Annotated in this window: 58 protein-coding genes (1 of these 58 cut by a window edge); 34 read left to right on the forward strand and 24 right to left on the reverse strand. The window is 62.1% G+C overall.

The features are described from left to right. Positions 1-513 precede the first annotated feature (513 nt). The 4 genes from HX821_RS10085 to HX821_RS10100 form a co-directional block, all read right to left on the reverse strand. The gene (locus HX821_RS10085) at positions 514-1,581 is read right to left on the reverse strand and encodes an ABC transporter ATP-binding protein (protein WP_008430152.1); all 1,068 of its coding nucleotides are present in this window, start codon (positions 1,579-1,581) and stop codon (positions 514-516) included. A gap of 5 nt (positions 1,582-1,586) precedes the next feature. Further along, positions 1,587-2,378, reverse strand: a complete 792-nt coding sequence (locus tag HX821_RS10090) for an ABC transporter permease (protein WP_008430153.1) — start codon at positions 2,376-2,378, stop codon at positions 1,587-1,589. Positions 2,379-2,406: 28 nt separating this feature from the next. Further along, a complete protein-coding gene (locus HX821_RS10095; protein ID WP_008430156.1) occupies positions 2,407-3,342 on the reverse strand; it encodes an ABC transporter permease in 936 nt (311 codons plus the stop codon). 109 nt (positions 3,343-3,451) lie between these two features. After that, positions 3,452-4,612, reverse strand: a complete 1,161-nt coding sequence (locus tag HX821_RS10100; RefSeq protein ID WP_008430158.1) for a PotD/PotF family extracellular solute-binding protein — start codon at positions 4,610-4,612, stop codon at positions 3,452-3,454. Positions 4,613-5,371: 759 nt separating this feature from the next. Here HX821_RS10100 and HX821_RS10105 point away from each other — a divergent pair. Further along, complete coding sequence (locus HX821_RS10105; RefSeq protein ID WP_177035688.1) at positions 5,372-6,463, forward strand: thiamine pyrophosphate-dependent enzyme; 1,092 nt, start codon at positions 5,372-5,374, stop codon at positions 6,461-6,463. On the opposite strand, the gene HX821_RS10110 is transcribed toward HX821_RS10105, so the two are convergent. Beyond that, on the reverse strand, positions 6,454-7,320 hold the full coding sequence (locus HX821_RS10110) for a helix-turn-helix transcriptional regulator (RefSeq protein WP_032899479.1): 867 nt from the start codon (positions 7,318-7,320) through the stop codon (positions 6,454-6,456). The two genes, HX821_RS10105 and HX821_RS10110, sit on opposite strands and share 10 nt — an antisense overlap. 439 nt (positions 7,321-7,759) lie before the next feature. On the opposite strand from HX821_RS10110, the gene HX821_RS10115 reads away from it, so the two are divergent. The 5 genes from HX821_RS10115 (at position 7,760) to HX821_RS10135 (ending at position 13,550) form a co-directional block, all read left to right on the forward strand. Continuing rightward, the gene (locus tag HX821_RS10115) at positions 7,760-8,926 is read left to right on the forward strand and encodes a Gfo/Idh/MocA family protein (protein WP_177035689.1); all 1,167 of its coding nucleotides are present in this window, start codon (positions 7,760-7,762) and stop codon (positions 8,924-8,926) included. Between the two features lie 64 nt (positions 8,927-8,990). Then, a complete protein-coding gene (locus HX821_RS10120; RefSeq protein WP_177009789.1) occupies positions 8,991-10,022 on the forward strand; it encodes a glycoside hydrolase family 3 N-terminal domain-containing protein in 1,032 nt (343 codons plus the stop codon). Next, positions 10,009-11,049 carry a glycoside hydrolase family 3 N-terminal domain-containing protein gene (locus HX821_RS10125; RefSeq protein WP_177035690.1) on the forward strand — a complete coding sequence of 347 codons (1,041 nt, stop codon included), beginning with the start codon at positions 10,009-10,011 and terminating at the stop codon, positions 11,047-11,049. Before HX821_RS10120 ends, HX821_RS10125 begins: the two co-directional genes overlap by 14 nt. Next, positions 11,033-11,914, forward strand: a complete 882-nt coding sequence (locus HX821_RS10130; RefSeq protein WP_177035691.1) for a sugar phosphate isomerase/epimerase — start codon at positions 11,033-11,035, stop codon at positions 11,912-11,914. Before HX821_RS10125 ends, HX821_RS10130 begins: the two co-directional genes overlap by 17 nt. Before the next feature lie 49 nt (positions 11,915-11,963). Next, positions 11,964-13,550, forward strand: coding sequence for a GMC family oxidoreductase (locus HX821_RS10135; protein WP_177035692.1), 1,587 nt, complete (start codon positions 11,964-11,966; stop codon positions 13,548-13,550). A gap of 312 nt (positions 13,551-13,862) precedes the next feature. On the opposite strand, the gene HX821_RS10140 is transcribed toward HX821_RS10135, so the two are convergent. From HX821_RS10140 to xylA, 4 genes are all read right to left on the reverse strand, one after another. Further along, a complete protein-coding gene (locus tag HX821_RS10140; protein ID WP_003219656.1) occupies positions 13,863-14,999 on the reverse strand; it encodes a sugar ABC transporter permease in 1,137 nt (378 codons plus the stop codon). After that, entirely contained in the window at positions 15,000-16,559 is a 1,560-nt protein-coding gene (gene xylG, locus HX821_RS10145) for a D-xylose ABC transporter ATP-binding protein (RefSeq protein WP_177035693.1), read from the reverse strand. It lies immediately after the preceding gene. Positions 16,560-16,627: 68 nt separating this feature from the next. Next, a complete protein-coding gene (xylF, locus tag HX821_RS10150) occupies positions 16,628-17,629 on the reverse strand; it encodes a D-xylose ABC transporter substrate-binding protein (protein ID WP_003219660.1) in 1,002 nt (333 codons plus the stop codon). 57 nt (positions 17,630-17,686) lie between these two features. Continuing rightward, positions 17,687-19,003, reverse strand: coding sequence for a xylose isomerase (xylA, locus tag HX821_RS10155; RefSeq protein ID WP_003219661.1), 1,317 nt, complete (start codon positions 19,001-19,003; stop codon positions 17,687-17,689). 153 nt (positions 19,004-19,156) lie between these two features. On the opposite strand from xylA, the gene HX821_RS10160 reads away from it, so the two are divergent. The 3 genes from HX821_RS10160 to HX821_RS10170 all read left to right on the forward strand — a co-directional run bounded on the left by HX821_RS10160 (position 19,157) and on the right by HX821_RS10170 (position 22,988). After that, positions 19,157-20,368 carry a DNA-binding transcriptional regulator gene (locus tag HX821_RS10160; protein WP_003219663.1) on the forward strand — a complete coding sequence of 404 codons (1,212 nt, stop codon included), beginning with the start codon at positions 19,157-19,159 and terminating at the stop codon, positions 20,366-20,368. A 54-nt stretch (positions 20,369-20,422) separates the two neighbouring features. Beyond that, complete coding sequence (locus HX821_RS10165; RefSeq protein WP_177035694.1) at positions 20,423-22,573, forward strand: phosphocholine-specific phospholipase C; 2,151 nt, start codon at positions 20,423-20,425, stop codon at positions 22,571-22,573. Positions 22,574-22,712: 139 nt separating this feature from the next. Further along, positions 22,713-22,988 carry a hypothetical protein gene (locus HX821_RS10170; RefSeq protein ID WP_003219667.1) on the forward strand — a complete coding sequence of 92 codons (276 nt, stop codon included), beginning with the start codon at positions 22,713-22,715 and terminating at the stop codon, positions 22,986-22,988. Here HX821_RS10170 and HX821_RS10175 read toward each other — a convergent pair. Further along, positions 22,979-24,694 (reverse strand): amidase, encoded by a 1,716-nt coding sequence (locus HX821_RS10175; RefSeq protein WP_008436013.1) that lies wholly within the window; start codon positions 24,692-24,694, stop codon positions 22,979-22,981. The two genes, HX821_RS10170 and HX821_RS10175, sit on opposite strands and share 10 nt — an antisense overlap. A gap of 152 nt (positions 24,695-24,846) precedes the next feature. On the opposite strand from HX821_RS10175, the gene HX821_RS10180 reads away from it, so the two are divergent. Together HX821_RS10180 and HX821_RS10185 are read left to right on the forward strand one after the other, a co-directional pair. After that, positions 24,847-25,152, forward strand: a complete 306-nt coding sequence (locus HX821_RS10180) for a putative quinol monooxygenase (RefSeq protein ID WP_003219672.1) — start codon at positions 24,847-24,849, stop codon at positions 25,150-25,152. An 86-nt stretch (positions 25,153-25,238) separates the two neighbouring features. Then, the gene (locus HX821_RS10185) at positions 25,239-25,493 is read left to right on the forward strand and encodes a hypothetical protein (protein ID WP_177035695.1); all 255 of its coding nucleotides are present in this window, start codon (positions 25,239-25,241) and stop codon (positions 25,491-25,493) included. Positions 25,494-25,507: 14 nt separating this feature from the next. Here HX821_RS10185 and HX821_RS10190 read toward each other — a convergent pair whose 3' ends face one another. Then, on the reverse strand, positions 25,508-26,308 hold the full coding sequence (locus HX821_RS10190; protein WP_087693038.1) for an SDR family oxidoreductase: 801 nt from the start codon (positions 26,306-26,308) through the stop codon (positions 25,508-25,510). Positions 26,309-26,428: 120 nt separating this feature from the next. On the opposite strand from HX821_RS10190, the gene HX821_RS10195 reads away from it, so the two are divergent. Both HX821_RS10195 and HX821_RS10200 read left to right on the forward strand, forming a co-directional pair. Further along, positions 26,429-26,953: a MarR family winged helix-turn-helix transcriptional regulator gene (locus tag HX821_RS10195; protein WP_003219677.1), complete on the forward strand. Its 525-nt coding sequence runs from the start codon at positions 26,429-26,431 to the stop codon at positions 26,951-26,953. Positions 26,954-27,027: 74 nt separating this feature from the next. Beyond that, on the forward strand, positions 27,028-28,356 hold the full coding sequence (locus tag HX821_RS10200) for an LLM class flavin-dependent oxidoreductase (RefSeq protein WP_003219678.1): 1,329 nt from the start codon (positions 27,028-27,030) through the stop codon (positions 28,354-28,356). Between the two features lie 262 nt (positions 28,357-28,618). Here the strand turns inward: HX821_RS10200 and HX821_RS31965 are convergent, their stop codons facing one another. The 3 genes from HX821_RS31965 to HX821_RS10215 are packed head-to-tail and all read right to left on the reverse strand — an operon-like array spanning position 28,619 to position 30,002. Then, on the reverse strand, positions 28,619-29,140 hold the full coding sequence (locus HX821_RS31965; RefSeq protein ID WP_043225000.1) for a hypothetical protein: 522 nt from the start codon (positions 29,138-29,140) through the stop codon (positions 28,619-28,621). Between the two features lie 60 nt (positions 29,141-29,200). Next, complete coding sequence (locus HX821_RS10210; RefSeq protein ID WP_008436005.1) at positions 29,201-29,839, reverse strand: helix-turn-helix domain-containing protein; 639 nt, start codon at positions 29,837-29,839, stop codon at positions 29,201-29,203. Positions 29,840-29,843: 4 nt separating this feature from the next. Continuing rightward, the gene (locus HX821_RS10215) at positions 29,844-30,002 is read right to left on the reverse strand and encodes a hypothetical protein (protein ID WP_003219684.1); all 159 of its coding nucleotides are present in this window, start codon (positions 30,000-30,002) and stop codon (positions 29,844-29,846) included. Between the two features lie 216 nt (positions 30,003-30,218). Between HX821_RS10215 and HX821_RS10220 the strand changes: the two genes are divergently transcribed. Beyond that, entirely contained in the window at positions 30,219-32,366 is a 2,148-nt protein-coding gene (locus tag HX821_RS10220) for a TonB-dependent receptor domain-containing protein (RefSeq protein ID WP_177035696.1), read from the forward strand. Between the two features lie 51 nt (positions 32,367-32,417). Here the strand turns inward: HX821_RS10220 and HX821_RS10225 are convergent, their stop codons facing one another. Continuing rightward, complete coding sequence (locus tag HX821_RS10225) at positions 32,418-32,729, reverse strand: hypothetical protein (protein ID WP_102605590.1); 312 nt, start codon at positions 32,727-32,729, stop codon at positions 32,418-32,420. 174 nt (positions 32,730-32,903) lie between these two features. Between HX821_RS10225 and HX821_RS10230 the strand changes: the two genes are divergently transcribed. The 3 genes from HX821_RS10230 to HX821_RS10240 all read left to right on the forward strand — a co-directional run bounded on the left by HX821_RS10230 (position 32,904) and on the right by HX821_RS10240 (position 36,969). Beyond that, positions 32,904-33,449, forward strand: coding sequence for a sigma-70 family RNA polymerase sigma factor (locus tag HX821_RS10230; protein WP_003219688.1), 546 nt, complete (start codon positions 32,904-32,906; stop codon positions 33,447-33,449). After that, a complete protein-coding gene (locus HX821_RS10235) occupies positions 33,446-34,390 on the forward strand; it encodes a FecR family protein (RefSeq protein ID WP_008435992.1) in 945 nt (314 codons plus the stop codon). The genes HX821_RS10230 and HX821_RS10235 overlap by 4 nt, the downstream gene beginning before the upstream one ends. Before the next feature lie 89 nt (positions 34,391-34,479). After that, positions 34,480-36,969, forward strand: coding sequence for a TonB-dependent siderophore receptor (locus tag HX821_RS10240; RefSeq protein WP_177035697.1), 2,490 nt, complete (start codon positions 34,480-34,482; stop codon positions 36,967-36,969). A gap of 55 nt (positions 36,970-37,024) precedes the next feature. Here the strand turns inward: HX821_RS10240 and HX821_RS10245 are convergent, their stop codons facing one another. The 3 genes from HX821_RS10245 to HX821_RS10255 all read right to left on the reverse strand — a co-directional run bounded on the left by HX821_RS10245 (position 37,025) and on the right by HX821_RS10255 (position 39,734). Further along, positions 37,025-37,624, reverse strand: coding sequence for a TIGR00730 family Rossman fold protein (locus HX821_RS10245; RefSeq protein WP_177035698.1), 600 nt, complete (start codon positions 37,622-37,624; stop codon positions 37,025-37,027). A gap of 77 nt (positions 37,625-37,701) precedes the next feature. Continuing rightward, positions 37,702-39,114, reverse strand: a complete 1,413-nt coding sequence (locus HX821_RS10250) for a PLP-dependent aminotransferase family protein (RefSeq protein WP_177035699.1) — start codon at positions 39,112-39,114, stop codon at positions 37,702-37,704. Positions 39,115-39,131: 17 nt separating this feature from the next. Next, positions 39,132-39,734, reverse strand: coding sequence for an FMN-dependent NADH-azoreductase (locus HX821_RS10255; protein WP_087693030.1), 603 nt, complete (start codon positions 39,732-39,734; stop codon positions 39,132-39,134). Positions 39,735-39,929: 195 nt separating this feature from the next. On the opposite strand from HX821_RS10255, the gene HX821_RS10260 reads away from it, so the two are divergent. The 3 genes from HX821_RS10260 (at position 39,930) to HX821_RS10270 (ending at position 41,520) form a co-directional block, all read left to right on the forward strand. After that, positions 39,930-40,376 carry a carboxymuconolactone decarboxylase family protein gene (locus HX821_RS10260; RefSeq protein ID WP_029615984.1) on the forward strand — a complete coding sequence of 149 codons (447 nt, stop codon included), beginning with the start codon at positions 39,930-39,932 and terminating at the stop codon, positions 40,374-40,376. 67 nt (positions 40,377-40,443) lie between these two features. After that, the gene (locus HX821_RS10265; protein WP_087693029.1) at positions 40,444-40,764 is read left to right on the forward strand and encodes a multidrug efflux SMR transporter; all 321 of its coding nucleotides are present in this window, start codon (positions 40,444-40,446) and stop codon (positions 40,762-40,764) included. A 117-nt stretch (positions 40,765-40,881) separates the two neighbouring features. Then, positions 40,882-41,520 carry a hypothetical protein gene (locus tag HX821_RS10270; protein ID WP_177035700.1) on the forward strand — a complete coding sequence of 213 codons (639 nt, stop codon included), beginning with the start codon at positions 40,882-40,884 and terminating at the stop codon, positions 41,518-41,520. Positions 41,521-41,582: 62 nt separating this feature from the next. Here the strand turns inward: HX821_RS10270 and HX821_RS10275 are convergent, their stop codons facing one another. Then, the gene (locus tag HX821_RS10275; protein WP_003219695.1) at positions 41,583-42,128 is read right to left on the reverse strand and encodes a hypothetical protein; all 546 of its coding nucleotides are present in this window, start codon (positions 42,126-42,128) and stop codon (positions 41,583-41,585) included. Positions 42,129-42,341: 213 nt separating this feature from the next. On the opposite strand from HX821_RS10275, the gene HX821_RS10280 reads away from it, so the two are divergent. Then, positions 42,342-42,671, forward strand: a complete 330-nt coding sequence (locus HX821_RS10280) for a hypothetical protein (protein WP_174717799.1) — start codon at positions 42,342-42,344, stop codon at positions 42,669-42,671. A gap of 3 nt (positions 42,672-42,674) precedes the next feature. Here the strand turns inward: HX821_RS10280 and HX821_RS10285 are convergent, their stop codons facing one another. After that, positions 42,675-43,226, reverse strand: a complete 552-nt coding sequence (locus HX821_RS10285) for a DUF4262 domain-containing protein (RefSeq protein ID WP_003219697.1) — start codon at positions 43,224-43,226, stop codon at positions 42,675-42,677. A 172-nt stretch (positions 43,227-43,398) separates the two neighbouring features. On the opposite strand from HX821_RS10285, the gene HX821_RS10290 reads away from it, so the two are divergent. The 4 genes from HX821_RS10290 to HX821_RS10305 all read left to right on the forward strand — a co-directional run bounded on the left by HX821_RS10290 (position 43,399) and on the right by HX821_RS10305 (position 45,832). Continuing rightward, the gene (locus HX821_RS10290; RefSeq protein ID WP_177019753.1) at positions 43,399-44,094 is read left to right on the forward strand and encodes a fumarylacetoacetate hydrolase family protein; all 696 of its coding nucleotides are present in this window, start codon (positions 43,399-43,401) and stop codon (positions 44,092-44,094) included. Between the two features lie 36 nt (positions 44,095-44,130). Continuing rightward, the gene (locus HX821_RS10295) at positions 44,131-45,030 is read left to right on the forward strand and encodes an AraC family transcriptional regulator (RefSeq protein WP_177009775.1); all 900 of its coding nucleotides are present in this window, start codon (positions 44,131-44,133) and stop codon (positions 45,028-45,030) included. 90 nt (positions 45,031-45,120) lie between these two features. Then, complete coding sequence (locus HX821_RS10300; RefSeq protein ID WP_003219700.1) at positions 45,121-45,567, forward strand: GNAT family N-acetyltransferase; 447 nt, start codon at positions 45,121-45,123, stop codon at positions 45,565-45,567. 4 nt (positions 45,568-45,571) lie between these two features. Continuing rightward, complete coding sequence (locus HX821_RS10305) at positions 45,572-45,832, forward strand: hypothetical protein (RefSeq protein WP_003219703.1); 261 nt, start codon at positions 45,572-45,574, stop codon at positions 45,830-45,832. 287 nt (positions 45,833-46,119) lie between these two features. Here HX821_RS10305 and HX821_RS10310 read toward each other — a convergent pair whose 3' ends face one another. Beyond that, positions 46,120-47,064 carry a diguanylate cyclase gene (locus HX821_RS10310; RefSeq protein WP_177019752.1) on the reverse strand — a complete coding sequence of 315 codons (945 nt, stop codon included), beginning with the start codon at positions 47,062-47,064 and terminating at the stop codon, positions 46,120-46,122. A gap of 243 nt (positions 47,065-47,307) precedes the next feature. On the opposite strand from HX821_RS10310, the gene HX821_RS10315 reads away from it, so the two are divergent. Then, positions 47,308-47,556 (forward strand): DUF1652 domain-containing protein, encoded by a 249-nt coding sequence (locus tag HX821_RS10315; protein ID WP_008435982.1) that lies wholly within the window; start codon positions 47,308-47,310, stop codon positions 47,554-47,556. A 4-nt stretch (positions 47,557-47,560) separates the two neighbouring features. Here the strand turns inward: HX821_RS10315 and HX821_RS10320 are convergent, their stop codons facing one another. After that, positions 47,561-47,704: a hypothetical protein gene (locus HX821_RS10320; protein ID WP_166742173.1), complete on the reverse strand. Its 144-nt coding sequence runs from the start codon at positions 47,702-47,704 to the stop codon at positions 47,561-47,563. A 270-nt stretch (positions 47,705-47,974) separates the two neighbouring features. Between HX821_RS10320 and HX821_RS10325 the strand changes: the two genes are divergently transcribed. The 5 genes from HX821_RS10325 to HX821_RS10345 all read left to right on the forward strand — a co-directional run bounded on the left by HX821_RS10325 (position 47,975) and on the right by HX821_RS10345 (position 50,272). Continuing rightward, positions 47,975-48,295 carry a YXWGXW repeat-containing protein gene (locus HX821_RS10325; protein WP_003219711.1) on the forward strand — a complete coding sequence of 107 codons (321 nt, stop codon included), beginning with the start codon at positions 47,975-47,977 and terminating at the stop codon, positions 48,293-48,295. Between the two features lie 47 nt (positions 48,296-48,342). Beyond that, on the forward strand, positions 48,343-48,924 hold the full coding sequence (locus HX821_RS10330) for an RNA polymerase sigma factor (protein WP_008435980.1): 582 nt from the start codon (positions 48,343-48,345) through the stop codon (positions 48,922-48,924). Further along, positions 48,921-49,352 carry a hypothetical protein gene (locus HX821_RS10335; RefSeq protein ID WP_177035701.1) on the forward strand — a complete coding sequence of 144 codons (432 nt, stop codon included), beginning with the start codon at positions 48,921-48,923 and terminating at the stop codon, positions 49,350-49,352. The genes HX821_RS10330 and HX821_RS10335 overlap by 4 nt, the downstream gene beginning before the upstream one ends. Further along, the gene (locus HX821_RS10340) at positions 49,349-49,825 is read left to right on the forward strand and encodes a periplasmic heavy metal sensor (RefSeq protein ID WP_177035702.1); all 477 of its coding nucleotides are present in this window, start codon (positions 49,349-49,351) and stop codon (positions 49,823-49,825) included. Before HX821_RS10335 ends, HX821_RS10340 begins: the two co-directional genes overlap by 4 nt. A 237-nt stretch (positions 49,826-50,062) precedes the next feature. After that, a complete protein-coding gene (locus HX821_RS10345) occupies positions 50,063-50,272 on the forward strand; it encodes a YXWGXW repeat-containing protein (RefSeq protein WP_080673247.1) in 210 nt (69 codons plus the stop codon). Positions 50,273-50,344: 72 nt separating this feature from the next. Here HX821_RS10345 and HX821_RS10350 read toward each other — a convergent pair whose 3' ends face one another. Beyond that, positions 50,345-51,286, reverse strand: a complete 942-nt coding sequence (locus HX821_RS10350; protein ID WP_177035703.1) for a LysR substrate-binding domain-containing protein — start codon at positions 51,284-51,286, stop codon at positions 50,345-50,347. 118 nt (positions 51,287-51,404) lie between these two features. Between HX821_RS10350 and HX821_RS10355 the strand changes: the two genes are divergently transcribed. The 3 genes from HX821_RS10355 to HX821_RS10365 are packed head-to-tail and all read left to right on the forward strand — an operon-like array spanning position 51,405 to position 53,669. Further along, on the forward strand, positions 51,405-52,409 hold the full coding sequence (locus tag HX821_RS10355) for an aldo/keto reductase (protein ID WP_008435967.1): 1,005 nt from the start codon (positions 51,405-51,407) through the stop codon (positions 52,407-52,409). A gap of 16 nt (positions 52,410-52,425) precedes the next feature. After that, positions 52,426-53,223, forward strand: a complete 798-nt coding sequence (locus HX821_RS10360) for an SDR family NAD(P)-dependent oxidoreductase (protein ID WP_003219722.1) — start codon at positions 52,426-52,428, stop codon at positions 53,221-53,223. A 29-nt stretch (positions 53,224-53,252) separates the two neighbouring features. Next, positions 53,253-53,669 (forward strand): SRPBCC family protein, encoded by a 417-nt coding sequence (locus HX821_RS10365; RefSeq protein WP_102369400.1) that lies wholly within the window; start codon positions 53,253-53,255, stop codon positions 53,667-53,669. Between the two features lie 133 nt (positions 53,670-53,802). On the opposite strand, the gene HX821_RS10370 is transcribed toward HX821_RS10365, so the two are convergent. Further along, positions 53,803-54,874 carry the 3' portion of a cell wall metabolism sensor histidine kinase WalK gene (locus HX821_RS10370; protein WP_008435962.1) on the reverse strand. The gene runs 326 nt beyond the window's last position, so the window shows 1,072 of its 1,398 coding nt (coding positions 327-1,398); its start codon lies beyond the right edge, outside the window; its stop codon occupies positions 53,803-53,805.

Below are 54,874 nucleotides of genomic sequence, written 5' to 3' on the forward strand. Positions count from 1 at the left end.
GCATCACCTCGGTGTGTCTGAAAGACCGAGGTGTCTGCATCGCAGGCAAGCCAGCTCCTACAGAAAAGCAGCTCTGCTTTCGCTCTGGATCTTGCCTTTGCTTTTAACACTCAGGTCGGCTCTCAGGCCGCCGTGCTTTTGCTTTTGATCTTGATCTGACTGCCCCAATAAGCCCGAGGCCGAACGCAGGTATTGCGGAGCGGGTAAACCGGCAGGACGCCGGTTTAGCCGCGCCGGGCCATGGATGGCCCGTCGCGGCGGCCCGCTTCGCGGTGCCGGAGTGAGGGAACGCCGAGCCTAGGCGAGGCAGAGCCCTAATGAGATGGTCAGCCCGGCACGGGCCCCCGGTAAATCTAGACTTACCGGAGGGCCCACTTCCCGCTCAATAAAACCGACCATTACTCTCTTCCCCCCGGGCAAAAAAAACGCCAGACCAGCCTCCCGTGAAAGAGCGCATGATCCAGCGTAAAAATGAACCTCGGCTGCTTCAGCCAGGCCCCATGTTCAACCCCTTCAGACCGGAATCACCACAAAGCTTTCCGGTTTGCAGGTCAACGCCACGTTCGTACCCGGCGGCAGTGCGTGGCTGCCGGGAGTCGGCAGTTGCTGGCATTTGAGATCAAGCGTGCCACCGGCCACCTCCACGCGGTAGATCACCCGATTACCGATAAACGAAGTGTCCTTGACCTTCCCGGCAAACGCACCGTCGGCCAGTGCGGCGCCCAGAGCCGGCTCAAGGCCGATGGTTTCAGGCCGGATCGACACATTCACCGGCCCTGCACCCACGCCGCTTTTAGCGGTGTGGGCATAACGCCCAAACGGCAACTCGACCACGCCACCGAGCCCATACGTGCCGTTGACGATATTGGTATCGCCGAAAAACCTGGCGGCAAACAACGTGCGCGGCGACCAATACATCTCCTGCGGCCCGCCGATCTGCTCGATGCCACCCTTGTTCAGCAATACCACACGGTCCGACAAGATCATCGCTTCGTCCTGGTCGTGAGTCACATACACAAACGTGGTGGAAGTCTCTTCGTGGATGCGCTTGATCTCGTTAAGCATGTGATGGCGAATCTTCAGGTCCAGGGCCGCCAGCGGCTCGTCCAGCAGCAACACCGCCGGGCGATTCACCAGTGCGCGGGCCAGGGCCACACGTTGCGCCTGCCCGCCACTGAGCTCGGAGATCCAGCGGCTCTTGAAGCTTTCCAGTTGTACCAGTTCCAGCGCCTTGTTCACTTCACGCTTGATCTCATCCTTGGGCTTCTTCTTCAAACGCAACCCGAAGGCCACGTTGTCGAACACGTCCAGGTGCGGGAACAGCGCGTACTTCTGGAACACCATATTCACCGGGCGGTGTTCAGGCGCCAGGGCGGTGGAGTCCTTGCCGTCGATCACCACTTTGCCGGTGGTGGGTTCTTCGAAGCCGGCAATGATCCGCATCAGGGTGGTCTTGCCGCAGCCACTGGGGCCGAGCAGGGTCAGGATCTCGTTGCGTTTTACCGTGAGGTCGACTTTGCCCAGGGCAGTGAGGTTGCCGTAGCTCTTGGAAATCCCGGTCAGTTCAATACTGTTGGTCATGGTGATTACTCTGCAGTTTCAGCACGTTCAAGTTCGAGGCGGCGACGACGCAAGGTCATGACCAGGCCGGCAATGGCGATGATGGCGATGGTCACCACCAGCATGAATACCGAGGCGGCATTGATGGTGGGGCTGACGGCGCGGCGCATCATCGAAAGAATCATGAGGGGCAGCGTGGTGTCGCTGCCGGTGACGAACACGGTGATCAGGAATTCATCCATCGACAGCGCCACCGCGAGGATCGCGGCGCCGGCAATGGTTGGCCCGATGATCGGCAGCGTCACCAGCCAGAACGCTTTGAGGGGCGAGGCGCCGAGGTCGCGGGCGGCCTCCTCGAACGACAGGTCGAAATACTCCAGCCGTGAGCGCACCGACTCCACGAAGAACGGAAAGGTGAACAGGGTGTGGCCGATGATCACCGTCAGCAGCGAACGGGGCAGGCCGACCAGTGAGAAGAAAATCACCAGTGCAATCCCCAAAAACAAACCGGGCAAGGCGATGGGGGCAAAGTTCATGAACGCGAACACCGCTTTTACCCGGCCTTTCATGCGCATCAGCGCCAGGGCCGAGAACGTGCCCAGCAGCGTGGTGAGAATCGCCGAACCGGCGGCGACGATCGCACTATTGGTCAGGGCTGTCATGAAGTCCGAACTGCTGAACAGCGCCTCGTACCAGCGCGTGGAAAAACCCTCGAACGGGAACGACAGCGAGGCGGACGAGTGAAAGCTGAACAGCGCGATAATCGCGATGGGCGCGTAGAGGAACAACATGTAGACGTAAGTGAATAACCGGATCATGGCGAGTTACCTTTTTTATGAGCGGCAGTCAGTCGTGGTAACGCTTGCCGGGTGCCAGGTTGGCTGCGCGCAACACCCCCAGCAGCAACGCGTACACCAGCATGAACACGATCAACAGCAGATAAGCCATCGCCGCACCGAGTGGCCAGTTACCTACCGAGCGGAACTGGTTGGCGATCACCAGCCCGGTGGTCATCGCATCCCGGCCGCCCAGCAGTTGCGGGGTGACGTAGTCGCTGGCGGCCAGCACGAAGGTGAACATGAAGGAGCTGACGATGCTCTTGTGGGCCATCGGCATGATCACCCGCCACAGAATGGTGACACCGCCGGCGCCCAGGTCGGCAGCGGCCTCCAGGTAGTCCTTCTTGATGTCCCGCAGGCCCGACACCAGCAGCAACAGAGTGAAAGGCAGCATGATGTGCACCAGGGTCAGCACCACGGCGAACTTGCTGAACACCAGCCACTCCAGCGGCTGGTCGATTAGGCCGAAGTGCAGCAGGGTGGAGTTGATCACGCCGTTGGTGCCCAGGATCGAGCGCCATGCGTAGACCCGTACCAGGTAACTGGAAAACCACGACACCAACGCCAGGTACAACACGGCGTTGGAGCGTGTGCGGTACACGATGTAATAGGCCACCGGCGCACTGATCACGGTGGAGAGCAGGGCGGTCCAGAAGCCGTTTTGCAGGGCGATCCACAGCGAGTCATAAAACCCGCTGGCGCTCAGGGCCTTGGCATAGTTGGCCAGGGTGGCGGCGGGCTCCATGCTGAAGGTCTTGGCGGTCCAGAAACTGGCAATCAGCAACAGTGCCGACGGAACCAGAAAGAACACCACCAGAAACAGCAACGGCGGCGACGCCAGCCAATACCCGCTGAGGGTTCTCTTATCCATCTTCACGTGTTTACCGACCCTTGAATCGCCGTCGTCCAGGGGCATGGACTCGGTGTTGTTGACTACGGTCATGATGAGGTTGCCTTTGCGTTTTTATTCGAGAGTCAGGGCGCGTTGACCCGTGGGGCGCGTGTTGATGAACACCCACCCCACGGTTGCCAGCGCCGGCGTGCCAAGCGCTCTAGAACGAGCCTTTGAAGTTCGCCCACTGATCGATCCATTCCGCATAGGTCACATACTTTTCGGAGCTCAGGGGCGGTTGGCCATAGAGTTTGGATTTCTCGAAGAAGCTGTCGAGGTTCGCGTAGTCAAAGGTGTTTCTCAGGTCCTCCGGCAGCAGCGGCACGGCCTTGGGGTTGACCACGCCGGAGAACATCGTGGTTGCCATCTTGGCCTGGGTATCGGGCTCCAGGGTCTTGTTGATGAACTCCAGGGCCAGGGGAATATCCTTGGCGGTTTTCGGGATGAACAACGCATCGCACCACAGCGCTGCGCCTTCGCTGGGCACCGACAGGGCAGTGGTCACGCCACGCTTGATGGTTTCGCTCGGGGTGTTGGCGGAGGCCGAGAACACCGCGTCCACTTCACCCGATACCAGCAGCGATACCGCGTCACCCGACGAAGCCGCGAACACGCGGCATTGATCACGGTACGGCTTGAGTTTTTCAAAGGCGTCGTTGAATTCGGCGCGGGTCAGGTTGGGGTACTTGTCGCCGTAGCCGGCGATAGTTGCGATCAGCGACCAGTTCGAGGTGCCGTCATCGACAAAGGTCAACTTGCCCTTGAGCTTGGGGTCCAGCAGGTCGGTGTATTGGGTGGGCTTTTTGACGTTCTTGGGGTTGTAGATGATGGTGTTCATCCCCCACAGCAACGGGATGCCCCATTGCTTGCCGTCCCAGTACCAACGGCTGCCCTTGTAGAACAGCGCGAGGGTATTGTCGGCGGAATAGTTGGGGATCTTCGTGGTGTCGATGGCCTTGAGCAGGCCCATTTCCTGATAGATCTTTTCGTAGCCCAAGGCGTACATGGTCAGGTCGAGCTGCACTGGATCGGAGCCGGCCAGCCGGGCGGTGATGTCGTCCTGGTTGCTGGCATAACTGGAGCGCACGGTAACGTTGCGTTGCTTGCGCCAGTCGGCGAGTTCGGCGTCGCCGGTTTCGCCTTCCCAGCCGAGGATTTCCAGGTGCCCGGTGGTGGCGGCAAATGCGCTGGGCACGAACGAGCCGAGGTACAAGCCTGCGGCAGAGGCGGCAGCGCCCAGCAGGAACGAGCGTCGTTTCAAGCTGAGGGAATTGAAGTCAATGCCGGTCAAACCATAACCCGTCTCTATTTCTTTTTTCATTTCGAGTTCCTGCCTGGGTGGTGGGTGCAAATGTTGAGCGACTTGCAAGGCGTGGGCCTGGTGTCGATGCCAGGTGCGTCCTTTTGTATGCAGTCAGTTGGATCGGCAGTGTTATGGCCAGCATTGATTCCATGCTGCTGGGGAGGGTGGTAAGGCCTCCACTGTTCCGATTGACTCTTCCTTGGCGGGGCGACGCACGCTTATTCCGGGCTGCAGGGTGTTGCGGGCCTGAAGCGGTGCGCCCAGCGCTTGATAGGCTCGGCTTGTTGTTTTCATGGGTTGAGTATTGAGCGGGGAGGCGGGGGGCTCAATTTCGCAGGGGGGTTAAAAGCGACGCACTCTGACGCATTGGAGTGACCTAAGCGGCGCACGTGGGGGGCCAGGGGTTTCTGGGGGGATCCGTAGCAAGAGCACGGCGGCCTGAAAGCCGACCTGCAGGTTAGAAACCAGAGCAGAAGCAGAGCGGCTTTTCTGTAGGAGCTGGCTTGCCTGCGATGCAGACAACTCGGTACATCAGACACACCTGGGCGATGCCATCGCTGGCAAGTCAGCTCCCACATTTGACCGTGCCCGCTTTAGCTTTTGATTTGGCTTCTAACACTCAAGCCGGCCTGCAGGCCGCTGTGCTGTAGTGAGCCCCAATATCTGCGTCAATCTGCGTCTCTTTTACCCAAGGTGCGAAATTGAGCCCACCCCGCACCAGGCGAATACTCCAAGCCTGATCCCGGCCCAGACGCCGCGCATTCGCTGGAGTATCGAGTGAAATTCACAGGTGGCCAAATCATCGCCAAGGCACTCAAGGCCAACAGTGTCGACTACGTAGCCGGGCCCCCGGGCGACGGCGCCCGGGCCCTGGTGGAAGCGCTGCTGACCCCGGGCACCGACATCCCCTTTATCCACGTCATCCAGGCCCACAGCGCCGTGCACCTCGCCGACGGCTACTACCGTGCGTGCGGTCGCCCCATGGCCGTCGTACTCACGGGCCCCCTGGGCATCCCCTCAGCCCTGGGAGCCCTCGCCACCGCGCACCAGGACGCCTGCGCGCTGCTGGTCATCAGTAACGCCCAGCCCGAAACGATAGCCGCCAACGTCATGAAAGATCACGCGACGGTTTCGACACTACAACAGCTACCCCAAGCCCTGCGCCAAGCCTTCGACACCATGCTGAGCGCCCATCCCGGCCCCGTCAGCCTGTCCATTGACGACGCCCTCCAAGGCGCCTCCACCAACGCCAGCCTGCCACCCGCCACCCTGCGTGCAGAACCCCAACCCACCCCGCGTAAAATCAGCGTACTGCGCGAAGGCCGCGCCTCATCCTCCGTGCTGGAAAACGACGCCATCCTCGTCTTCGGTAGCGGCCCCACCCAGCCCATGGCCCGCAAGATGTTCCCGGTGCATTACCCTGGCAGGCACTTGTGCGCCGGCAACCCCGCCACCCTCGGCTGGGCCATCCCGGCAGCGATCGGCGCCAAGCTCGCCATGCCCGCCCGCCAGGTGGTCTGTGCCGTGGGCAGCCGGGATTTCCTGCAGTCGATGCAAGAGATGGCTGTGTGCGTGATGCACAGCATTCCGGTGGTATTCCTGGTCTTCAACAGCAACGGTGACGAAGCCCTGGACGACGTACAGACGTCGCCCATCGAGCAACACCGGGCCGGTGAATTCAACCTGCCGGATGGCAAACCCTATGCCCCGGACTTCGCCGGCATCGCCCGAAACTTCGGCCTTGAAGCCTGGCGCGTGGAACACGCGTCACAACTCAACGCGACCCTCGTCAAAGCCCTCAACAGCAAGGGCCCGTCGCTGGTTGAAATGATGACGGCACGCCAGCCCCTGCAGGTCCCTCAGTCCTGACCGCCCCAGACGATGGTGGCGTTGTCGCCGGTCATGTATTCACGTACGTCCAGCGGGATCGACTGGTCGCTGGGCAACAGCACCGTTGCATTGCGCAAGTGGTGCTTGCGGATCTTGCCCTTGTCCACCAGTCCCAGCGCCATGCGCGTGGAGAAGGGCTGGCGGAACGAGGACGACGCCACACCCGTCACCAACCCATAGAGAAAACGGATCGGCCGACGATGCTGCGGCGTCAGGATCGAGAACGTCATTTCGTTACGTTGCTTGCCTTCGAAATCCACCATGAACAGGCGATCGCCCAGCAGCAGGCAGAACCCGTGGTAGGTGAATGAATAACCGATCTTGCCGCTGCCATCGCGCAGCGGAAAGCGCTCGACGGTGACGTACTGCACCATCGAGTCGGCGCGGTACAGGCAGGTGACCGAACGCAGGATCCGGCCCTTGTAGATCGATGAATTGTGGTAGCGGTAATACACCCCCAGATAGTCTTCGAGCACGTCAGCCGACTGCTTGGCCAGCGGCAGGAAATGATTGAACTGCTCCGAAGCCCGCAAGCCGGTCGGCAGTTCGTTTTCATAGCCTTCATAGAACTTCTTGAACTCGGCGGGCGGGCGGAAGAGGTCTTCGGCTTCCATCATGAAATAGCGGCCGATCTTTTGCAGAATCTTCTGCGACGGCACGTGCTGGCCCACCAGGTACTTATTGAACTGCTGGCGGTTCACATCAACTTTGCGGCACATGTCGGCCACCGACCGGCAGGACTCCACCAGCGTGCTCAGGTTCTTTTGCACATTGGCCTGCAAGTCGCTGCGCGCCTGCTGTCGCTCGGGGTGGGAGGTGGCGGCGGCTAATGACAGAGGCGATGAGTCCGGGCGGCTGGGCATTATTATCTCGATGTACTTGGCTGGGTTAAGGCGCCAGTTATTAAAGTTATAGCGCAGTTATCGAATAACCTTGGGCATAACCGTAATAACCGTTTAAGCGTTTGAAACTTCCGATCATTACCAAAGCATCTTTCATGCCGTTTGTTTAAGTTCAAACATGAAGTTTGAGCATAACTGAATGCGTCAGATTGTAAGCGCTTTTGCTGAAGGTTCGGCGCCAGTGCGTTGTGGTTTTCACGGGTCAATCGTGACGGTGGCGGCCCGCCCAGTAACACATTCGATAGCGACGGGTAACACCCCGTGCTGCGCAGGAGTGCTTCAGTCCGCGTCAGGTATCGCCAAGGGTGCGAAATGGTGGAAACACCGGTCACCCCTGATACTCGGGCCAATGCTTTTTGCGGAGGATTGGGCGATGGCAAGGTTGACCGGCGACATTCCCGGAAAGAGGCGACTCAAGGTCGGCATGGTCGGCGGCGGGCAGGGCGCTTACTTCGCCAGTTACCACCGCGCAGCGATGCGCCTGTGTAATCGCTTCGATATCGTCGCCGGCGCATTCTCTGCCGACGCGGATAAATGCCGCGAGGCGGGCGCAGCGCTCACTATTGAACCCGAACGTATCTACTTGTCGTTCGAGGACATGGCGGCCGCCGAGTCTCGCCGCCCCGACCCGATCGAGGCGGTGGTTATCGTGACGCCCAACCACTTGCACTTCGAACCGTGCCGGTTGTTCCTGGAGGCGGGCATCCCGGTGATCTGCGACAAGCCCCTGGTCAACCACCCTGACGAAGCCCGTGAGTTGGCGAGCCTTGCCGAGCGCCATGGGACATTTTTTGCGCTGACCTACACCTACCAGGGCTACCCGATGGTCAGGGACGCCCGCAGTCGCATCCAGGCCGGCGAGCTGGGTGAGCTGCGCTTCCTGTACGTCGAATACCTGCTGGAGTGGCTGGCCCCCGGCGTGTCCGGCTTGAGCAATAGCCTGGCGTGGCGCGGTGACCCGCAAAAGGCCGGCCCCACCGGCGCGCTGGGAGACGTCGGCACCCACGCCTTCAACCTGTTGGAGTTTCTGTCCGGGCAGCGCTGCACCCAGCTCAACGCCAAGTTGACCAGCGTGGTGCCGGGTTGGGGCCTGGACGATACCTGCGTGGTGCAACTGGAATTCGACGGCGGCGTGGATGGATTGTTGTGGGCCAGTTTCGCCGCGCCCGGGCATCGCAACGGCTTGCGCTTCAAGGTCGTCGGCAGCCTGGCTTCGCTCGAATGGTGCCAGGAGTCACCGGAAACCCTGTTGTTCACGCCCACTGACGGTGCAGACCGCATCTATCGGCGAGGCCAGTCCGACAACAGGCCGCAGACGCTGACGTTCACCAGCTTGCCGGCGGGCAATACCGAAGGTTATCTGGAAGCGCTGGCCGTGCTGTACGCCGACTTCGCCGCGGCCCTGGACGCCGGGGCGCAATGGCGCACAGCGACCAGCGTCCCGTTGCCGGATATTCACGAAGGCGTGCGCGGGGTGTTGTTGTCCCAGGCCAGCCTCGAATCCCACCAGCAGCGGGCCTGGGTGCCTTTCCCGCGGTAATTGATTTCATGCGTGGCACCGCTGCGCATCCAACGACTCACCCAAACGCTGTTGAGGAAAAACAATGTCAAGCGAACTGCATCGCGCCGCGTATTCGGTACTGCTTCCCGCATTCGGGGATTTGCACCTGGACGACAATGTGCGCCGTTACCTGAGCCGTGGTGGTGTGTCCCTGTTGCTTGGGGAAACCCGGGATGAATACGTGGGCCGAGGCATGAGCCCGGCGCGCAAGGCGGCCGAGTCCAAAGCCGATTTCATCAGTATCGTCAAGGAAGCCACGGCGCTGGCGGGCTCTGCGGTGCTGATCGCGGTAGACCAGGAACTCGGCGGAATCGAACGCCTGCACCAACTGGTCCCGGCGGTCGCCACCCGGGCGCAGCTCCAGGACCTCGGCGCCGAGGACCTCGAGCAACGTTGCTTCGAGATGGCCGCCGCGGCCCGCGGGCTGGGTGTGAATCTGTTCCTGGCGCCCATCGTGGACGTGGTCACCGGCGTCAATCCATGGCTGCACAACCGGCACCTGGGCGCGGATCCAGTGGAAGTCAGCCGAGTGTCCTGCGCGTTTATCCGCGGGGTGCAGCGCGCGGGAGTGATCGCCACTGCCAAGCACTTCCCCGGGCACTACGTCACCGAGCACGATCCGGCGATTGCCGAAGCCACCGTGCCGGGGCCGCTGGAATTGCTGCATGACAATCTTGAAGTGTTCAAGCAGGTCATCGCCACCGGCGTAAAAGCCGTCATGCCTGGCCCGGCGGTGTTTCCTGCGATTGATGCGCAGCAGTCGGCGTCCACCTCGTCGAAGGTCATCGGCGTACTGCGTGACACCCTCGGCTTCGAAGGCCTGATCATTTCCGATGACCTGGACGCGGTGTCGATCCTGCGCGGCAACACCATCCCCGACACCGCCGTAGCCTCCCTGGTGGCCGGTGCGCACCTGTTGCTGGTGTCCAGCGAGTCAGGCCTGGACAGCATCGCCGAGGCGATTGTCGCCGCCGTCCACGAAGGCACCCTGGACCGCCAGGTTCTGTTGGACGCCGCTGCCAAGGTTCGTCAACTGGCAATCGCCACCCAGGAAACCAGCCATGAGCGCGAATGACCGCAAGGCCTACGGCGTACTGTTCCCGGTATTGCTGGACGTGCAGATGACGGATGACGTGCGTCGGTTCCTCGGCAATGGCGGGCGCAGTCTGTTGTTTGGCGAGACGGGCGAGGAATACGTCAGCGGAAAAATGAGCGCCAGCCGCCTGCAAACCGAAACCCTGGACATCTGGCAGCGTTTTACCGGCACGGCCACCGAACTGGGTGGGCCGCTGCTGCTGGCAGCCGATGCCGACATCTCCGCCGTGCACCGCTTGCAAGGGGTGACCCCGGCGCTGCCGGAGCCCGATGTGGCCCGGGCGATGGATTGTGCGGCGCTGGAGCAGGCGTGCTTCAAGGTCGCCACCGCCGCGCGGGCGACCGGGGTCAACCTGCTGCTGTCGCCGACGGCGGATGTGGTCGGCGGCCGTAATGTGTGGCTGGCGGGGCGCACGCTGTCGGGCGATGTCCACCAGACGGCGGCGATGGTCGGGGCGTATGTGCGCGGCGTGCGGCGGGCCGGGATGGCCAGCACCCTGAAGCACTTCCCCGGGCACCCGGTGCTGTTTCAGCAGCCGTCGACTGAAACGGCGGTGGTCAGCGAGTCCATGCAGCAACTGCGGGCCTTCTGGCCCGGGTTTCAGGCCGGGATCGACGCTGGCGCCGATGCGGTGATGATGGGCCCGGCGATATTCGCCGCATGCACACCGCCCACGGCAGCCTCGGTGTCGCCTGAATTGATCGGCGTGTTGCGCCAGGAGTTGGGCTTCAAGGGGCTGGTGATGACCATCGACCTCGATCACCGCTCAACCATCGGCCAGATGTCCCTCGGCGAGGTCGCAGTGGCCGCGCTGAATGCCGGGGCCGACTTATTACTGATTTCCGCAAAGGCTATGTCCCACGTGCCGCAGATCGTTCGGGCGATTGTCACCGCTGTCGCCGAGGGCCTCTTGCCCCAAGCACGGCTGGACGCCGCGGCGTTGGCCGTTGGTGCCTTGGCTGATCGCTGTTCAACCGTAGGAGCGCCATATGGCAACCCAAAATAACGTCCTCGCCCTGCATTCCACCGTTGCGAAACACTCGACCCTGGCGATGGATATCGACATCGCCCGGACGCTGGGTTTTGACGCGCTGGAGATCAACAGCGGCAAGCTGGAGGCGTATCTGCAGGCCGGCTATACCGAGTCGGAGCTTCAAGCACTGCTCAACGACGTGCCTGTCACCGGCATCGGCTACCTGCGGGATATCGAACGTCAGGGTGACGAGCGCGATGACCTGTTCAAGGAAGCCCGGCGGCTCTTTGAGCTGGCCAATCTGGTGGGCGCCAAAGGCGTGCAAGTCCTCACCGGTCCGATCAATGTACAGGCGGTGATTGATTTTCAGGCGACCGGCAAGAGCCTGCATTACTCAGGCTTGCTGGGCCTGGATCAGGCCGAACAATACGCCCGCACGGCAAGCAACCTGGCGGAGTTGGCCGATGTGGCCCGGCAATACGGTCTGCTGCTCTACCTCGAAGCCTTGTCCTGGACGCCGCTCAACACCCTGGATCACCAACTGCAGCTGATTGAGCGCACCGGGCGCAGCAACGTGAAGATGGTGATCGACTATTGGCATTGCTTTACCAGCGGCGTGACCCCTGCGGACGTCGCCCGGCTCGACAAGGACGTGATCTACGGCGTGCATGTCTGCGACTCACTGGCCTTCGAAGGCGGTATCCCGAATGAGGAAGTGCTGCGTGATGTGCCCACCGGCAGCGGCGTGCTCGACCTGGTCGAGTGGACCGCCGCGGTAAAGGCCACCGGGTACGCCGGGTGGTGGAGTTGTGAGTTGTTCTGCAAAAAACAGCAGCAGCAAAACAGCTACGCCGTCGCCCAACAATTGAAGACGCTGTTAACCGGCCTGGTCGGTTGATAACGCGCGTTTCGACACTGGCTGAATACTAAAAAGATCTGAGGTTGTCATGGTGGATTTCATCGTAATCGGGGGCGGCTCCACGGGCTGCACAGTCGCATCGCGCCTGAGTGAGGATGCGGGAGCGTCGGTGGTGCTGTTCGAGGAAGGCCCGCGGGATCGCAGCCCTTACATCCATATTCCCGGCGCCTACTACAAGACCGCCCAGGGCCCGCTGCTCAAGCGTTATGCGTGGGAGCCGACCGAGGACCAGCACCGCAGCGAAACGCCGACCATGGTCCAGGCCAGCGTGCTCGGGGGCGGCAGCTCGGTGAATGCGATGATTTATATCCGTGGCGTGCCCGCCGACTACGACGGTTGGGCCGAACAGGGCGCCGCCGGGTGGTCGTATAAAGACGTGTTGCCGTACTTCAAAAAGGCCGAGGACAACGAGCGGTTCTGCAACGAGGTGCACGGTGTCGGCGGGCCGTTGGGGGTGTCGGACCCGATCAATATCCACCCCTTGACCAAAGTCTGGCTGCGGGCCTGCCAGCAGTTTGGATTGCCCTATAACGAAGACTTCAACTCGGGCCAGCCCGAGGGCTGCGGGCTGTACCAGATCACCGCCAAAAACGGCTTTCGCAGCAGTGCCGCCGTGGCCTACCTGGCGCCGGCCAAGTCGCGCAAGAACCTGACGGTGAAGACCGGCTGCCGGGTGCTGCGTATCCTGATGCAGGGCAACAAGGCCGTCGGCATCGAATACCTGGAGAAGGGCGTGCGCCAGGTGATGCACGCCGACAAGGAAATCATCCTGTCCTGCGGCGCCATCAACTCACCCCGGTTGCTGATGTTGTCGGGGATCGGGCCCGCTGAGCAGCTGGAAAAACACGGGATCAAAGTGGTTCAGGATTTGCCCGGTGTGGGGCAGAACCTGCAGGACCATATCGAAATTTCACTGGTGTATGAGCTGACCGGCCCCCACAGCTACGACAAGTACAAAAAACCGTGGTGGAAGCTTATGGCGGGGTTGCAGTACGCGTTGTTCCGGCAAGGCCCGGCGGCGTCCAACCTGATTGAAGGCGGGGCGTTCTGGTGGGGCGACAAGACAGCGGTGCACCCGGATATCCAGTATTTCATGGTGGTGGGCGCGGGCATCGAAGAGGGTGTGGATTCGGTGCCCGGCGGCAATGGCTGCACGTTGAACCTGGGGCAGATACGGCCAAGGTCCAGGGGCTATGTGGAGCTTTACTCCGCCGACCCGATGTCCCCGCCGCGCATCGTGCCCAACTACTTTTCCGATCCGTACGACATTGAAAGCCTGGTGGACGGTTGCCTGGTGGGCGAACAGATCATGGCCCAGGCGGCCTTCAAACCCTACGTGGCTCGTCGGCATGTACCGGAACCCACCGTGCGTTCGCGCGAAGCGATGAAGCGGTTTTGCCATCAGGAAGCCCACGCCGCACTGCATCCATCCGGCACCTGTCGCATGGGTGTGGATGAGCGGGCAGTGGTGGGGCCGGACCTCAAGGTGCATGGTATCGAAGGGCTGCGGGTGGCCGATGCGTCGATCATGCCGACCCTGATTTCAGGCAATCCCAACTCGGTGTGCATCATGATCGGCGAAAAAGCTGCCGACATGATCCGGACCGCCCAATAGAGTTGCCCGGGCGGTAACACCAGCCTCTTTTTGGGGCAGGCTCAGGCGCCGATCAACCACAGCGCGAAACAGCTGCCGAGGGCCAGCAGCCCAAGGGCGATGCCAAGCTTTGCCTGCAGTTCAAGGGGCATTGCCCTAGGGTCCGGATGTTTGTCCATGGAATCAACGGACTGTACGCGGCCGTTGATCATCTGAGCGGTTGCAAAGAACAAACTGTGCATGGCATGTGCCTCGTGGGTCGTTTCTGCTCAAGTCGAGGCCGATATCGGCCGCCTGCTTGTCAAGAGCAAGCTCCATGCCATTGCCCCAACCTCAGCGACGCCCCGTCCGCGTACTCACATCCACCCACACCGCCAGCACCAGGATGCTGCCCTTGACGATCATCTGCCAGTAGCTGTCCACGTCGAGCATCGACATGCCGTTGTCCAGGCTGCTGATCACCAGTGCGCCGAGCAGGGCGCCGTACACGGTGCCCGAACCGCCGCGCATTGAAGTACCGCCGATAAAGCACGCCGCGATAGCGTCCAGTTCGCCCATGTTGCCCGCCGAAGGTGAACCCGCCGCCAGGCGCGCGGTGTTGACCAGCCCGGCGAGGGCGCACATCACGCCCATGATCCCGAAGATCCACAGCTTGACCGCCTGCACGTTGATCCCCGACAGGCGTGTGGCTTCCATGTTGCTGCCCACCGAGTAGATGCGCCGGCCAAAGACGGTCTGGCTGGTGACGTAACTGAACACCCCCAGCAGCACCAGCAGAAGCAGCACCGGCACGGGAATGCCGTCGTAGCTGTTGAGGGTGTAGACGAAGCCGGCCAGCACGAAACCGATCAACACCACGCGCACGCTGTCGCGCAGCATCGACGGCAGCGCCAAGCCGTGCAGGGCGCGGTTGTGGCGTTGGCGCCAGGTCAGGAATATCGCCAGCCCGAACAGCAACACGCCGAGAATCACCCCGACCACTGTCGGCAGGTAACCCTGGCCGATGTACACCAGTTGTGGCGAAACCGGTGCAATCGTGGTGCCGCCGGTAATGCCCAGCAGCACCCCGCGAAACGCGAGCATGCCGCCCAGGCCGACGATGAAGGAGGGGATGCGCAGGTACGCGGTCATGTAGCCGTTGCCCAGGCCAATCAGCAAGCCACAGAGGGCGACGATGGCCAGGTTCAGCGGCAGGGGAATGTGATAAACCACATCCAGGATCGCCGCGACGCCGCCGAGCAAGCCGAGCATCGAGCCCACCGACAGGTCGATCTCGCCGCTGATGATCACCAGCACCATGCCGCAGGCCAGGATGCCGGTAATGGACATCTGCCGCAGCAGGTTCGACAGGTTGCGCGGGGTCAGGAAACCGCCTTCGGTCTGCCAGCTGAAAAACACCCAGATCAGCACCACGGCGATCAACAGGGCGAGCATTTTGTAGCGGGTGAAGAGCTGTTTGACCTGGTTCATTTACGCGGACTTCCGATCATTATTATTGTCATGCCCGTTCGGTTGGCTGAGGGCGGCGGCGAGCACCTGTTCCTGGGTCAGGCCCTGGTTGATAAAGTCGCCGCGCAACTGGCCCTCGCCGATCACCAGCACCCGGTCGGAGACCCCCAGCACCTCGGCCAGCTCCGAGGACACCATGATGATCGACACGCCTTCGGCCGCCAGCGCGCCCATCAATTTGTAGATCTCATATTTGGCGCCCACGTCCACGCCACGGGTCGGTTCGTCGAGGATCAGCACCCGGGGTTTGGTCAGGAGCTTCTTGGCCAGTACGGCCTTCTGCTGGTTGCCGCCGGACAGGCTGGTGATCGGCAGGAACGGGTTCGCCGTCTTCAGGTGCATGCGCTTGATTTCCTGCTCGACGCTGCCCAGTTCCGCCTCGGCATCGATGCGCGTCAGGTGCGAGAAACGGTCCAGCACCGCCAGGGTGATGTTTTGCCCAACGCCCAGGTCCGGGACGATGCCCTGGCGCTTGCGGTCTTCCGGGACCATGCACAGCCCGGCGCGAATCGACTTCAGCGGCGTGCGTGTATCAATGGGCTTGCCATCCAGCCACACCTCGCCTTGGTAGCGCCCGGGGTAGCTGCCGAACAGCGCCGACACCAGTTCCGTGCGGCCGGCGCCCACCAGCCCGGCGATGCCGAGGATTTCGCCACGGCGCAGGCTGAACGAAACATTGTCCACCCGCTTGCGGCCCGGGTTGTCGACGTCGTAGCAGGTGACGTTGCGCGCCTCGAACAGCACCTCGCCGACCGCATGGGGTTCGGTGGGGTAGAGGTTGCTCATCTCACGGCCGACCATCTGCGTGATGATGCGCGACACGTCCATCTCGGCCATGGCCGTGGTCGCGATGTGTTTGCCGTCGCGGATCACCGCGATGGTGTCGCAGATGGCCGAGACCTCATCGAGCTTGTGGGAGATGTACACGCAGGCGACGCCCTTGGCCTTGAGCCCACGGATGATGTCCAGCAGCACCTCGATTTCCGAGCGGGTCAGCGCCGAGGAGGGTTCGTCGAGGATCAGCAGGCGCGCCTGCTTGTTCAGGGCCTTGGCGATTTCCACCAGTTGCTGGTAGCCGCCGCCGTATTGCGAAACGGGCAGGGCGACGTTCATGTCCGGCACTTTCAGCTCGCGCATCAGGGCTTCGGCACGGTGCATCATGGCGGGGTAGTTCATGCGCCCGCCGGGCAGTGTCAGCTCGTGGCCCATGAAGATGTTTTCGGCCACCGAGAGGTCGGGTACCAGGGTCAGTTCCTGATGGATGATCACGATGCCGCAGGCTTCGGTTTCGGCGATGGAGTGGGCGCGCAACGGCTGGCCGTCCCAAAGGATTTCGCCGTCCCAGGTGCCATGGGGATACACCGCCGACAGCACTTTCATCAGGGTCGATTTGCCGGCGCCGTTCTCGCCGCACAACCCTACGCATTCCCCGGGTTTTACCTTGATGTCGATGCCATTCAGGGCTTTGACGCCACCGAAGGTCTTGACGATGTTGTTCATTTCCAGCAGGTAGTCGGACATGGCGGGCACTCATTCCACAGCGAAAAGGCAGGAGCGGCCTCATACCGCCCCTGCAGTGAGCCGTACGCTTACTGCCCGGCGATTTGCGCTTTGGTGTAGAACCCGTCTTCTTCCAGCACGTTGACGTTGTCCTTGGTCAACGCGGTCGGCTTGAGCAGGATGCTCGACACCTGTTTGCTGCCGTTGTCGTACTGCGAGTTGTAGGCCGGTTTCTCGTCACGCACCAGTTGTACCGAGAGCTTGGCCGCCTCGGACGCCAGCAGCTTCAGGGGCTTGTAGACGGTCATGGTCTGGGTACCGGCGATCACGCGCTTGATCGCGGCCAGGTCGGCATCCTGGCCCGAGACCGGCACCTTGCCCGCGAGTTTTTGTGCCGCCAGGGCCTGGATCGCGCCGCCGGCGGTGGCGTCGTTGGAGGCGACGATGCCGTCGATCTTGTTGCTGTTGGCGGTCAGGGCGTTTTCGACAATGCTCAGGGCTTCGGTGGGGTTCCATTCCTTGACCCATTGCTGGCCGACAATCTTGATGTCGCCCTTGTCGATCGAAGGCTGCAGCACCTTCATCTGGCCCTGGCGCAGGATCTTCGCGTTGTTGTCGGTAGGTGCGCCGCCCAGCAGGAAGTAATTGCCTTTAGGCTGCGCGTTCAACACGCCCTGGGCCTGCATCTCGCCGACCTTTTCGTTATCGAAGGAGATGTAGGCGTCGATATCGGCATTCAAAATCAGCCGGTCGTAGGACAGCACTTTCACCCCGGCTTTCTTGGCCTCGGCCACCACGTTGTTCAGCACCGTGGCATTGAACGGCACGATCACAATCACGTCGACGCCCCGGGAGATCAGGTTTTCAATCTGCGAGATCTGCCGCTGTTCGTTGGCGTCCGCCGACTGCACATAGACCTTGGCCCCCAGTTGTTCGGCGGCGGCGGTGAAATAATCGCGGTCGCGGGCCCAGCGTTCAAGGCGCAGGTCGTCGATGGAAAAGCCGATTTTCGGATGGGCCGCGTCGGCCATGACCGAATTGGAAAGCAGTGCCAGAACGCTGGTGAGCAAGACAGTTTTCAGGTGTTTCATGATGGTGAGTCCCTTTTATTGTTGTTTAGACGCACTGCTGGACCTGGAGCGTAGCGGTCATGGGTAGATAAAGCGATTCACTACGCCTTCGAGCATCTCCTGGCGGCCACTCACAGCTTGTGGGTTCAGTTGGTGGCTGAAGGCATGCTCGGCCAGCGACGCCAGGCTGAAGTCGCCGCCAAGCACGGCACGCCCGAAGGATTGGTCCCAGCCGGCATAACGCTGGGCCTTGAATTGTTCGAGGGCGTCGTTCTGCACCATGGCGGCGGCACGTTCCAGGGACAGCGCCAGCACGTCCATTGCGGCCACGTGGCCATGGAACAGGTCCACTTCGTCGAGGCTTTGGCGGCGTACCTTGGAGTCGAAGTTGTAGCCACCTCCCTTGAAGCCACCGGCCTTGAGTACCTCGTAGGTGACCAGGGTCAGCTCCTCGACGCTGTTGGGGAACTGGTCGGTGTCCCAGCCGTTCTGCGGGTCGCCGCGGTTGGCGTCGATGCTGCCGAAAATCCCCAGGGATGCGGCGGTGGCGATCTCATGGTGAAAACTGTGGCCGGCGAGGGTGGCGTGGTTGGCCTCGATGTTGACCTTGATCTCTTTCTCCAGGCCGAACTGATGCAGGAAGCCAAACACGGTGGCGCTGTCGTAGTCGTATTGGTGCTTGGTGGGCTCCTGTGGCTTGGGCTCGATAAACAGCTCGCCGGTGAAGCCGATCTTGTATTTGTGCTCGACCACCATGCGCATGAACCGCCCGAGTTGCTCGCGCTCGCGCTTGAGGTCGGTATTGAGCAGGGTCTCGTAGCCTTCGCGGCCGCCCCACAACACATAGCTGGAGCCCTTGAGACGGTGGGTGGCATTCATCGCGCTGAATACCTGGGCCGCCGCATAGGCAAACACTTCCGGGTTCGGGTTACTGGCGGCGCCGGCGGCAAAGCGCGGGTTGCTGAAGCAGTTGGCAGTGCCCCACAGCAGCCGGATACCGGTCTGTTCCTGATGGCCTTCGAGCTGGTCGACCATTCGCGCAAAGTTGTCGCGGTACTCCGCCAGGCTTGCGCCTTCGGGAGCCACGTCGGTGTCGTGGAAGCTGTAGTAGTCGATGCCCAGCTTGGAGAAAAACTCGAACGCCGCTTCGGCCTTGCCGCGTGCCACTTGCAGGGCTTCCCCCGGTTGCTGCCAGGGCCGCTGGAAGGTGCCGGAGCCGAACATGTCACTGCCGGGCCAGACGAAGTTGTGCCAGTAACACGCGGCCATCCGCAGGTGCTCGCGCATCGGTTTGCCGAGGATCAGCTTGTTTGCATCGTAGTGCCGGAAGGCCAGGGGAGAGTCGCTATCGGGGCCTTCGTAGAGGATTTTTTCGACCGCGGGAAAGTAGGGCATCGCCAGATCCTTGTTGTTATGAGTGCACGTTAACCTTGCCTCGATACTAGCAACGGCCCCCGGCCAACCGATTATGAAAATCACCAGAGCGGGGTTCGATTTTGAGTGGTTTTACGCGCATAGTGGCTCGACATATCGCATGGAGCCGCCCCTGTGAAAACTGTCCCGCCTGTGCACCGGATTGCCCTGCTGTTCAATGGCAACAAGATCTATGATCGCGGCATCATCACCGGGATCGGCAACTACCTGAGCAGTACGCGGGTGTCGTGGGATCTGTTCCTGGAAGAGGACTTCGTCTGCCGGCTCAAGGGTATCGAGCGCTGGCATGGCGACGGGATCATTGCCGACTTCGACGACCCGGCGATGGGCCCCGCGTTGGCGGGTGTGCATGTGCCGGTGGTGGCGGTGGGCGGGTCTTATGAGGATGAGCGGGCTTACCCACGGCATACTCCGTACGTGGCCACCGACAATTTCGCCCTGATCAAGCTGGCCTATGAACACCTGATCGAAGCCGGGCTGACGCGCTTTGCCTGTTTCAGCCTGCCTGAAGCCGATATCAACCGTTGGGCCCAGGAGCGCGAAAAAGCCTTCCGCCGCCTTCTGGAGCGCGATGGCTTGCCGGTGGAGGTGTATCGCGGGCTCGGCACCAGCGCGCCGCTGTGGGACTCGGCGGTGGAGCAACAAATTGCCTGGTTGCACAGCCTGCCCAAACCCATCGGCATCATCGCGGTCAGCGACGCCCGAGCCCGCCAGTTGCTGCAGGCCTGCCTCACCGCCGGCATCCCGGTGCCGGAGCAAGTGGCACTGATCGGCATCGACAACGACCCCTTGACCCGCACCCTGACCCGCGTGCCGCTGAGCTCGGTGATCCAGGGCACTGAAAAAATGGGCCGCACCGCCGCGCGCCTGCTGCACCAGATGCTGCACGGCATGCCTTCGGCAGGCAGCCAGATCCTGGTGCCGCCGGAAGCGGTCAACGTGCAGACCTCAAGCCTGCACCAACCCCTCGGCCATCCCTACGTGATGCAAGCGCTGCATTTCATTCGCCAGTACGCCTGCCAGGGCATCAAGACCGCCCAGGTCGCCAACTACGTCGGTGTGTCGCGGTCGTCCCTGGAAGCGCATTTTCGCAGTGAACTGAACCGCAGCGTCCACGATGAAATCCTGCGCTTCAAACTCGCGGCTGCGGTTTCCAGCCTCGAAAATACCAGGGCCGCGATTGCGGATATTGCCTATGACTGCGGGTTCAAATCCGCCCAGTACCTGCACACGGTGTTCAAGCGCGAGTTCGGGTGTACGCCGAGGGAGTATCAGGTGGGGCAGGTCGAGCGCGATTCGAGCGATGTCATTTCTTTGTCGCCTTGAGTCCCTATTTTGTCCTGAGCCTCGCTCCAGAACTTCAAGGGATTGAATCGTCTTATGCCGACTCTTACACGCAGAACGTTGTTGCAAGCAGCTGCCATCGGATCCGCCTACACCCTGTTGCCCGACTCCATTCGCCAGGCCCTGGCGATCCCCGCCAACAACCGCACCGGCACCCTGATGGACGTCGAACATGTGGTGATCCTGATGCAGGAAAACCGCTCCTTCGATCACTACTTCGGCACCTTGCCGGGTGTGCGCGGGTTCAGTGACCGCTTCACTATTCCACTGCCGGGCGGGCACCGGGTGTGGGAGCAGCAGGGCGTTGGGCGGCGGATCCTGCCCTATCACTTGGACAGCTCCCGTGGCAACGCGCAGCGGGTCAGCGGCACGCCGCATTCCTGGGTCGACGAGCACGCCGCCTGGAGCAGCGGCCGGATGAACGCCTGGCCAACGTTCAAGACACCCACCTCAATGGGTTACTACCGTGAGCAGGAAGTGCCGTTCCAGTTCGCCCTGGCCAACACCTTTACCCTGTGCGACGCCTACCACTGTTCGGTACACGCAGGTACCAATCCCAATCGGCTGTTCCACTGGACCGGCACCAACGGCCCGACCGGTGCGAATGTGGCGGCGGTGGTCAACGAATGGGACGGCCCCGGCGCGGTGGGCGTGGGCTACACCTGGAAAACCTATCCCGAGCGCCTGGAAGAAGCGGGTGTGAGCTGGAAGGTTTACCAGTACCTGCCGGATAACTTTGGCGACAACCCCTTGGCCGGGTTTCGCCAGTTTCGTGCGGCCAGCGTCGCGGCCGGCAACCCCGCCGTGCCACCGAAAGACTTCAAGGATTTTGTGCCCTACAGCGATCAATTGAACGCCCGCGTGCCGTTGTACAAAGGCAATGGCAACACCCTGCCGGCGGTCAGCGGCAGCGACCTGGAATCGATCATCCAGGGCTTTCGCAAGGACGTGAACGACGGGCGCCTGCCACAGGTGAGCTGGCTGGTGGCGCCGGCCGATTACTCCGAACACCCCGGGCCTTCCAGCCCGGTGCAAGGCGGCTGGTTCACCCAGGAAATCCTCAAGGCACTGACCGCCAACCCGGACGTGTGGAGCAAGACCGTGCTGCTGGTCAACTACGATGAAAACGACGGTTTCTTCGACCACGTGCCGTCGCCGTCAGCCCCGTCCAAACGCCTGGATGGCAGCTTTGCCGGCAAGTCCACGGTGAAGTTCGACAGCGAGATCTTCACCCACCCGGCACCGCCCGGCTCTAGCCAGCAACCCGCGCCGGACGGCGGGGTGTACGGCCCCGGGCCGCGAGTGCCAATGCTGGTGCTGTCGCCGTGGAGCCGTGGTGGCTGGGTCAATTCCCAGGCGTTTGATCACACCTCCGTGCTGCAATTTCTGGAGAAGCGTTTCCACGTGCGCGAACCCAATATCAGCGCCTGGCGCCGGGCGGTGTGCGGCGACCTCACCTCGGCCTTCAACTTCGTCAACCCCAACACCGAGACCCTGCCGCCGCTGCACACCATCAGCCGCCAGGCCGCCGACTCCCTGCGTCAACGCCAGGAGCAGCTGCCCCAGGTCGCCCTGCCGACGGTAGGCCAGCAACAGGCGCCGTTCCAGGCGCGAATGGCGCGGCCATCCCGGGCGCTGCCGTACCAGTTGAACGTTGAAGGCTCGGTTGACCGTCGCGCCAGTTCGGTGAGCCTGGACTTCTTCAACAATGGCGAACAGGGCGTGGTGTTCCACGTCTACGACCGCCTGCACCTGGACGAGGTACCGCGCCGCTACACGGTGGAAGCCGGCAAACACCTCAGTGACACCTGGCAAGTGGCGGGCGCCTACAAGCTCTGGCTGTTGGGGCCGAATGGGTTCCACCGTTCGTTCAAGGGGCACCTGCAGCGTCGCGAGCCGGAGTTATCCCTGGCGTATCACGGTGACACCTTGCTGCTGAGCCTGGTCAACCCCGGCAAGCGTGCGGCCTCAATCACCATCGAGCGTTGCCCTTACACCAAGCAGGGGCCGTGGCTGCTGGAGATTGCGGGCGGCAGTACCGTGCAACGAACGTTCTCCTGCCAGCCGAATGGGGGCTGGTATGACTTCAAGCTACGTGACGAGCATGGTTGGGTTCGGCGGGTGGCGGGGCGGATCGAGACGGGGGCGCATAGCATCAGTGATCCGTTGATGGGCAAGCGTGTGTGAAAGGCTGTTGATCTGCGGGGTGATTTCGTGGGCTTTTTCCCTGTTTTGTGTAGGAGCAGGGCTTTCTCCCCATGCAGCGCTTGAAACGCCACCCCTCTGGGCCATAGCCTCACGCTTTTCCTGACACTGAGGCCCGGCATTGGGTAAGCGAAAAACGGTTTGGCCCACGGAGCGGGAAGTTCGACTGCGCTTTATCCTGCTGGCAATCATTGAAACGGCCTGTATTCGGGGCGTTCCCCTCGAACGCCTGCTGCTTTCATACATACTGTTGCGCAACAAGCCGACCCAGGAGCAACTTTGGGAGGCCATCAGCGATTGCCTGCTCCTCGACGAGATGCGTGGCTTTCGATTTGAACCCGGGTCGGAAGCCGATCGGTTGATGCGCAAGATCAGCAGCGAAATCAATCAGTCCTGACGAGCCACCAGCGCCGGCGTGCGCGGCGGCACCAGGCGCTTGCTGCCCGTCGACTCATAGGCCGATGCCAATCGCAGCAGCGCCGAATCGTCATACGCCCGGCCAGCAAATGTCAGCCCCACCGGCATGCCGATGTCGGCCATGACGCCCATGGGCACCGTCACTGTCGGCACGCCCAAATGGCGGATGGCGAGGTTGCCGTTGGCGACCCACACTCCGTTGCTCCAGGCGATATCCGCCGACGCGGGATTCACATCCGCATCCGCCGGACCTACGTCGGCGACTGTCGGAAAAATCACCGCATCCAGCCCCAGGTTATCCATCCAGTCTTCAAGGTCGATGCGTCGTGTCTGTTCCAGGCCGCGCAGGCCGTCGGGCACGGTGCTGATCCTGTCCCACGGCGTGATGCCGCGCTCGGCCATGCGCACGTATTCGTCCATGCCGGCGGCCAGGTCGTCTTCGCGGTTGGGCAGGGTGCCGGGGTCGTGGGGGAAGATCTTCGGGCCGTCGACATCCGCCAGGCGGTTCAGCGCAGGGTCGCCGTTGGCCCGCAGGAAATCATCGAACGCCCAGGCCGACAGTTCCCACAATTCATCGTGGAGGAATTCCTTGGACACCAGGCCTCGGGTAAACACTTTCGGTGCGCCCGGGCGATCGCCTTCGCAATTGGAGACTAGCGGGAAATCCACCTCGACCACTTCTGCGCCGGCGGCTTCAAGTGCCTTGCGCGCAGCTTCCCAGAGTTCGATCACCGAGGCCCGGGTTTTGATTGGCTGGCCAGTAGGGCCGCCGATTCCCGGGGCGTCGCTGGTGCCTGCCTCGGGGTCGGCGTTGATGTACATGCGCGGCACGCCGAAGCGTTTGCCAGCGAGTGCATCGCCGGTCGCGGCCAGGTCTGCATAGGATTGCGGGCGTACCGAGGCGACGCCGGGGATCGGCACCCAGGGTTGCATCCGCCACAGGTCGCCGCGTGTGTCGGGGTCTTCTGCGACCACGACGTCGAGCACTTCAAGCAGGTCGGCCATGGTCCGGGCGTAAGGCACGACCACGTCCATGGTCGGGGTCAGCGGCCAGTTGCCGCGCACCGAGATCACGCCACGGGACGGGGTGTAGGCACACAGGCCATTGTTGGACGCCGGGCCGCGCCCGCTGGACCAGGTTTCTTCCGCCAGGCCAAACGCCGCGAAGCTCGCCGCAGTCGCCGTGCCGGCGCCGTTGGAGGAGCCCGAGGCGAACGGTGCGGTGAGGTAGTCGGCGTTGTACGGGCTCTCGGCCCGGCCATATACGCCGCGCTGCATGCCGCCGTTGGCCATCGGCGGCATGTTGGTCTTGCCCAGGCAAATGGCGCCTGTTGCCCGCAGTCGCTCGATGGTGAACGCATCGCGGTAGGCAACCAGGTTCGCGAAAGCCGGGCTGCCGGAAGCGGCGGTGAGGCCCTTGACCAGGTAGCTGTCCTTGGCCGTGTAGGGAATGCCGTCGAGCGGGCCCAGGGTTGTGCCGCTGGCCCGGCGTGCGTCGGATGCCCGGGCTTCCTCCAGCGCTTGCGGGTTGCGCACCACCACCGCGTTGAGCGCGGTGGCAGTCGTGGGGGCGTCGTAGGCGTCGATCCTGGCGAGGTAAGCCTCGACCAGTTCAACCGCCGTGGTCTGGCCGGATTCGAGCGCAGTGCGCAGCTGGGCAATGGAAACTTCGGTTACTTCGATCACGTGGTTATCGCCGGGTGCAGAAAAGGGGGAGGGCTTGAGTGCTGACTCAATCCAATCAGTGAAAGTAGCTTACTGATAGATTTTTCATAGCGCCAGAGAATGGCATCCCTTACTGTGGCCGCTCAATTTCCTTATCGATAACGGTGCTGTTTATGTCCGATGAAGTGCGGCTTGTCGTCATCATCAATACCCAGCCTGGCCGGGGTGCGGACCAGTTGGCGGCCTTTGCCGGGCTCGCTCCGCTGGTCCGGGCCGAAGCCGGTTGCATCCAGTACGACCTGCATCCGGTCGAGGGCAACAGCGACAGTTTTGTGTTGATCGAGACGTGGGCTTCAAAGGCGGCGCTCAAGGATCACCACGCAGCGCCGCACATGCTGGAAGCCGCGAAGCACAACCCGACATTCCGTGCGGGCCCCTCCAACGTATTGGTGCTGGAACCTGCCGTCCAGGCACGTTGACTTCAACCCGGCAGCTCAAGGGTTTATCATTGCCCCTTCATTTTTTGCTGCCCGGAAAGATTTCGATGTTGTTTACAAGGACTGTCATGGCGAGCGCACTGCTCGCCGTTCTGGCCACCCAGGCCCACGCGTCCAGCCTGGACCTGACCTACGAGGCACCTGTCCTCAGCGCTGTACCGCTCACGCCGCAGGCTGAGCCCAAGCCGCGCTCTCCGGTCAAAAGCCTTGCGCCGGTGACCGTGGAAAACAGCTGCACCGGCCGCGAGTGCACCTACGAAGGCGACATCAGCCTGCCCCGTGAGGAGCAGACTGTGCGGCGTATTTCCATCGGTATTCAATAAAGCCGGCTGGCGCCTCAGACGATCCCATACCGGGGCGCCGGCTTGCCTGTTTGCGTGGCCGCAAACAACGCACCACGCGCCGCATCATAGGTCTCCCACAACGAACCATCGGCCACCGACGGCCAGGTGATCGTCTCACCCTGATCCAGCCCGGCCAGTGCCGCGTCCACCAGGTTTTCGGTGGTCATGACCGACTCCTGTTCCAGGGCGGAAAGCGGAATGCCCGACGCGTCCCAGATCTCGGTAGCGGTGGCTGCCGGCAACACGATCTGCACCTTCACCCCGGTTTCCGCCAGTTCCGATTGCAAGCCACGGCTGAATGCCAGGACATAGCTCTTGGTGCCGCTGTACACCGAGCTGACCGGCAGCGAGTGCACGCCCAACACCGATGCCACGTTGATGATCAAACCTTCATTGCGCACCAGCATGCCCGGCAGCGCCGCGTGGGTCAGGCGGGTGAGGGCGGTGATGTTCAGGGCGATCTGGGTCGTGGAATCCTCGACCGAGGATTGAGCCAGCGGATGCAGGCGGGCCAGGCCGGCGTTATTCACCAGCACCTGGATCGCCGGGTTGCCGGCGAGCAGGCTTTCAACGCGGGCCAGGTCCGCGGGGTTTACCAGGTCGGCGCCGATGGTCTGGACCTCGCGCCCGTAGGCTTGAGTGATCTTCGCCGCCAGTGCTTCGAGGCGGTCTTCACGACGGGCGACCAGGATCAAGTCGTAACCACGGGCTGCCAATCGGTCGGCATACACGGCGCCAATACCTGAAGAAGCACCCGTGATCAGGGCAATTTTTGTGGAAGCAGGGATCGACATGAACGGCTCCAATAGATGAGTACTCAACCAATATTGTTGAGGGCTCAAGTTATAGGCTTGGCGTTTGTCCTTGTCAATGGTTTAGTACTCAATCATTCTACCGGCATGGAGGATCTGAAAATGCCAACACACAAGACTGACAAGCCTGATGCCCGTGCCGACCTTTTGAGCCTGCTGGGGGACGTGGCGTGCACCAACAACGCACTGCGCCGTGCCGCCCGGCGGCTGGGCCAACTGTATGACGAAGCGCTGGCGCCGATTGGCCTGAAGGCTACGCAGGTCGGCTTGCTGGGTGAAATCGCCCGGTGGGCGGCGGTGGATGAGCAGGCAGGGCCGACGTTGCAGGAGCTGGCCGGACGCCTGGCGATCCTGATGTCGGCGCTGACCCATGCGATGAAGCCGCTGGTGCGCGACGGGATTGTCGAGCTGCGCCCGGATGCCCTGGACAAGCGCACCAAACGCTGCGTGCTCACGCCCAAGGGCGAAGCGCTGTTCAGTGAGGCGCTGGTGTACTGGGCGGCCGCCAATAACCGGGTAGAGGAGGTGCTGGGGCATGATTCGGCCGCGCAGCTGCGGGGCATGGCAGACCATGTCGCCTCCGAAGAATTTCTGGCGGACTACAACAGCCGATCCGCGCAGGCATAAGTCAGATCCTTTGGTTATTAGACAGACGCCGTTCGCCCATCCGATGCTGGGCCCCTCTCGATCAGGGGCTTTCCATGACCACTCAACGCCAACTGAAGCTGGGCGCGTTCATGCGCCCGGTCAGCATCCACACCGGCGCCTGGCGCTATCCCGGCGCTTACCGTGACGCCAACTTCAACTTCACGCACCTCAAGCAGTTTGCCCAAACCCTGGAGAAAGCGCGTTTCGATGCGTTCTTCATGGCCGACCACCTCGCCCTGCTCAACATGCCTATCGACGCGTTGAAGCGCAGCCACACCGCCACCTCCTTCGAACCGTTCACCTTATTGTCGGCCCTGAGCCAGGCCACCGAGCACATCGGCCTGGTAGCCACGGCCTCGACCACCTACGACGAACCGTTCCACATTGCCCGGCGCTTCGCGTCCCTGGATCACCTGAGCAACGGCCGCGCCGGCTGGAATATCGTCACCACTGCCAACCCGGATGCGGCGCAGAATTTCGGCCTGGAGCAGGCCTATGCCCACGACGAGCGCTACGCCCGTGCGCGGGAGTTCTACGATGTGGTCACCGGGCTCTGGGACAGTTGGGCCGATGATGCCTTCATCCGCGATGCCGACAGCGGTGTGTACTTCGACCCCGACAAGCTGCACACCCTCAATCACCAGGGCCGCTACCTCAATGTGCGCGGCCCGCTGCACATTGCCCGCCCGGTGCAGGGCTGGCCGGTGATCGTGCAGGCCGGCGCCTCGGAGCCGGGCCGGCAATTGGCGGCAGAAACCGCCGAGGTGATTTTCGTGGCGCCCGGCACGCTCGAGGAAGGGCGTAAATTCTATGCCGATATCAAGCGCCGGATGCTGGCGGTGGGGCGGCATCCCGACCATCTGAAGATCTTGCCCGGGGCGTTTGTGGTGGTCGGCGATACGCTGGAAGATGCGCGGCGGATTCGTGCGCATCTCGACAGCCTGGTGCATTACGAAAGTGCGATTGCCTCGCTGTCGATCGCGCTGGGTACCGACGCGACGAAGTTTGATCCCGACCAATACCTCCCGGCGATTCCCCAAACCAACGCCAGCCAGAGCTCCCGCGAACGGGTACTGGCGCTGGCTGATCGCGAACAGTTGACGGTGCGCCAATTGGCCCAGCGTCTTGGCGGTTATGCAGGTCTCTCGTTTGTCGGCACCGCCCACAGTATTGCCGATGAGATGCAGCAGTGGCTGGAAGAAGAGGGCAGCGATGGCTTCAACATCATGTTCCCGTGGCTGCCGGGCGGGCTCGATGACTTTGTGGCCAGGGTGGTGCCCGAGTTGCAGGGGCGCGGGATCTTCCGGCGCGAGTACGAAGGCTCTACCCTGCGGGAAAACCTCGGGCTGCCGCGTCCGGCGAACCGCTTCTTCGCCGAATGAGCGGGTATTTCTACCGTGGTTAGATCGTTTATTTCCTTCTGATTGGGGGCCATTCCCCAATCGCATATCCATCGCGCCGGTTTGGCCCTGATAGCGGAGCCGGCCGGCGTGATTACGCCAAAGCATCTGTCATCACGGAATTATCCGCTGCCGCGCCCCGGGAAATCCCCATGCAGCGTCTATTCCTGCTGCTGGGCCAGCGTCTTGCGCCGTTGTGCGGCCTCTCTAGAATCGGCCCCAGAACTTACTCATTTCCTGTCGATTACGGAGTTTCGAAGATGATGAACGCCATGCAGATGCCAATGAACAACGCGATGCCGATGATGCCGATGATGGGCATGCCGATGATGATGGCAACCATGACCTGCAAGATGACCGACGAGGCCATGATGTGCACCATGAAGCCGGCCGCGGGCATGGACATGGCGATGTTCAAGAACAACGCCGAAATGATGGCGATGATGATGAACTGCGGCATGCCGATGATGATGCAGTGCGCCAACATGTCGATGATGTGCATGTCTGAAGACGGCATGGCGATGATGAACAGCATGTCGACCATGAACATGCCGATGATGATGCCGATGGGCATGCCTATGCCGATGATGAAGTGCGTCATGGAATGCAAGATGGAAGCCGACTGCATGACCTGCAAGATGATGCCGATGCCTGGCATGAGCATGGACATGATGAACAACTGCTGCATGCTGATGATGAAGATGATGAACGACTGCGCCATGCCGATGATGATGAGCTGCAACGGCATGCCGATGATGTGCTGCACCTGCTGATTCGTTTGGCGTGAGATCAAAAAGCCCCGGCGAGTGCCGGGGCTTTTTGCGTTTCAGTCCAGGCGTTCCGGGTAGGTGATCACCAGGAACGCCACCGCCTCACTGTCTGCGGGGTTGCGGTAGCGGTGGGGCTGGTCGGCGTAGAACAAAATCGAATCACCGGTGGACAGCAGGTAGCGTTCCTCGTTGACGCTGACTTCCAGCACGCCCTGGGCCACCACCAGGTTTTCCTGGATGCCGGGCCCGTGACCTTCTGAAATCTCCTCGCCGAGGGCCTTCAGGCGTATCTCGTAGAACTCCGACTGGCGCGCCATATCGTACGGAAACAGCGCCCGGCTGATGAAGCTGCCATCGGCACTCACCAGGCGTTTGCTTTGTTGCGCCGGCAGCAGTTCAACCCCTTCGAACGCACGGTTCTCCAGGAACGCCGCCACCGACACTTTCAAGCCTTTGGCGATCTTGCACAGCACCTTGATCGACGGCACGCTGCGCCCGGACTCGATCTGCGCAAGCATCGCCCGGCTTACGCCGCAGTTGCGCGCCAGGGCATCCAGCGACAGGTAGCGTTTACTGCGCAGGCGCTGCAGGTTCTGCGCGACGCACTGGCCGATGGCGTCATCGTCGCCGCTGTTGCAGTCCTTGGGTTTGGTGGGGAGGTCGGGCACTTCGGGTATCGCATGCAGGAAATTCATCGCCTCACGCCCGGCGGGTATCGCTGGACGTGGTGACGTGTGCGGTAAACAGCGCGACCCCGGCCCGTGCCGCATACATCGCCCACATCAGTTCAGCCGCTGCGCGAGCCTGGCGGCGTTTGCGGTGGAGGGTGAAATCGATGACGGTGGCGGATGTTTGCATGACGTAAATCTCTGGGGACTCAATGGCTCTACAGTAATCGGTGCCGCTTATTTCCATAAATACTGAGTTTGCATTTGGTAATTCTATTTTGGACTTAACGCCGATGGGGGCCTGTGCGTTCATCAATGGTGACCCGCCGCGCTTCACGGGCTTCCCACCACAGACCTTGTGCCGGACCGAGCCCGTCGCAAAAACGAATTCCAAGGATTTACCCCCATGCCCCCCGCGTTTCCGTTCACCTCCCGAAAAGCCTGGCCCTTGCTGGGCTTTGGCGCCGCCCTGAGCTTCAGCCCGGTTTCCCAGGCCGACGACACATTGCAACTGGCCCCCGTCGAAGTCAGCAGCGCCGAACTCAGCGCCGACGAACTGGCCCAGGCCCAGCTCAAGAGCGTGCCCGGCGCCACCAACTACATCGACATGGGCAGCGTCGATCAGGGACGGGTGAGCACCAACGAGGACGTGTTCAAGTACCAGGCCGGTGTTTATGCCAAGGCGGCAAACAACGAAGGGGTGAAGCTTTCGATCCGTGGCTCGGGTATCAACCGGGGCCCGGGCGCCCACGCTTCCGGCCTGTATGAAACCTTCGACGGCCTGCCACTGACCGGCCCGGGTGGCACGCCCTACGAACTCAAGGACCCGTTGTGGCTCAGCCGCGTTGAAGTGCTGCGTGGCGCCAACGGTTTTGACCAGGGCGCATTGGCCCTGGGTGGGGCAGTCAATTACGTGACCCACACCGGCTACGACGCGCCCAGGCTGCAAGTACGCTACGAAGCAGGCAGCCATGGCTACGGCCAGCGAGAGATCAGCTCGGGCCAGGTGCTGGGGGATGCCGACTACTACATCAGCCTCACCGACTCGCAATACGACGGTTTCCAGGACCACAGCGCCGGCAGCGGCAAGGGCATCGCGGCCAACTTCGGCTACCGCTTCAACCCCGACCTGGAAACCCGCTTCTACTTTCGCTACCGCGAAACCGACAACGATTCCCCCGGCAAACTGACCCGCGACCAGATCAGCCACGACCCGCGCGCCGCCGCCAGCCTCAACGTGGCGCGAGACTCGAAACGCACGCAACCGGGCTCGACCTGGATCGCCAACAAAACCACCCTGCACCTGGACGACAACGCCCGGGTCGAGGTCGGGCTGGCGTATCACGATTATCCGATGGACCTGCGCGAGGGCACCAACCGTCTCAAGGTTGCCTACACCGACGTCAGCGGCACCCTGAATTACATCCGCCAGGACACATTGTTCGGGCGTGACAGCAAGACCACCCTCGGCCTGCGCACCACCCAGGCGATGCCGAACAACGGCGGCTCGGAATTCGTGCGGATCCCCACCGGCAATACGGCGGACTACGCGCCCGGCACCAGGACCCGCGACTACAGCTACCTGGGTTCGGACACCGTGCTGCATATCGGCAACGACCTGGAACTGCTGCCGGACCTGTGGCTGACCACCGGGCTGGCGGCGATCTACACCCGTCGTGAAACCGAAGTCAGCTACCCGCAGACCCACACACCCATCAGCCAGCACGATTGGGATTACGCATCAAGGGTTGGCCTGCGCTACGACTTCAGCCCCCAATTGCAGGTGTACGGCAACCTGAGTCGCTCGGTGGAACCGCCCCATGCGTGGTCGATGATCTGGGGCTCCAACAAGTACTTCCCCGTGGGCAGCGGCCCGGCCAGCGGTTTGCAACGTGAAGGGGTGAAGCTGAAAAACCAGACCGCCACCACCCTGGAAGTCGGCGGTCGCGGTGAAGCATGGTTCGGCCAGTGGGACCTGGCGCTGTACCGCTCCGAGGTGCGCCACGAACTGCTCAGCGTCGAAACCCAGGCCGCGACGTCCACCACGTCCGCAATAATCGCCGAATCCAACGCCAGCCCAACCGTGCACCAAGGCCTGGAGCTGAGCCTGATCAGCCCGCTGTGGGACGGGGGCCGCACGGGCCAGCTCGCCCTGCGCCAGGCCTACACCTACAGCGACTTCCACTACCGCAACGACGACCGCTTCGGCGACAACACCTTGCCCGGCATCCCCAGGCACTACTACCAGGCGCAATTGCGCTACAGCCACCCGAGCGGTTTCTACACCAGCCTCAATGGCGAACATTCATCGCGGGTCGCGGTGGACTACGCCAACTCCTACTACGCGGCGGCCTACACACTGCTCGGCGCGACGCTCGGGTACGACGCGCCGAAGCACGACTGGCAAGCCTGGGTCGACCTGCGCAACCTGACCAACCGGCGTTACGCGAACACGGTCACGCCGGGTTATGACGACAAGGGGCTGGATGTGGCGCGGTCGACGCCGGGGGATGGCATGGGGGTTTACACCGGGGTTTCCTGGAGCTGGCGTTAATCCGTAAAGTGTTTGATGTTGGCAGTGGGTGATTGCTGGCAGGGCGCATGTTCAGCGAACGAAGGCTGCATGCACCAGGCGCTGCAGCTGCGTTCGCTCCCACAGGCTCATCAGATCGAGCGGATTGGTGCCGTAACGTTGCCAGGTGTCCAGTGAACCTTGCCTGTTATCCGGTGCAATACAGCGCAGGCAGCACTCCAGAGCCGTCCCGCAGGTTGACAGCGTGACCTGCCAGCCGTCGATGTCGACAACCATTTGCTCGTCGCTGGAGCTGACGGGTTTCAGCGTTCGAACCTCTAATGCCACGTCCTTGAGCAGTTGATAGGCCTCGCGGGTAGAGACCGTGTTGGCGAAGGTTGTCATGCGTGATGTCCTTGTATGAGTCGCAGAAGTGTCGCGTGCGCACTAGTCGCTTTCAAGGTGGGCACAGCAAGTCGCAGATTCGTTGCAAGCCATCACTCCATCCTTGCTCCCCCTTCGTTTTACTGTCATCGTTCGCGCAATTGGTAATCTTTCTTGTTTGAGAAATTTTTGCGCATGCATGACTTTCCTGTAGCTGATGGTGATATAGCCCGTCGCCAGCAGACCATCACCACCCTCTACAGCGACCATCATTCCTGGTTGCACGGTTGGCTGCGCAAGAAACTCGGCTGCTCGCAACATGCCGCCGACCTGGCCCACGACGCGTTTATCCGCATCCTGCTGCTGGCCGATCCCCATACCATCAAGGAACCCCGCGCCTTCCTGGCCACCACGGCGGGGCGCTTGATGATCGATGGCGCGCGTCGGCGGCGCATCGAAAAGGCCTACATGGAAGCCCTGGCGATCCAGAGCGAAGATGCCGGCATGCCGGACCCGGCGGCGATTCATGTGGCACTGCAGGCCCTGGAACGCATTGCCGAAATGCTCATCGGCCTGCCCGCCAAGGCCCGCGAGGCATTCCTGCTCAGTCGCCTCGACGGGCTGACCTACAGCGAAATCGCCGAACAACTGCAGGTGTCTTCCAGCACCGTGAAGAACTACATCTCCAGTGCGTTGGTGCATTGCTATCACACCCTGCACGGGGCGGACCCGCTGTCGTGAGTTCCGAGCAGATCATCAGTGAAGCCGCCCGCTGGCTGACGTTGTTGCACGACGACCACGTGACCGAGGCCGACCGCGCGGCCTTCGAGAAATGGTGCCAGGCCGATCCACGGCATGCCGTCGCCATCGAGCGCATGCGCAGCCTGTGGGGCAGCCTCGACGAGTTGCCCGCCGCCCCGGCGCGCATGGCCCTGAACCGTGCATTTGCCCCACAGAAAACAAGGTTTGCCGCCCGTAGCACCCAGGCCGTCGCGCTGTTGGGTGTGTTGCTGTGCGGCTGGGCCGGGATTGAGCGCCTGCCGGTGTGGATGGCCGACCAACGCACCAGCGTGGGCGAACGGCGCCAGGTGGCACTGACCGATGGCAGCCAGGTGCAGCTCAACAGCAACTCGGCACTGGACGTGAAGTTTGACGGCCACCAACGGGTGATCGAACTGTTGCAGGGCGAGATGTGGGTCGAGGTAGCCAAGGACGCGCAACGGCCGTTCGTGGTGCACACCGACCAGGGCACGGCCACGGCGTTGGGCACGCGGTTCCTGGTGCGCAAGGCCGAGGATGGCGCGACCGTGGTCACCGTGATCGAGTCCACCGTGGCCGTCAAAGGCACCGTTGCGGGCGACGTGAAAGTGCCGGCGGGGCAGAAGTCCACGCTCCAGGACGGCCGTGCCGGCACCCCACAACCCATCGGCAACGCCGACCCGGATGCCTGGACCCGTGGTTTGCTCAAGGTCGACGACCAGCCCCTGAGCGAGGTCCTGCAAACCCTCGCCGGTTACCGCCATGGGCTGGTGCGCTTTGATCCGCAGGCGCTGCAAGGGATGCGCGTGTCCGGGGTATTCAAGCTCGATGACACCGGCGCGGCACTGGCGTCGCTGGCGGATAACCTGCCGATCAAGGTGGAGTACTTCACGGATTTGGTGGTGGTGATCAAGCCGCTGTAAAAAGTCTGAATAAAAACTGCTCTCATTCATACCCGATTTTCCGACATGGCCGTCATGACTAATAGAACCCCCATTTCCCAGGACTTCTCATGTCGCGCCTTGCTCGTCCTTTACAGCCATTGACCCTTTCAGTGGCGATGGCGTTTGCCGCCGTACCCCTGCTGACCGTTCAAGCGTCCTACGCGGCTGAAAGCGCTGCGTTCTCCATTCCCGCCGGTGACCTGAGCCAGGCCCTCAACAGCCTCGCCGAACAGGCGGGCCTGGTATTGGCCTTTGATTCGAGCCTGACCCGCGGCAAACGCAGCAATGGCCTGAACGGGCAATACAATACCGACGCCGCCCTGGCCCAAGTGTTGGCCGGCAGCGGCCTGCAAGCCCTGAAGATCGCCGACGACCGCTACCGTCTCGAAGCCATCCCGCACACCGATGGCGCCATGGAGTTGCAGGCCACCACCATCAGCGGCGCGTACCCGTCGGAAAGCCCCACCGGCCCGGTGTCTGGCTACGTGGCCACCCGCAGCCTGTCGGGCACCAAGACCGACACCGCACTGATCGAAACCCCGCAGTCGATCTCCGTGGTCACCAAAGACCAGATGCGCGCGCAGAACGCCGAGAGCCTCAACCAGATCCTGCGCTACAGCGCTGCCGTGATCCCGGAAACCCGTGGCTCCACCGCCTCGCGTCTCGACCAGTTGACCATCCGTGGCTTCACCCCGGCGACCTACCTCGACGGCCTGCGCATGCCGTCGAGCCGGGATGCCTTGCCGCAAAAAGACGCCTTCGACCTGGAGCGCGTCGAAGTGCTGCGCGGGCCGGCGTCGGTGCTGTACGGGCAGGGCACCCCCAGCGGGGTGATCAACATGGTCAGCAAACGCCCGCTGGACACGCCGTTCCATGAAGTCGGCGTCGAGTACGGGACCTTCAACAAGAAGCGCACGACCTTTGACTTGAGTGGCCCGCTGGACGACCAAGGCGTTTATTCCTACCGCGTTGCCGGCCTGTTCGACGATGCCGACGGGCAGATCGACCACACCGAAACCCGGCGTCAATCCCTGTCCACCGCCTTCACCTGGCGCCCGGACGAGAATACCTCGCTGACCTTGCTCGGGCACTTCCAGAAGGACCCCAAGGGCGCGTCCTACGGCTCGATGCCAGCCTGGGGCTCGGTGCTGCACAGCCCGACGGGGCGCAAGATCGACGTGGATTTCTACGACGGCGAGAAAAGCTTCGAGAAGAGCGACCGCGAGTATTACTCCATCGGCTACGCCTTCGAACATCACTTCAACGATGTCTGGACTGTGCGCCAGAATGCGCGCTACCTGCGCAGCGAAGGGCAATACCGCAGCCTCTACAGCAACTACCTGGAGAGCGATTACCGCACCATCCGCCGCTCGACCACTGCCAGCGACGTGAACATCGACGCCTATGCCCTCGACAACCAGTTGCAGGCCAAATTCGACACCGGCCCGTTGCAGCACACCGTGCTGATGGGCGCCGATTACCAGAACACCAGCACTGACACCAAGTCGGGCAACGGCGTGTACACGGCAGGGCCTACGCTGGATATTTTCGACCCGGTCTACGGCGCGGCCGTGCCGGTGCCGGCCTACACCAGCGACGCCACCTCGCGCAGCGAGCAAACGGGGGTGTACCTGCAAGAGCAGATGAAGTGGGACAAATGGGTGCTGTTGATGGGCGGGCGTTATGACTGGGCCAGCACCGACAACAGTACCCTGGCGATGACCACCCAGAAAAAGACCAAGTCGTCCCAGGACAGCAAGGCCTTCACCGGCCGCCTGGGCCTGGTCTACCTGTTCGATAACGGCCTGGCGCCGTATGTCAGCTACTCGGAATCCTTCCAGCCGCAATCCGGCACGGGCTACGGCGGTTCGACGTTCCAGCCGACCGAGGGCAAGCAGACGGAAATCGGCATCAAGTACCAGCCGCCGGGCAGCAACAGCTTCATCACGGCTGCCATTTTCGACCTCCGCCAGACCAACGTACCGACGCTGGACCCGGACGCTTCCCACCTGTGCAACGGCTCCCGCTGCCAGATTCAGGACGGTGAAGTGCAATCCCGCGGGTTTGAACTGGAAGGCAAGGCCAGCCTGAACGACAACCTGGATATCACTGCGGCCTATGCCTACCTGGATAACCGCATCAGCAAATCCAACAACACCGTGCGTTATGCGCCCATCAGCGACATCGGTGTCGGCCCGGCCATTGCGGCCGAAGGCACCACCACCTACGCGGTTCCGCGTCATACCGCGTCGGCCTGGGCGGATTACACCCTGCACGACGGCACGCTGAAGGGCTTCGGCGTGGGGGCCGGTGCGCGCTATGTCGGTTCTTCCTGGGGCGATACCGCCAACACCCTGAAGGTGCCCGGTTACACCCTGTTTGATGCAGCGGTGCACTACGACATCCCGCACATCAATCGTCAGGGTGACAACCTGCGCCTGGCGGTAAACGCCACCAACCTGGCGAATAAAGAGTACGTCGCGTCCTGCTATTCCTACTCGTGGTGCTGGTATGGCTCGCAGCGTACCGTGCAGGCCAGTGCGACCTATCAGTGGTAAATAAAAAGGCCTTGGCGAAAGGATTCGGGAGCAGCATCGCCAAGACCGAAAAACGTTAGTTCGCCACCGGCTCAATCAGCTTGGAAACCACCGGCGCCTGCCACTGCTCCAGGGCATCAATCAGGGCGCCGGGGTCTTCGTTGAACATCAGCATCCGGCTATGTTCGACCTTCATGAAGCCCTCCTGCACAGCGTGATCGAGCAGGGCGCGCACCGGGTTGAAGAACCCCGCCGTATTCAGGCACGCCACGCCCTTGTGGTGTTCGCCGACCTGGGTCAGCGTGGCCGCCTCGAACAACTCCTCCAGGGTTCCCAGCCCGCCGGGCAAGGCAATGAAACCGTCGGCGCAGTCGCTCATGCGTGTCTTGCGGCTGCGCATGTCTTGAGTCACTTCATGGTGGGTAAGCCCGGCGTGGGAATGGCCGCGTTCATGCAGTAACTCGGTGATCACGCCGATGACTTCGCCACCTTCAGCCAGCGCAGCATCCGCCACCACGCCCATCAAGCCCTTGTGGGTGCCGCCGTAGACCAGGCGTATGCCGCGCCGGGCGATTTCCCGACCGAGGGCTTGGGCGCCATCCGCATAGCGCGGGTTGAAGCCGAAATTGGTACCGCAGAAAACTGCAAGGCTGCGCAGGGGAGTGGGCATGGGCATTCCAGGCGGGTGAGGACGAGCTGTCCAGCATGGCGCCACTCGCCGGTGGGCAAAAGAGCCAAGAACGCGCTGGCGGATCAGGCCATGAGTGCGTCCAGGATGCGTTTTCCAAGGGCTTCGGCGATGGCCTCGGACTCGATATTGGCAAAGCCCAGCAGCAGGCCGGGGCCGGTCTGGCCTTGAATATTCCAGTCGCTCAAGGCTTCGGCATAAATGCCGGCCTGCGCCAGGCGTTCCACGCACAGGCGGTCTGACTGTTGTGCATTGAGGCGCAGGATCAAGTGCATCCCGCCCGGCTGGGCGTCAATCGAAATATGCTCGCCCAAGGCCTTGCGCAAGCCCCTGGCGGTGGCCTCCCGACGCTCACCGTAGAGTTTGCGCATGCGCTGGATATGCCGCGCAAAATGCCCCTCGGTCATAAACGTTGCGACGATCGCCTGGGTCAACTCCGGGCAGCCCCCGAGGAAGGTCTGGCTGACATGTTCGAAGCGTTCCACTTGAGCTGCCGGCACCACCAGATAGGCCAGGCGGATGCCGGGGAACAACACCTTGCTGAAGGTTCCGGCGTACAGCACCCGGCCGTCGCGGTCCAGGCTCTTGAGGGCCGGCAGCGGGCGGCTCACGTAGCGGTATTCGCCGTCGTAGTCGTCCTCGATGATCCAGGCCTGCTGGCGACTCGCCCAATCCAGCAGCTCCAGGCGCCTGGGCAAGGCCAGCGAGACACACAGCGGGCTTTGATGGGCCGGCGTGACCACTACGGCGCGGGCGCCTTTGCCCTGTTGCACGGCCTGGGATACCTGCATGCCATCCGGGTCCACCGGCACCGGTATGGCCTTGATATTCAGGTAATCCAGCAACGGTCGGGTGAACAAGTAGCCTGGGTCTTCCACCAGCACCCGATCGCCCGGTTCCAGCAGTGCATGGGCGATCAGCCCCAGCGTATTGCGATAGCCCGAGGTGACGAAGACCTGCGCTGGCGAACAGTGGATGCCCCGGGCGACCTGCAAGTAGCTGGCAATCGCCGTGCGCAGCGAGTGCAGGCCGAACACGCACGGGTTGGCCATGTCGGCGACCTGGGTGGCCCGCACGCAGCGGGCGGCGATTTTCGACCAGATCTTGCGCGGGAACGCGTCCAGTGCGGGCAGCCCCATTTGAAACGGCAACACGGCGGCCTTGTGCCGCACGGCATTGTGGTCGCTGGCCGTCATGGGGCGCTCCGGCAGGCTGGCCTTGATCCCTTCAGCCACCACCGTGCCGGCCTGGCCTCGGGCCTGGATATAACCCTCGGCTGCCAGCAGCGAATACGCCGTGTCGATGGTGCCCCTGGCCAACCCCAGCTCCTTGGCCAGGGCCCGGGCTGCGGGTATGCGTTCGCCCGGCTTGAGCAAACCGTCGGCAATCGCGCTGCGGAACCGCCAGTAAAGTTGCCGGTAAATCGGCTCCGCGGTGCCGGCGTCCAGCGGTGAAAAGGCCTTGATCGAAGTGCTCATCCGGCGGCGGGTCCTGTTCAGGTGGCGAAATAATCGTGCAGCGCCTGGTCGGTCTGGCGGCGCGTCTGGGCCAGAGTTTCCGGGCGGGAAGCGGTGCCTTCGACGGTGAAGAAGGTCACGTCATGCAGGCCGATCATGCCCAGTATGGTTTTCAGGTACGGCGTCAGGAAGTCCGGCTGGTGCGCGCGCTCCCCGGAAAACCGCCCGCCTGAGGCGATGGCGACGAACACTGGCCGGTCCTGCAACAGGCCGATCTTGCCCTGGGCCGAGATATCGAAGGTGCGGCGCACCCGTGCGATGTGATCGAGCCATAGCTTGAGGGCCGCGGGCACCGAGTAGTTATGCATAGGGGTGGCGATCACCACAATGTCGGCCAGCTCCAGTTCCTGAACAAGCCGCTCGGACTGGGCCATCGACCCCTCGGACGAGACGTCCACGAGGGACTGCTGGGACGTTGCATAAGGCTCGTCCACCGGTGCCAGGGCATTTGCGGCAATGCCGCGCTGGATCACCTCGGCGTCCGGGTGCCGCTGGCGCAGGCATTCAATGATCTTGAGGGAGAGGGCGTTGCTCTCCGACGCTTGCCCGCGAGGGCTGGCACTGACATGGAGGATATTCATGGTGCGTTGCTTCCTGGATGGATGGCCCTCAGTCTACGAACCCCATGACCCATGCCAAAGGGCCAAGAATCATGATTCAGAGTAGGCCATGTCCGCGGGTCCATGGCCTAGTGCTCAAGCCCGATCATGGATCTTTCTGGGTGGGCCATGGCGTCGCAAGATGGCGGCTTCATCCAACCGCTACAGGATTTCACCATGACAACGCGTCTCGACTACTCCAAAGCTTCCCCTGAAGGTTACAAGGCGTTCGGCGGGGTTTACGTCTACCTGCAAAACAGCGGCCTGTCCAAGGAGCTGATCGACCTGGTCTACCTGCGGGTTTCGCAAGTCAACGGCTGCGCCTTTTGCATCGACATGCACTCGCGGGACCTGCTCAAGCAAGGCCTGGCCGTGGACAAGCTGGTGCTGGTGCCAGTGTGGCACGACGCTGGCGCAGTCTTCACCCAGCGTGAGCGCGTGGCGCTGGCCTTTGCCGAAGCCGTGACCGCCAGTGATGTTTCGGACGCCGACTATGCGGCAGCGGCCGCCGAGTTCAGCGACAAGGAACTGGCTGACCTGACCTACGGCATCGCCTTGATGAATGCCTTCAACCGACTGGGCATCACCTTCCGTACCACGCCAGCGGCGGCTGCCAAGGCATAGCCAACGCTGATTCGGTGTGGCGGGGTTGCTCGCCACACACTCACTGTATTTCCTGAGGGCTCATCCCATGGCATGGCTACTGCTCGGCTTGGCCGGCATCCTTGAAATCGCCTTCGCGTTCGCGATGAAGGCCTCGGACGGTTTCACCCGATTCACCCCCGGATTGCTCACCGTCGTGACCGGCGTTTCCAGCGTGATCCTGCTGTCGATGGCACTGCGCACCCTGCCGGTGGGCAGCGCCTACGCGGTCTGGACTGGAATCGGCGCAGCGGGCACCGCGATCCTCGGCATGGCATTGCTGGGCGATTCCACCGCGCCATTGCGGGTTTTGTGCATCGTGCTGATCCTGGCCGGCGTGATCGGCCTGAAACTGGTCTCCGCCAACTAGTGCTGCCTGCGAGCGGGTATTTCTCGGAGATGGCCTTTTAACATTCCCACCCACTCTTTATCATCCGCCCCCAGCAACTCCGGCCATGGAGACGCTCCATTCACTAAGGAAGTCGTAATGCACATTGGAAAAATGCTGGGGTTGGCCCTGATCACGTTGTCGATGGGCGGCTGCGCCAGCTTCACGAAAGACGAAGTGGCACCCGTCACGCTGCCGTCGAAGGCCAGCTACGCCAACAAACCGAACGTCTACGTAGACTTCAAGTTCTACCAGGGCGAGCCGACAAATGCCGCCGCGGCCGAAGTCCCACAAGCGCGTGAGATGCTCAAGCCACAGCTGCAGAAAGTCCTGACTGACTCCGGCCTGTTTGGTCGCGTGACCCTGGATGAATTCCAGAAGCAGCCAGGCGATTACAGCCTGCGCCTGAAGGTCTACAACCATCCACCGGGTGGCGGCCAACTGGTACTGGCCTTTATCAGCGGCTTTACCTTCACCATCATTCCGGCGCTGGGGACTGATCAGTACACCATGAAGCTGGAATCGGTGGACGCACAAGGCCAGGCACTGAGCACCGGCTCCAACCACGACTCGATCAATACCTGGATGGGCATCTGGTTCATCCCGTTGATGGCCAACACGCCGAAAGACGCGGTGACCGATACCTTCACCCGCCAGGTCAATGCCCTGCTCAAGCAAATGGTCGACGGCAATAACCTGAAGTATTCGGCACTGGATGCCGACGTGCCACGAGCGTGACACGTAACTGAACGTTTGAAACAGCTGCGAGGGCAGGGTGGCCGATCCTCGCAGCCCAGGCCTTACTTAAGCGCCTTGATGAACAACGGGTCGCTGTACAGCGACTTGAGCAAATCCCGCACCATCGGGTTGTAGGCGTTGGCGGCATTCGGGATCGCAATGAACCCGAAGAACGAACTGGGCCAGGTGTGATTCACTTCCTTGGTCGCGTCGTACACCACGTCATTGCCCTTGAGCAGGGTAAACCGCGCGGCCAGCGTGCCGTTGCCGGAGCCCATGCCTGCCGACAGCGAATTCTTCACCACCAGCACTTGCAGATGACGTTCTGCTTGCGGGTTCAGCAGGCCTGCCAGTTGCAGTTCCTGGGTGATCGCAGCCTGGATATGCGCCGGGATGCTGCCACTGGGCGAGCGGATCGGGTTGGCACGTACAGACAACGAGCCTTCGCCCGATGCGGCCGTCACCTGGGCATTGCTGACGGGTTGCAGCGGCGCTGCCTGCTTGAGGACCTGGACGTTATCGAAGTTCGGCTCGTATTGCGTCATGGTGACGCCGCAGCCTTGCAACAGCAGTGCGAGCAATGGGGTCAACAGTAGAAGCTTTTTCACGGCGTTTCCTTGCGTGAGTGTGGGAGAGCGCCGCGATTATCGTCAGGCAATGGGCCATCGGCAACCAATAGTGGCAAAATGCCTGAATGGCAACGCTGTTACTCGGTTCGGTTTCAGGCCGGAAAATTCACCGATAAGGCAATTTGCTGGCCCCTTTGTAACAAAATTCTCGCCAAAATCACTTTTATTTTCAGGTGGTTAGGCGGGATGCAAATGCGCAATGTGGGAATCATGCTGATCGCCTGTGCCGTGGCGGGTGGGGCGGTTTCGGTTGAGGCACGGGAGCTGCGGGACAACGACAAGTACATGTGCAGCTGGGGTGCAGGCACCGCCGCCCGGGCCCAGGAATTGAAGCTGTCGGGCGTCTCGCTGTACGCCGCGCGGCAGAAGCTGAAGACCTACCAGTTCAAGAAACCCTGGATGCACATGATGGCCATGGGCATCACCGAGCAGACCTACGACAGCCGCTCGCGGGTCAAGCCCGAAGTGATTCGCCAGAGTTTTTATCAGGACTGTTTGCGCTACAAGCTGGCGCGTAAATAACCCTTATTTATCCAGCAGCAATTGGAGCCTTGAGAACGACTGGTCGTAGTTGGGCTCCCACGGAAAGCGCCCTTGTTTGTCCGGCCAGACCATTTGCAACGCAGGGAAATCAGCTTTGATCGAGGCGTAGAACCAGCCGGCATAACCGAGGTACTCGCGGTAGTGCCTGCGGTCTACAGGAATGAAGGCGATGCGCATGCCTTCGGCAATATCGTCATAGGGCTTGTAGGTTTCATAGGCGGCTTTTGCACCGGCAAAGCGGATCGCGGCGATGTTCAGCAACTGCTGGGCAATCTGCGGGGGCAGCCCGAATACGATGATTTCCGGTTGGCCGAAGTTGGCGTAGAACCCCAGGGAGTAGGCGAACGAAGGCTCACCGTCTTCAGCCCGCACATGCACATGGTGCCAGCCGATCTTCTTGATATCCGCCAACACCTTCTCGTCATATTCCGAATCTGCCTTGGGCAACTGGAATCCCGGAAGCGGGGCCTTGGCTGAAGTGTTCATCGAGAACAATGAGGCGGCGAAGAGTGCGACGGCGCGAATGATGTTCATCAGAGTCCTTTCTGCGGGATCAGGGGTTGAAAGCGCGATGAGGCTAGCAGTGTTGGGTTCGCTCGGCAAAGTGACCGATGCACCGCCCAGTACAAAATCTGCGTAAGCCTGTCCAACTTCGCCCCGGAGCCCGTCCGCATACTGGCCCCAGGTAATCGAAGAGGCACATGCCATGACCCGCTACGTCATCACCCCCAACGAAACCCCGTCCCTTGCCATCCACGGCGACGACGCCCGCTTCCCGCTGCGCCGGGTGTTCTGTGTCGGGCGCAACTACAGCGAACATGCCCGCGAAATGGGCCACGACCCCGACCGCGAGCCGCCGTTCTTTTTCATGAAGCCGGCTGATGCCGTGGTGCCCGCCGAGGGCGTGATCGCCTATCCGCCGCTGACCGCCGATCTGCACCATGAAGTCGAGTTGGTGGTGGCCATCGGCAAGGGCGGGGTGGACATTGCCCCGGAAGATGCCCTCGCGCATATCTGGGGTTACGGCCTGGGCATCGACCTGACTCGCCGCGACCTCCAGGCCCAGGCGAAAAAGGCTTCGCGGCCATGGGAGTGGGCCAAGGCCTTCGATGAGTCTGCACCCTGCACGGCGTTGCAGCCGGTGAGTGCCGTCGGCCACCCGGGCACTGGGCGTATCTGGCTCAAGGTCAACGGCGAGCAACGCCAAGTGGGCGATCTGGCAGACCAGATCTGGTCGGTCAGTGAGGTGATCAGCCACGCGTCCAAATCCGTGGCGCTGAAAGCCGGCGACCTGATCTTTACCGGCACCCCGGCGGGCGTCGGCGCCTTGCAACCGGGCGATGTGGTGACCGCCGGGATCGATGGCCTGGCCGAACTGAGCTTCACCCTCGGCCAGGGTTGACGCTACAGTGGTGCCCAGGCCCCCCGAGAAACGTGTATGCCCGGCACCCGCATCACCACCTATGGCATGGAACAACGCAGCGACCGCTCCGACTTCTACATCCGCGACAAGCGGGGCAGGGCGGCGCTGACCAGTCCCCATCGCCACGAATATTTCCAGATCCAGATCAACCTGGGTGGCGACACCGTGCAGCACATCGGCGGTGCGGTGCGCCCGTTCCCGAAAAAGGCCCTGGCCTTTATCCTGCCCCATCGCCTGCATGTGATTCCCCATCCCGAAGACGGCGACTTCATGCTGATCAATTTCAGCCAGGGTTTTTTCCTGCCGCAACTGACCTGCGACCCGCTGGACCTGGAAGACATCCCCATCGGCCAGGCGCCGGAGCTGTCGCCGTTCCGCTTCCAGGAGCAGTTGGACTTCATCCTCGACGACGCGGCCTTCGAAGAAGTCAAAACCTGGCTGGAACACATGCGTAGCCTGGACGCCCACCGCAGCTTCGGCGCCCGGGAGCGGCTCAAGGGTTACCTGTTCCAGTTGATCGGGCTGGTGTGCCAACAGTACGCCGAACCGCTCCAGGCGTTCGCCGCCAACAACGCCACCCGGCGTGGGCGCAAGGATGCCCTGGCCCGGGTGCAAGGCTACATCCGCGAGCATTTGCACGAGCCGTCGCTGAACCTGACGGATGCCGCGGCGGCGGCGTTCCTGTCGCCCAACTACCTGACCCACCTGTTGCGCAAGGAAACCGGCAAACCCTTCTCCCAGTTGGTGCTCGACCGGCGCATGCAACTGGCGCGCACGCTGCTGCTCAACAGCCCGCAGATGATCGGCGCGATTGCGCACCGTTGCGGGTTTACCGACGAGGCGTATTTTTCCCGGTGTTTCCGCAAGGCCCACGGGCTGGCGCCGGGGCAGTTCAGGCGGCGTGAGCAGGATTAACGCGCAATCCGGTGAGTGTTTTACAAATCCACCACAACCGATGTGTTTCAATTTACATACAATTGAGCGTCTCATCGGGAGGCGGTGCACATGGGGTCGGTTATACGGTTGGCAACTCCGGGCGATATCAATGCCATTTTCGACATTCGCACCGCCGTGGTGCAGAACCACTTAAGCCGCGAGCAGATGGCTGAGCTGGGCATTACCCCGCAAGTCGTCGCCGACAGCATGCGCGAGGCGCCTTGCGTATGGCTTGCCGAACTGGACGGCAGGCCTGTCGCGTTTGCAATGGTTGATCTTGCCGAAGGCGAGGTGTTCGCCCTGTTTGTATTGCCGTCTCACGAGAACCTTGGGTTGGGCCGCCAATTGATGGCAGTGGCCGAGGCCGCGCTGTTCGAGCACCACGACACGCTCTTCCTGATCACGGATGGGCGGGATCAGATCCGTGCCAACGGTTTTTACCAGCGGCTTGGCTGGGCAGTGGTCGACACGGCCGAGGGCGACGATGTTCGCTATCAGAAACACAAGGTGCAATGAGTGTATGAGTGAGCTGGAACCCCCTCAATCCAACGCCTTGCGCTATTTTGGCGTCGGGGTTCTATGTGTCGCGGTGTTGTTGGGGACCTATTTCGTTCGGCTCAATGCCCAGGTCGACCGGCAGCGGGAAGAGGCGGCGGAGCGCCTGGCGTTATGCCGTCAGGCAGCCAGTGTTTCGCGCGCCACGCCCCAGGACGAACTTGTGTTGGTGGATCCGTGCAAACACCTGTATCAGCACTATTTGAAGAAGCCCACGCACTTTTAATCAATAACCTTATTTTTATCGCGGAATTAAACAGCGAAGTTTGTTTAACGATGCGCTGTTATTGCACCAAAAAGTGGCATTTCCAATAATCGGATCCATTAAAAAAGTGTGGTTATTGAATGACTTAGCGCTGTTTTAATCCGACGAAAGGTTGAAAATTATCTTGTTACAAGTTTTCCCGCTGGGTAATATAACCGGGCGTTCACCTCCCACGGTTTATGCATTTTTAAATCCCAAGTTTCCATCAGCTACTTGGGATTTTTTTTGCCCGCGATTTGAGCGTTGTATCAATCCTCTACGTCGGCAAACTCTGCGCGCATCCGCCCATTGCGCTTGGCCTGGTACAGCAATTTGTCGACGGCTTCGACAAAGGCCAGCGCCGCGCCGCCCGGCGTTACCGTGCAAGTGCCTACGCCCAGGCTCAGTGTCAGCAGGTCCGACACCGCCGAGTGCTCATGCGCGATCTGCTGCTGGCGGATCAAGTGCAGGCAGCGTTCGGCCACGCGCCGTGCCGACTCGGCATCGGTTTCCGGCAACAACCACACAAATTCCTCGCCGCCGATGCGCGCAATGAAGTCCCGTGGCCGGTTGGCCGCCTGCGACAGCGTGCGTGCCACCTGGCGCAGGCATTCGTCGCCCTTGATATGCCCGTAGAGGTCGTTGTACTGCTTGAAATAGTCGATATCCAACAGGATCAACGACAGCGGCAATTGGCTGCGCTGGGCGCTGGTCCATTCCCGCGCCAGCACGGTGTCGAACATGCGCCGGTTGGCGATGCCGGTGAGGCCGTCCTGGAACGAATACTCCTCCAGCTGCTTCTGCAGGCGAATCAGGTGTTCTTCGGTCTTCTTGCGCTCGCTGATGTCGAACATGAAGCCGATCAGCGCCTGCACCTCGCCGTCCTTGCGCTCCACGTGCACCACGTCGCGAATCCACACGTACTCACCGCTGGCGGTCAGCGCCCGGTAATCGGCTTCATGATCGACCCCGGCGCGGGACTGGGAGACGCAGAAGTTGACCACATACTCGCGGTCGTCCGGGTGCATGCGTTCCACCCAGTCATCGACGGTGGCCCAGCTCTGCGGCGTCCAGCCCAGCAGTGCCTCGATCTGCGGGCCGATGTAGCTGAAAGTCATGGTTGCCCAGTCGATACGCCAGGGAATGGCCTTGGTCGATTCCAGCAACGTCTTGTACACAGCACTGTCGGGTTCGATCAAAGGTTCGATGCTCATGCGGAGTGCTCTCGGTGTCGGAAAAAACCAGAGCATCTGGCCATCATCGCCAGGAAGCAAGCCCTTCGCGTGGCATCGGATAAGAGGGGGGCTGTGTGGTTTTTCTGGCGTCAGCCGGCCAGCGGTTTTAGCCGAAATGCGCACCAAGTATCACTTTTGAATTAATTCCCGGGCAGTTTGAAAAAGCTCATCTACCCTAGACGGATCACGTCCTCCGAGCCCCGTACAGGGAAGGGTGCCCGCATGATTTCGATCGCCGAGTTTCGCCACATCATGGAGTCGGGCTTCCTGCCCCTCGCCTGTGACTGCTCATTGAACAGCGACGGTTCGCTGCGCATCAACATCTTCGACCCGGCCTCCGGGCGGGTCGACCTGCTGCTGCCCCGTGTGTCGCCCCAGGGTCTGGACAGCATCCGTTCCATCTCAAACCTGATTGGCGAACTGCGCACCGAGATCAAGGCCGGGCGCAGGGGGTTTGCAGCGGTCAGTTAGCGGATCAGGAGATCGCTTGTGCCGTCGGGGTAGTCACTACCCCGTAACCGCGCCAGCAGCAATGCTCGCGGTGCCCCGGCAGGAACACGCAGCCGCCAAGGTTCATGAGCAGGACGGCGGCAACCAGCAGTGAAATTCGACGAGACATGGTGATTTCCTCAAGGTGATGGGCGTCGCCAACCAACAGAACGCGCCTGTCGATTACCAACGGTTAACCCTTGAACGCGGCCATATGGATAAATCCGTCGCGACCTTTCAACAATTTCATCAACTCCCCGCAAACCCTGCGCAATACTGGCCCCGCCTGCCGTCCTGAGCGGTCGCGATAAAAAGTTCTTTTTGTTGCGACGGATTTTCGGACACCTGCCGTTCAACCCTACAACTGCGATCACTGGCGATCGCCGATGAAGGAGTTGTCATGAGACTTGCACGACCGCTGGCCAAATTACGTTATGCCCTGTTGATCCCGCTGGCACTGGCCGCCCTGGTCAGCACGCCGACCTTTGCCCAGACCGAAGTGATCATCCGCGAAGCGCCACCGCCGATGCGCGTCGAGGCCGTTCCCGTCGAACGCCCTGGCTATGTGTGGGATCGCGGGCACTGGCGCTATGAAGGGCGCGGTTATGCCTGGGTACCGGGCCACTGGCAGCCGGTGATGCGCAACGCCCGTTGGGAACCTGGCCACTGGGAATCGCGCGGCCCCAACTGGTACTGGAGAGAAGGGCACTGGATCCGCTGAGCATTCCGTCAACCTGACCCTTAGCCACCGGACCGAGACTTGCCCTATTGAAAGACACTGATCCGGACGTTGAGCTGTTGGCCCGCATCGGTAACAACGAACCGGCGGCCATCAACGAAATGGTGACGCGCAAACTGCCGCGTTTGCTCGCGCTCGCCAGTCGGATCCTCGGGGATGCCGACGAGGCCAGGGACGTGGCCCAGGAAAGCTTTCTGCGTATCTGGCGCCAGGCTGCAAGCTGGCGCAGTGGCGAAGCGCGTTTCGACACCTGGCTGCACCGCGTGGCACTCAACCTGTGCCACGACCATTTGCGTCGGCGCAAGGAGCGCCCGTTGCGCGATGAGGAGGCGATGAGCGAGGTGGTCGACACAGCGCCTGCGCCCGATGAACAGCTGGAAGCGGCCGCCCGCAGTGAGCGCATGGCGGCGGCGTTGGCGTCGCTGCCTGATCGCCAGCGTGAAGCGATTGTGTTGCAGTATTACCAAGAGCTGTCGAATATCGACGCCGCGGCGCTGATGAATATCAGCGTCGAGGCACTGGAGAGCTTGCTGTCACGGGCCCGGCGCAACCTGCGCAGTTACCTTGACGACACACCCGGGCCCGCCCGCCCAGGAAGGGGAAAACCATGACGCCTGAACGATTTGCCCAATTGGCCAAGGCTTACGGCGGCCACTTGCACCGTTGGCCGGCCGCCGAACACGCCGAGGCCCAGGCCCTGCTGGACGCAGGCGATGCCAGCCTCCTTGAGGTGCTGCATCAGGCGCGATGGCTCGACGGCCAGCTGGACGGCTATCAACTGGCACCCGTCGACCCGGCGCTGGCGCGGCAGATTCGCCAATCGTTTCCCCAGCGCCAGTCCTTCTGGGCGCGCTACGCCGGCTGGCTGTCGCCGGCCGGTTTTGTTGGCGTGGGCATCGCCGGGGTCGCCGCCGGAATCCTGGTGGCGTCGTTGAGCGTGCCGTTGCCCATGCTTGGCCCTGAAGTACTGCCGAGTGTCTTCGACCAGGGCGACGCCGAAGTCGTCTTCACCGTCAACGCCGAGGAAAGCGAGCAATGACCCCGTCACCCAAGTACCTGAAGCCGCTGCTGGTTGTGTCGGTGTTGTTCAACGTGTTTTTGATCGGCGGGGTCGGCGGTGGCTTGTACCATTGGTTGGCGAACACCAAGCCCGCCGAGGCGGTGGTTAACCAGCATGGCCTGCGCCAGGCGATGGTCATGCTGCCGCCGGAACGGCGCAAGGAACTGCGCCAGTTGTTGCGCCAGAACCGCGCCGACAGCCAGCCGCTGGTGCTGGCCGGGCGTGAGGCGCGGCTGGACGTGATCAAGCAACTGGAGGCGCCGACTCTCGACCGTGAGGCGTTGGTGACGGATTTGGGCAAGGCCCGGGAGGCGGACATGGCGCTCAGGGCGCTGGTGGACAACACCCTGGCGCAGTTCGCCAGCACCTTGCCCCGGGATGAGCGCCAGCGGTTGGTGGAGGCGTTGTATATGAAGGGCCAGGCGAAGGGCAAGGTCGCCAAGAGCCACTGATGATCGTTCCCACGCTCTGCGTGGGAACGCCGCCCCGGACGCTCTGCGTCCAGTTGGCGATGCAAGGTTCAAGTCTTGCGCAGTGGTGACGCGGAGCGTCACGGTATGCGTTCCCACGCAGAGCGTGGGAACGAGCATTAATAACCGAGACGGGCGACGGATTTTCCCGGGTCGCGGCGTTTAACCCGGGTAGGCCCGCCACTCAGGCGAAGGCCAATCTCATTGGGGAACCGTGCCATGTCCCGCCTATTCAAAGCTACGCTGGCCGCCACGTTGATGGCGGCTGCGTTGTCCGGTTGTATTGTCGAGCCTGTTCATCCGCGGCGTCCGCCGCCTTTGGTCGAGGTGGTGCCGGTGGCGCCGGCGCCAGGGTATCAGTGGGTGCGGGGGCACTATCGCTGGGGGAACGGGCAGTGGTTATGGGTGCCGGGGCATTGGCGGTACTGATCTACCACACGTTCAACTGCGACACCTAAACCCTGTGGGAGCTGGCTTGCCTGCGATGGCGTCACCGCGGTGTTACTGACAGACCGAGGTGCCTGCATCGCGGGTAAGCCCGGCTCCCACAGGTGATAGGGGCTCTGTCAGGACTTTCCTGAACGTCTCCACCAACGGCCGCAGATTGATCCGATGCCACGCCGCCCACAGCGGCGTGGTGTAGGTCAGCCACGGCAGTTCTCGCAGCACGACGCCCGGCGGTGCATTGCGGCTCAAGCCCTTTTGCACCATCGCGACACCTAGCCCCGACGCCACCAACCCCAACGCGGTAAACGGCTCGCTGGCTTCCATCGGAATCTGCGGGGTAAACCCTGCCCGAATGCACGCCGCAACAAAGTCATCCGCCGGGTTTGCACCCGCTTTGCGCTGCACGCCAATCCATTGCTGCTCGGCCAGATGCTCAGGCAGCAACTCGCTGACGCTGGCCAGCGGATGCTGCTCGGGCAGCGCCAGCAGCATCGGATCGTCCAGCACTTGCAATGCCATCAGGTCCGGGTCATCCGCCGCCGGTGGTTCACCCACCAGAGCGATATCCAGGCTGCGTTGGCGCAGGCCTTCCAGCTGTTCGGCGGAGGGCAGGTTGTACAGGGCGATATGCACGTTGGGCCGCGCGTCACGCAGTACCTTCAGGGCGTTGGGCAGCACCCCCGCGTGCATGGCGTTTTCGATGTAGCCGATGCACAGTCCGCCTTCTTCGCCTTTACCCAATCGCCGGCCCAATGACTCCAGGCGGTTGGCGTGGGTCAGCAGCGCCTTGGTTTCGGCGAGGAACGTCTGGCCGTCGCGGGTCAGGCGGATGCGCTGTTGGCTGCGCTCGAACAGGGTCAGGCCCAGGCGCTCTTCCAATTGGGCAATCTGCCGGCTCAGGGGCGATTGGGAGATGTGCAACCGTTCGGCAGCACGCCCCACGTGTTCTTCTTCAGCGACTACAACGAAGTAGCGCAATTGGCGGAAGTCGATCATGTCAGACCTTAAGGGACTCAAGTTGGTCGCAGTATGTCTTGGACGGTCCGATCTCTGCAATCTACGATCTGCTCAACGGTCAACACAGCGACCTTGAACAATCTTGAGGATTTACCCCATGAGCTTGAAAGACAAACTGCCCGGCGTGCTGGGTTTTGGCACCGCCCCCTTGGGCAACATGTTCCGTGCGATTCCTGAAGAGGAGGCGCAAGCCACCGTTGAAGCGGCCTGGAACCAGGGCGTGCGTTACTTCGACACCGCACCGTTCTACGGCTCGGGCCTCTCGGAAATCCGCCTGGGCCAGGCCCTGTCCAAGTACAACCGTGACGACTATGTGCTCAGCACCAAGGTCGGCCGGGTGATCCTGGATGAAGTGGAAGAAAGCGCCCGCGACCTTGGCGAGAAAAGCGGCGTGTTTGAACATGGCCGGCCGAACAAGATGGTCAACGACTACAGCGCCGATGCCACCCTGCGCTCCATCGAAGACAGCCTCAACCGCCTGCAAACCGACCGCCTCGACATCGTGTGGATTCACGACATCGCCCAGGACTTCTACGGTGATCAATGGCTGGACTACTTCAATCAGGCGCGCACCGGTGCTTTCAAAGTACTGACCCGCCTGCGTGAAGAAGGCGTGATCAAGGCCTGGGGCCTGGGCGTCAATCGGGTCGAGCCTTGCGAGTTGACCCTGGACCTGACCGAAGCCCAGCCCGACGGTTTCCTGCTTGCCGGTCGCTACACCTTGCTCGACCATGAACGCGCCTTGCAGCGCTTGATGGATGCAGCCCAGGCGCAGAACGTCGAGATCGTGGTCGGTGGCCCTTACAGCTCCGGGATCCTGGCGGGCGGCGCACATTTTGAGTACCAGAAAGCCAGCCCGGCGATCATCAGCAAGGTCGAGCAGATCAAGGCGATTGCCGCTGCCCATGGCGTGAGTGTGAAAGCCGCTGCACTGCAATTCTCCCTGGCTCACCCGGCAGTGGCCGCAGTGATTCCGGGTGCCAGTCGTCCGGGGCGCATTGCTGAAGACGTCGCGGCGTTGTCAGAGAAGATTCCCGCAGCCTTTTGGCAGGCCCTGCGCGAGGCCCGATTGATTTCGGCCCGTGCACCGTTGCCGCTCTAACCACAGGAACGCGAACATGAAAATTGATATCAGTGGCAAAGTCGCAATCGTCAGTGGCAGCACCGCCGGCATAGGCCTGGGCATCAGCCAGGCGCTGGCGCAATCCGGCGCTACGGTGGTGGTGATCGGGCGTGAATCGGGCAAGGTCGACGAGGCGCTGGCGACCATTCGCCAGGCCGTGCCCGGCGCGGATCTGCGTGGGCTGGTGGCGGACCTCGGTACGGCCGAGGGCGCTGAAAAGCTGTTCGCCGCCGAGCCGCGGGCCGACATCCTGGTGAACAACCTCGGGATCTTCAACGACGTCGATTTCTTTGACGCTCCCGACAGCGAGTGGACGCGTTTCTACGAGGTCAACGTGATCTCCGGTGTGCGTTTGTCGCGGCATTACACGCCGGGCATGGTCGAGCAGGGCTGGGGCCGGGTGATCTTTGTGTCGTCGGAATCCGGGGTGGCAACGCCGGCTGACATGATCAATTACGGCGTGACCAAAAGCGCCAACCTGGCGGTGTCCCATGGCTTGGCCAAACGCCTGGCGGGCACCGGGGTGACGGTCAATGCGATCCTGCCGGGGCCGACCTTTACCGATGGCCTGGAGCACATGCTCAAGGACGCCGTGGCCAAGTCCGGGCGCAGTGCGCGGGACGAGGCGGATGTGTTTGTGCGCAATGCGCGGCCGACGTCGATCATCCAGCGCGCAGCGAATGTGGATGAAGTGGCGAATCTGGTGGCGTACATTGCTTCACCGTTGTCCTCTGCCACCACCGGTGCCGCGTTGCGGGTCGACGGCGGTGTTGTCGACAGCATGGCGATCTGATTTTTCTTGAATGGTTTGGAGTGTTAATCGTGGCAAAAGCATCTGCTGTTATTGAAATCCCGGTTTCGGCCGAACAGGTTTGGCAATTGGTCGGCGGCTTCAATTCGCTGCCGGACTGGCTGCCCTTTATCGTCAAGAGCGAGCCGAGTGAAGGCGGGCGCGTGCGCCACCTGCAAACGGCGGATGGCGGGGTGGTGGTGGAACGGTTGCAACGCTTTGATGATGCGGCGCGTACCTACAGTTATTCGATCAGCGAGTCGCCGTTTCCGGTGAGTGAGTATTTGGCGACGTTGAAGGTTGAGGCGCTGGGTGACAGCTCCGCGAAGGTGACCTGGTCGGGCGTGTTTACTCCGGTGGCCGGTGTGACGGATGCGGCGGTGGAGGAGTTGTTCAGCGGTGTCTACAGCGGCGGGCTGGATGCGTTGCGGGGTAATTTTCCGGGCTGAATGAAGATCAAATGTGGGAGCGGGCTTGCTCGCGAATGCGGTGGATCAGTGCCAGATGGGTTGACTGACACTCCGCATTCGCGAGCAAGCCCGCTCCCACATTGGTTTTGTGGTGTTCTTCAGGCTTCAGGCTTCAGGCTTCGGGCATCAGTTGTTGGCGGCATTCGAGGATCAGCTTCGCACCGCCTCGTTCGCTGCTGCCGACTTCCAGTTTGAACCCGTGCAGGTTGATGATCGCGGCCACAATCGACAGCCCCAAGCCAAACCCGCCTTGTTGCTGATTGCCTTCGTCCACCCGGTAAAACCGCTGGAACACCGCGGCACGTTCAGCTGCGGGAATCCCGGGGCCGGAGTCCAGGACTTCAATGCGGGTGCTGCCGGCATCGTTCACGCCGCGCAAAATCACTTCGCCGCCCGGCGGGGTGAACTTGATCGAGTTGCTCAGCAGGTTGGCCAGGGCTTCGAACAGCAGCGCGCGGTCACCGGTGATCCAGGGCAATGAGTCCGGCACTTGCAGCAGCAGTTCCATCTCGCCTTCTTCTGCCAGGGGCAGGTAGAAGTCGTGGAGTTCCTGCAGCAAGGGCAGGGGATCAAGCACCAGGAAGCCCGAGCGGCGCTGGTGGTCTTCCAGTTCGGAAATCCGCAGCAGGCCGCGAAAACGCGCCATCAAGGTGTCGGTCTCGGCGATGGCCGCGTCCAGTTGCAGGGCGTGGGGCGCGTCTTCATCAGCCTGTTGCTGGATTCGGTACAGCTGCGCCCGCAGGCGTGTGAGCGGGGTGCGCAAGTCGTGGGCGATGTTGTCGCACACGCCCTTGACCTCGTTCATCAGCTTCTCGATACGGTCGAGCATCGCGTTGACGATGGCTGCCAGCATGTCCAGTTCGTCGCGTCGGTCGGACAATGGCAAACGGTGGGTCAGGTCGCCGGCCACGATGGCTTCGGCACTCGCCTGGATCCCGCGAATCCGCCGCAACGGGCGCCGCCTGAGCAGGTGCCAGCCGGCCGCGCCGGGAATGATCGTCAGGGTGATCCCCCACAGCAAGGCGTGCAGGATGATCCGCGTCACGCCGAACAGCGAGCCGTTGGCCCGCACCAGGATCAGCCAGCGGCCGTCTTCGGTGTGGGTGGCTACGGCGTCGCAGCTGTCGCGCGGCAGTTTCGGGTCGTCGGAGTCGATGCAGTTGGCCAGGGCGTGGATGTGTCCG

The sequence above is a fragment of the Pseudomonas sp. B6001 genome (assembly GCF_013386015.1).
Lineage (GTDB): Bacteria > Pseudomonadota > Gammaproteobacteria > Pseudomonadales > Pseudomonadaceae > Aquipseudomonas.

Excerpts from the sequence above, each read along its gene's own strand:
- HX821_RS10085 (WP_008430152.1), bottom strand. The coding sequence starts at position 1,581 with ATGACCAACAGTATTGAACTGACCGGGATTTCCAAGAGCTACGGCAAC.
- HX821_RS10090 (WP_008430153.1), bottom strand. The coding sequence starts at position 2,378 with ATGATCCGGTTATTCACTTACGTCTACATGTTGTTCCTCTACGCGCCC.
- HX821_RS10095 (WP_008430156.1), bottom strand. The coding sequence starts at position 3,342 with ATGACCGTAGTCAACAACACCGAGTCCATGCCCCTGGACGACGGCGAT.
- HX821_RS10100 (WP_008430158.1), bottom strand. The coding sequence starts at position 4,612 with ATGAAAAAAGAAATAGAGACGGGTTATGGTTTGACCGGCATTGACTTC.
- HX821_RS10115 (WP_177035689.1), top strand. The coding sequence starts at position 7,760 with ATGGCAAGGTTGACCGGCGACATTCCCGGAAAGAGGCGACTCAAGGTC.
- HX821_RS10120 (WP_177009789.1), top strand. The coding sequence starts at position 8,991 with ATGTCAAGCGAACTGCATCGCGCCGCGTATTCGGTACTGCTTCCCGCA.
- HX821_RS10125 (WP_177035690.1), top strand. The coding sequence starts at position 10,009 with ATGAGCGCGAATGACCGCAAGGCCTACGGCGTACTGTTCCCGGTATTG.
- HX821_RS10130 (WP_177035691.1), top strand. The coding sequence starts at position 11,033 with ATGGCAACCCAAAATAACGTCCTCGCCCTGCATTCCACCGTTGCGAAA.
- HX821_RS10135 (WP_177035692.1), top strand. The coding sequence starts at position 11,964 with ATGGTGGATTTCATCGTAATCGGGGGCGGCTCCACGGGCTGCACAGTC.
- HX821_RS10140 (WP_003219656.1), bottom strand. The coding sequence starts at position 14,999 with ATGAACCAGGTCAAACAGCTCTTCACCCGCTACAAAATGCTCGCCCTG.
- xylG (WP_177035693.1), bottom strand. The coding sequence starts at position 16,559 with ATGTCCGACTACCTGCTGGAAATGAACAACATCGTCAAGACCTTCGGT.
- xylF (WP_003219660.1), bottom strand. The coding sequence starts at position 17,629 with ATGAAACACCTGAAAACTGTCTTGCTCACCAGCGTTCTGGCACTGCTT.
- xylA (WP_003219661.1), bottom strand. The coding sequence starts at position 19,003 with ATGCCCTACTTTCCCGCGGTCGAAAAAATCCTCTACGAAGGCCCCGAT.
- HX821_RS10165 (WP_177035694.1), top strand. The coding sequence starts at position 20,423 with ATGCCGACTCTTACACGCAGAACGTTGTTGCAAGCAGCTGCCATCGGA.
- HX821_RS10180 (WP_003219672.1), top strand. The coding sequence starts at position 24,847 with ATGTCCGATGAAGTGCGGCTTGTCGTCATCATCAATACCCAGCCTGGC.
- HX821_RS10185 (WP_177035695.1), top strand. The coding sequence starts at position 25,239 with ATGGCGAGCGCACTGCTCGCCGTTCTGGCCACCCAGGCCCACGCGTCC.
- HX821_RS10190 (WP_087693038.1), bottom strand. The coding sequence starts at position 26,308 with ATGTCGATCCCTGCTTCCACAAAAATTGCCCTGATCACGGGTGCTTCT.
- HX821_RS10195 (WP_003219677.1), top strand. The coding sequence starts at position 26,429 with ATGCCAACACACAAGACTGACAAGCCTGATGCCCGTGCCGACCTTTTG.
- HX821_RS10200 (WP_003219678.1), top strand. The coding sequence starts at position 27,028 with ATGACCACTCAACGCCAACTGAAGCTGGGCGCGTTCATGCGCCCGGTC.
- HX821_RS10210 (WP_008436005.1), bottom strand. The coding sequence starts at position 29,839 with ATGAATTTCCTGCATGCGATACCCGAAGTGCCCGACCTCCCCACCAAA.
- HX821_RS10215 (WP_003219684.1), bottom strand. The coding sequence starts at position 30,002 with ATGCAAACATCCGCCACCGTCATCGATTTCACCCTCCACCGCAAACGC.
- HX821_RS10220 (WP_177035696.1), top strand. The coding sequence starts at position 30,219 with ATGCCCCCCGCGTTTCCGTTCACCTCCCGAAAAGCCTGGCCCTTGCTG.
- HX821_RS10225 (WP_102605590.1), bottom strand. The coding sequence starts at position 32,729 with ATGACAACCTTCGCCAACACGGTCTCTACCCGCGAGGCCTATCAACTG.
- HX821_RS10230 (WP_003219688.1), top strand. The coding sequence starts at position 32,904 with ATGCATGACTTTCCTGTAGCTGATGGTGATATAGCCCGTCGCCAGCAG.
- HX821_RS10240 (WP_177035697.1), top strand. The coding sequence starts at position 34,480 with ATGTCGCGCCTTGCTCGTCCTTTACAGCCATTGACCCTTTCAGTGGCG.
- HX821_RS10245 (WP_177035698.1), bottom strand. The coding sequence starts at position 37,624 with ATGCCCATGCCCACTCCCCTGCGCAGCCTTGCAGTTTTCTGCGGTACC.
- HX821_RS10250 (WP_177035699.1), bottom strand. The coding sequence starts at position 39,114 with ATGAGCACTTCGATCAAGGCCTTTTCACCGCTGGACGCCGGCACCGCG.
- HX821_RS10255 (WP_087693030.1), bottom strand. The coding sequence starts at position 39,734 with ATGAATATCCTCCATGTCAGTGCCAGCCCTCGCGGGCAAGCGTCGGAG.
- HX821_RS10260 (WP_029615984.1), top strand. The coding sequence starts at position 39,930 with ATGACAACGCGTCTCGACTACTCCAAAGCTTCCCCTGAAGGTTACAAG.
- HX821_RS10265 (WP_087693029.1), top strand. The coding sequence starts at position 40,444 with ATGGCATGGCTACTGCTCGGCTTGGCCGGCATCCTTGAAATCGCCTTC.
- HX821_RS10270 (WP_177035700.1), top strand. The coding sequence starts at position 40,882 with ATGCACATTGGAAAAATGCTGGGGTTGGCCCTGATCACGTTGTCGATG.
- HX821_RS10280 (WP_174717799.1), top strand. The coding sequence starts at position 42,342 with ATGCGCAATGTGGGAATCATGCTGATCGCCTGTGCCGTGGCGGGTGGG.
- HX821_RS10285 (WP_003219697.1), bottom strand. The coding sequence starts at position 43,226 with ATGAACATCATTCGCGCCGTCGCACTCTTCGCCGCCTCATTGTTCTCG.
- HX821_RS10290 (WP_177019753.1), top strand. The coding sequence starts at position 43,399 with ATGACCCGCTACGTCATCACCCCCAACGAAACCCCGTCCCTTGCCATC.
- HX821_RS10295 (WP_177009775.1), top strand. The coding sequence starts at position 44,131 with ATGCCCGGCACCCGCATCACCACCTATGGCATGGAACAACGCAGCGAC.
- HX821_RS10300 (WP_003219700.1), top strand. The coding sequence starts at position 45,121 with ATGGGGTCGGTTATACGGTTGGCAACTCCGGGCGATATCAATGCCATT.
- HX821_RS10305 (WP_003219703.1), top strand. The coding sequence starts at position 45,572 with ATGAGTGAGCTGGAACCCCCTCAATCCAACGCCTTGCGCTATTTTGGC.
- HX821_RS10310 (WP_177019752.1), bottom strand. The coding sequence starts at position 47,064 with ATGAGCATCGAACCTTTGATCGAACCCGACAGTGCTGTGTACAAGACG.
- HX821_RS10315 (WP_008435982.1), top strand. The coding sequence starts at position 47,308 with ATGATTTCGATCGCCGAGTTTCGCCACATCATGGAGTCGGGCTTCCTG.
- HX821_RS10320 (WP_166742173.1), bottom strand. The coding sequence starts at position 47,704 with ATGTCTCGTCGAATTTCACTGCTGGTTGCCGCCGTCCTGCTCATGAAC.
- HX821_RS10325 (WP_003219711.1), top strand. The coding sequence starts at position 47,975 with ATGAGACTTGCACGACCGCTGGCCAAATTACGTTATGCCCTGTTGATC.
- HX821_RS10335 (WP_177035701.1), top strand. The coding sequence starts at position 48,921 with ATGACGCCTGAACGATTTGCCCAATTGGCCAAGGCTTACGGCGGCCAC.
- HX821_RS10340 (WP_177035702.1), top strand. The coding sequence starts at position 49,349 with ATGACCCCGTCACCCAAGTACCTGAAGCCGCTGCTGGTTGTGTCGGTG.
- HX821_RS10345 (WP_080673247.1), top strand. The coding sequence starts at position 50,063 with ATGTCCCGCCTATTCAAAGCTACGCTGGCCGCCACGTTGATGGCGGCT.
- HX821_RS10350 (WP_177035703.1), bottom strand. The coding sequence starts at position 51,286 with ATGATCGACTTCCGCCAATTGCGCTACTTCGTTGTAGTCGCTGAAGAA.
- HX821_RS10355 (WP_008435967.1), top strand. The coding sequence starts at position 51,405 with ATGAGCTTGAAAGACAAACTGCCCGGCGTGCTGGGTTTTGGCACCGCC.
- HX821_RS10360 (WP_003219722.1), top strand. The coding sequence starts at position 52,426 with ATGAAAATTGATATCAGTGGCAAAGTCGCAATCGTCAGTGGCAGCACC.